48 protein-coding genes (2 of these 48 cut by a window edge) are annotated in these 57,452 nt (G+C 70.0%); 13 read left to right on the top strand and 35 right to left on the bottom strand.

Annotation, left to right across the window (positions count from 1 at the left end):
* The 3 genes from ACQP0P_RS14610 to ACQP0P_RS14600 form a co-directional block, all read right to left on the bottom strand.
* A protein-coding gene (locus ACQP0P_RS14610) for a Rieske 2Fe-2S domain-containing protein (protein ID WP_433376286.1) crosses the window boundary here: on the bottom strand, positions 1-1,069 show its 5' portion. 239 nt of this gene lie to the left of the window's left edge; 1,069 of the gene's 1,308 nt are visible here — the first part of the coding sequence; the start codon lies at positions 1,067-1,069; its stop codon lies off the left edge, out of view.
* 443 nt (positions 1,070-1,512) lie between these two features.
* A complete protein-coding gene (locus tag ACQP0P_RS14605; protein ID WP_433376283.1) occupies positions 1,513-2,730 on the bottom strand; it encodes an acyltransferase family protein in 1,218 nt (405 codons plus the stop codon).
* A gap of 1,114 nt (positions 2,731-3,844) precedes the next feature.
* On the bottom strand, positions 3,845-4,798 hold the full coding sequence (locus tag ACQP0P_RS14600; protein WP_433376280.1) for a nucleoside hydrolase: 954 nt from the start codon (positions 4,796-4,798) through the stop codon (positions 3,845-3,847).
* 104 nt (positions 4,799-4,902) lie between these two features.
* Here ACQP0P_RS14600 and ACQP0P_RS14595 point away from each other — a divergent pair, with 104 nt between their 5' ends.
* The 5 genes from ACQP0P_RS14595 to ACQP0P_RS14575 are packed head-to-tail and all read left to right on the top strand — an operon-like array spanning position 4,903 to position 8,693.
* On the top strand, positions 4,903-5,430 hold the full coding sequence (locus ACQP0P_RS14595; protein ID WP_433376277.1) for an RNA polymerase sigma factor: 528 nt from the start codon (positions 4,903-4,905) through the stop codon (positions 5,428-5,430).
* Positions 5,427-6,230 (top strand): zf-HC2 domain-containing protein, encoded by an 804-nt coding sequence (locus ACQP0P_RS14590; protein ID WP_433376274.1) that lies wholly within the window; start codon positions 5,427-5,429, stop codon positions 6,228-6,230. The genes ACQP0P_RS14595 and ACQP0P_RS14590 overlap by 4 nt, the downstream gene beginning before the upstream one ends.
* Positions 6,227-7,066, top strand: coding sequence for an ABC transporter ATP-binding protein (locus ACQP0P_RS14585; protein WP_433376271.1), 840 nt, complete (start codon positions 6,227-6,229; stop codon positions 7,064-7,066). Before ACQP0P_RS14590 ends, ACQP0P_RS14585 begins: the two co-directional genes overlap by 4 nt.
* Positions 7,063-7,971, top strand: a complete 909-nt coding sequence (locus ACQP0P_RS14580) for a hypothetical protein (RefSeq protein WP_433376268.1) — start codon at positions 7,063-7,065, stop codon at positions 7,969-7,971. The genes ACQP0P_RS14585 and ACQP0P_RS14580 overlap by 4 nt, the downstream gene beginning before the upstream one ends.
* Positions 7,968-8,693: a sensor histidine kinase gene (locus tag ACQP0P_RS14575; RefSeq protein WP_433376265.1), complete on the top strand. Its 726-nt coding sequence runs from the start codon at positions 7,968-7,970 to the stop codon at positions 8,691-8,693. The genes ACQP0P_RS14580 and ACQP0P_RS14575 overlap by 4 nt, the downstream gene beginning before the upstream one ends.
* Here ACQP0P_RS14575 and ACQP0P_RS14570 read toward each other — a convergent pair.
* The 21 genes from ACQP0P_RS14570 to fabG all read right to left on the bottom strand — a co-directional run bounded on the left by ACQP0P_RS14570 (position 8,641) and on the right by fabG (position 27,921).
* Positions 8,641-9,282 carry a protein-L-isoaspartate O-methyltransferase family protein gene (locus ACQP0P_RS14570; RefSeq protein WP_433376262.1) on the bottom strand — a complete coding sequence of 214 codons (642 nt, stop codon included), beginning with the start codon at positions 9,280-9,282 and terminating at the stop codon, positions 8,641-8,643. The genes ACQP0P_RS14575 and ACQP0P_RS14570 overlap by 53 nt on opposite strands.
* Positions 9,283-9,294: 12 nt before the next feature.
* Positions 9,295-10,407: a CapA family protein gene (locus ACQP0P_RS14565; RefSeq protein ID WP_433376259.1), complete on the bottom strand. Its 1,113-nt coding sequence runs from the start codon at positions 10,405-10,407 to the stop codon at positions 9,295-9,297.
* A 203-nt stretch (positions 10,408-10,610) separates the two neighbouring features.
* Entirely contained in the window at positions 10,611-11,486 is an 876-nt protein-coding gene (gene rfbA, locus ACQP0P_RS14560) for a glucose-1-phosphate thymidylyltransferase RfbA (RefSeq protein WP_433376256.1), read from the bottom strand.
* Complete coding sequence (locus tag ACQP0P_RS14555; RefSeq protein WP_433376253.1) at positions 11,483-11,650, bottom strand: hypothetical protein; 168 nt, start codon at positions 11,648-11,650, stop codon at positions 11,483-11,485. The genes rfbA and ACQP0P_RS14555 overlap by 4 nt, the downstream gene beginning before the upstream one ends.
* 32 nt (positions 11,651-11,682) lie before the next feature.
* Positions 11,683-12,834, bottom strand: a complete 1,152-nt coding sequence (locus ACQP0P_RS14550; protein WP_433376250.1) for an ABC transporter permease — start codon at positions 12,832-12,834, stop codon at positions 11,683-11,685.
* Positions 12,835-13,111: 277 nt separating this feature from the next.
* On the bottom strand, positions 13,112-14,290 hold the full coding sequence (locus ACQP0P_RS14545) for an ABC transporter permease (protein WP_433376247.1): 1,179 nt from the start codon (positions 14,288-14,290) through the stop codon (positions 13,112-13,114).
* Positions 14,291-14,292: 2 nt separating this feature from the next.
* Complete coding sequence (locus tag ACQP0P_RS14540) at positions 14,293-15,231, bottom strand: ABC transporter ATP-binding protein (RefSeq protein ID WP_433376244.1); 939 nt, start codon at positions 15,229-15,231, stop codon at positions 14,293-14,295.
* Positions 15,228-16,277 (bottom strand): right-handed parallel beta-helix repeat-containing protein, encoded by a 1,050-nt coding sequence (locus ACQP0P_RS14535; RefSeq protein ID WP_433376241.1) that lies wholly within the window; start codon positions 16,275-16,277, stop codon positions 15,228-15,230. Before ACQP0P_RS14535 ends, ACQP0P_RS14540 begins: the two co-directional genes overlap by 4 nt.
* Positions 16,277-16,759, bottom strand: coding sequence for a 4'-phosphopantetheinyl transferase superfamily protein (locus tag ACQP0P_RS14530; protein ID WP_433376238.1), 483 nt, complete (start codon positions 16,757-16,759; stop codon positions 16,277-16,279). The genes ACQP0P_RS14535 and ACQP0P_RS14530 overlap by 1 nt, the downstream gene beginning before the upstream one ends.
* Positions 16,756-17,574 carry an alpha/beta fold hydrolase gene (locus tag ACQP0P_RS14525; RefSeq protein ID WP_433376235.1) on the bottom strand — a complete coding sequence of 273 codons (819 nt, stop codon included), beginning with the start codon at positions 17,572-17,574 and terminating at the stop codon, positions 16,756-16,758. The genes ACQP0P_RS14530 and ACQP0P_RS14525 overlap by 4 nt, the downstream gene beginning before the upstream one ends.
* A 13-nt stretch (positions 17,575-17,587) precedes the next feature.
* Positions 17,588-18,436 (bottom strand): ester cyclase, encoded by an 849-nt coding sequence (locus tag ACQP0P_RS14520; RefSeq protein ID WP_433376232.1) that lies wholly within the window; start codon positions 18,434-18,436, stop codon positions 17,588-17,590.
* An 8-nt stretch (positions 18,437-18,444) separates the two neighbouring features.
* Positions 18,445-18,894 (bottom strand): phosphopantetheinyl transferase, encoded by a 450-nt coding sequence (locus tag ACQP0P_RS14515; RefSeq protein ID WP_433376229.1) that lies wholly within the window; start codon positions 18,892-18,894, stop codon positions 18,445-18,447.
* On the bottom strand, positions 18,891-19,796 hold the full coding sequence (locus ACQP0P_RS14510; protein WP_433376226.1) for an ACP S-malonyltransferase: 906 nt from the start codon (positions 19,794-19,796) through the stop codon (positions 18,891-18,893). The genes ACQP0P_RS14515 and ACQP0P_RS14510 overlap by 4 nt, the downstream gene beginning before the upstream one ends.
* 19 nt (positions 19,797-19,815) lie before the next feature.
* Positions 19,816-20,697, bottom strand: coding sequence for an alpha/beta fold hydrolase (locus tag ACQP0P_RS14505; RefSeq protein WP_433376223.1), 882 nt, complete (start codon positions 20,695-20,697; stop codon positions 19,816-19,818).
* Positions 20,694-21,935: an FAD-dependent oxidoreductase gene (locus ACQP0P_RS14500; protein WP_433376220.1), complete on the bottom strand. Its 1,242-nt coding sequence runs from the start codon at positions 21,933-21,935 to the stop codon at positions 20,694-20,696. Before ACQP0P_RS14500 ends, ACQP0P_RS14505 begins: the two co-directional genes overlap by 4 nt.
* A complete protein-coding gene (locus ACQP0P_RS14495; RefSeq protein ID WP_433376217.1) occupies positions 21,932-22,981 on the bottom strand; it encodes a nitroreductase family protein in 1,050 nt (349 codons plus the stop codon). The genes ACQP0P_RS14500 and ACQP0P_RS14495 overlap by 4 nt, the downstream gene beginning before the upstream one ends.
* On the bottom strand, positions 22,978-25,257 hold the full coding sequence (locus tag ACQP0P_RS14490) for a beta-ketoacyl synthase N-terminal-like domain-containing protein (RefSeq protein WP_433376214.1): 2,280 nt from the start codon (positions 25,255-25,257) through the stop codon (positions 22,978-22,980). The genes ACQP0P_RS14495 and ACQP0P_RS14490 overlap by 4 nt, the downstream gene beginning before the upstream one ends.
* 28 nt (positions 25,258-25,285) lie before the next feature.
* Positions 25,286-26,350, bottom strand: coding sequence for an aminomethyltransferase family protein (locus ACQP0P_RS14485; RefSeq protein ID WP_433376211.1), 1,065 nt, complete (start codon positions 26,348-26,350; stop codon positions 25,286-25,288).
* A 3-nt stretch (positions 26,351-26,353) separates the two neighbouring features.
* Complete coding sequence (gene fabZ, locus ACQP0P_RS14480) at positions 26,354-26,830, bottom strand: 3-hydroxyacyl-ACP dehydratase FabZ (protein ID WP_030916365.1); 477 nt, start codon at positions 26,828-26,830, stop codon at positions 26,354-26,356.
* On the bottom strand, positions 26,827-27,123 hold the full coding sequence (locus ACQP0P_RS14475; protein ID WP_343964540.1) for an acyl carrier protein: 297 nt from the start codon (positions 27,121-27,123) through the stop codon (positions 26,827-26,829). Before ACQP0P_RS14475 ends, fabZ begins: the two co-directional genes overlap by 4 nt.
* Before the next feature lie 48 nt (positions 27,124-27,171).
* Positions 27,172-27,921 carry a 3-oxoacyl-ACP reductase FabG gene (gene fabG, locus ACQP0P_RS14470; protein ID WP_433376206.1) on the bottom strand — a complete coding sequence of 250 codons (750 nt, stop codon included), beginning with the start codon at positions 27,919-27,921 and terminating at the stop codon, positions 27,172-27,174.
* 153 nt (positions 27,922-28,074) lie between these two features.
* On the opposite strand from fabG, the gene ACQP0P_RS14465 reads away from it, so the two are divergent.
* Positions 28,075-29,688 (top strand): FAD-dependent monooxygenase, encoded by a 1,614-nt coding sequence (locus ACQP0P_RS14465; RefSeq protein ID WP_433376203.1) that lies wholly within the window; start codon positions 28,075-28,077, stop codon positions 29,686-29,688.
* On the opposite strand, the gene ACQP0P_RS14460 is transcribed toward ACQP0P_RS14465, so the two are convergent.
* Together ACQP0P_RS14460 and ACQP0P_RS14455 are read right to left on the bottom strand one after the other, a co-directional pair.
* Complete coding sequence (locus ACQP0P_RS14460) at positions 29,604-31,172, bottom strand: BTAD domain-containing putative transcriptional regulator (RefSeq protein WP_433376200.1); 1,569 nt, start codon at positions 31,170-31,172, stop codon at positions 29,604-29,606. The genes ACQP0P_RS14465 and ACQP0P_RS14460 overlap by 85 nt on opposite strands.
* Positions 31,172-32,365, bottom strand: a complete 1,194-nt coding sequence (locus ACQP0P_RS14455) for a macrolide family glycosyltransferase (RefSeq protein ID WP_433376197.1) — start codon at positions 32,363-32,365, stop codon at positions 31,172-31,174. Before ACQP0P_RS14455 ends, ACQP0P_RS14460 begins: the two co-directional genes overlap by 1 nt.
* 394 nt (positions 32,366-32,759) lie before the next feature.
* Here ACQP0P_RS14455 and ACQP0P_RS14450 point away from each other — a divergent pair, with 394 nt between their 5' ends.
* A complete protein-coding gene (locus ACQP0P_RS14450; protein ID WP_433376194.1) occupies positions 32,760-33,869 on the top strand; it encodes a DegT/DnrJ/EryC1/StrS family aminotransferase in 1,110 nt (369 codons plus the stop codon).
* Here the strand turns inward: ACQP0P_RS14450 and ACQP0P_RS14445 are convergent.
* The 5 genes from ACQP0P_RS14445 to ACQP0P_RS14425 all read right to left on the bottom strand — a co-directional run bounded on the left by ACQP0P_RS14445 (position 33,835) and on the right by ACQP0P_RS14425 (position 41,178).
* On the bottom strand, positions 33,835-35,310 hold the full coding sequence (locus ACQP0P_RS14445) for an NDP-hexose 2,3-dehydratase family protein (RefSeq protein WP_433376191.1): 1,476 nt from the start codon (positions 35,308-35,310) through the stop codon (positions 33,835-33,837). The two genes, ACQP0P_RS14450 and ACQP0P_RS14445, sit on opposite strands and share 35 nt — an antisense overlap.
* Positions 35,311-35,396: 86 nt before the next feature.
* Positions 35,397-36,002: a dTDP-4-dehydrorhamnose 3,5-epimerase family protein gene (locus tag ACQP0P_RS14440; protein WP_433376188.1), complete on the bottom strand. Its 606-nt coding sequence runs from the start codon at positions 36,000-36,002 to the stop codon at positions 35,397-35,399.
* Positions 36,003-36,160: 158 nt separating this feature from the next.
* Positions 36,161-37,168, bottom strand: coding sequence for an NAD-dependent epimerase/dehydratase family protein (locus ACQP0P_RS14435; RefSeq protein ID WP_433376185.1), 1,008 nt, complete (start codon positions 37,166-37,168; stop codon positions 36,161-36,163).
* Positions 37,161-38,387, bottom strand: coding sequence for a methyltransferase domain-containing protein (locus ACQP0P_RS14430; RefSeq protein ID WP_433376182.1), 1,227 nt, complete (start codon positions 38,385-38,387; stop codon positions 37,161-37,163). Before ACQP0P_RS14430 ends, ACQP0P_RS14435 begins: the two co-directional genes overlap by 8 nt.
* 28 nt (positions 38,388-38,415) lie before the next feature.
* The gene (locus ACQP0P_RS14425) at positions 38,416-41,178 is read right to left on the bottom strand and encodes a LuxR C-terminal-related transcriptional regulator (RefSeq protein WP_433376179.1); all 2,763 of its coding nucleotides are present in this window, start codon (positions 41,176-41,178) and stop codon (positions 38,416-38,418) included.
* A gap of 740 nt (positions 41,179-41,918) precedes the next feature.
* Here ACQP0P_RS14425 and ACQP0P_RS14420 point away from each other — a divergent pair.
* From ACQP0P_RS14420 to ACQP0P_RS14400, 5 genes are all read left to right on the top strand, one after another.
* A complete protein-coding gene (locus ACQP0P_RS14420) occupies positions 41,919-42,821 on the top strand; it encodes a putative sugar O-methyltransferase (RefSeq protein ID WP_433376176.1) in 903 nt (300 codons plus the stop codon).
* A 160-nt stretch (positions 42,822-42,981) separates the two neighbouring features.
* Positions 42,982-44,403: a S28 family serine protease gene (locus tag ACQP0P_RS14415; protein WP_433376173.1), complete on the top strand. Its 1,422-nt coding sequence runs from the start codon at positions 42,982-42,984 to the stop codon at positions 44,401-44,403.
* 188 nt (positions 44,404-44,591) lie between these two features.
* A complete protein-coding gene (locus ACQP0P_RS14410; protein ID WP_433376170.1) occupies positions 44,592-46,904 on the top strand; it encodes a M64 family metallopeptidase in 2,313 nt (770 codons plus the stop codon).
* A 240-nt stretch (positions 46,905-47,144) separates the two neighbouring features.
* Entirely contained in the window at positions 47,145-49,184 is a 2,040-nt protein-coding gene (locus ACQP0P_RS14405) for a hypothetical protein (protein ID WP_433376167.1), read from the top strand.
* 133 nt (positions 49,185-49,317) lie between these two features.
* Positions 49,318-49,737, top strand: a complete 420-nt coding sequence (locus ACQP0P_RS14400) for an ester cyclase (protein WP_433376164.1) — start codon at positions 49,318-49,320, stop codon at positions 49,735-49,737.
* Positions 49,738-50,058: 321 nt separating this feature from the next.
* On the opposite strand, the gene ACQP0P_RS14395 is transcribed toward ACQP0P_RS14400, so the two are convergent.
* From ACQP0P_RS14395 to ACQP0P_RS14380, 4 genes are all read right to left on the bottom strand, one after another.
* Positions 50,059-51,102, bottom strand: a complete 1,044-nt coding sequence (locus tag ACQP0P_RS14395) for a PLP-dependent cysteine synthase family protein (protein ID WP_433376161.1) — start codon at positions 51,100-51,102, stop codon at positions 50,059-50,061.
* Positions 51,103-51,427: 325 nt separating this feature from the next.
* Entirely contained in the window at positions 51,428-53,653 is a 2,226-nt protein-coding gene (locus ACQP0P_RS14390; RefSeq protein WP_433376158.1) for a DEAD/DEAH box helicase, read from the bottom strand.
* Positions 53,622-54,932 (bottom strand): ATP-binding protein, encoded by a 1,311-nt coding sequence (locus ACQP0P_RS14385; RefSeq protein ID WP_433381868.1) that lies wholly within the window; start codon positions 54,930-54,932, stop codon positions 53,622-53,624. The genes ACQP0P_RS14390 and ACQP0P_RS14385 overlap by 32 nt, the downstream gene beginning before the upstream one ends.
* Positions 54,933-54,934: 2 nt before the next feature.
* On the bottom strand, positions 54,935-56,920 hold the full coding sequence (locus ACQP0P_RS14380; protein WP_433376155.1) for a TerB N-terminal domain-containing protein: 1,986 nt from the start codon (positions 56,918-56,920) through the stop codon (positions 54,935-54,937).
* Between the two features lie 383 nt (positions 56,921-57,303).
* Here ACQP0P_RS14380 and ACQP0P_RS14375 point away from each other — a divergent pair, with 383 nt between their 5' ends.
* Positions 57,304-57,452: the 5' portion of a hypothetical protein gene (locus tag ACQP0P_RS14375; protein ID WP_433376152.1), read on the top strand. Its footprint extends 28 nt past the window's final position; the window shows 149 of its 177 coding nt (coding positions 1-149); it begins with the start codon at positions 57,304-57,306; the stop codon falls past the right edge of the window.

The raw sequence follows: 57,452 nt of genomic DNA, 5'->3' as shown, positions 1-57,452 counted from the left end.
AGTCCTCGGGGATGAACCGCTGCATGCCCGTGAAGCTCCCGTTGCGCATCGCCTCCCGGTCCTGGCCCCAGTTGTTCTCCCTGGAGGGCCGGCCGGGCAGATCGTGGAACTCACGGCCGAGACCCCACTTGTCCATGCCGACATCGTCGATGCCGTAGTAGGCCCGCACCTCGTCGCGCGCCTCGCCGACGCCGATCTGCCGTACCGGGTCCCAGAAGATCATGAAGAAGTGCGACCGGTCGTTGTCGACCGGCAGCGTGATCTGCATGAGGTGGTCCGGCGGGACGAAGATGGTCGTCGGGAAGGCGTAGCTGGTGATCCGGGCCGCGCGCGTCTCGGTGCCGTCCTCGTTGTTGACGGTGCGGATCGCCGCGTACCGCAGGCCGAAGTCGGTCTCCTGCACCTCGATGTCCGGTGCGAGGTTCTTGGCGAGGACGGCGCCCGTCGACGCACGCGTCCGGCCGCCGAGCATCGGCGCCGGACCGTTGCCGGTGTCGAGCTTCTTCAGCGCGTCCTGGTGCAGCACGCCGGTGTGCGAGGAGTCGAGCAGGCCTTCGACCACGCGGGTGTAGTTCGCCGACGCGACGACGAGCTCGACGACGACGTTTTCCGCAGGGAGATCGAAGAACGGGTAGTGCGGCAGCGTGGGCTCGGCCTCCGGGGGACCGAAGTATCCCCAGACGATGCCGCCGGCCTCGCGCACGCCGTAGGCGGGCTGGCGGACGCGCTGCTTGAACCGCTCGTCCCGGACGTTGGGCGTGTCAAGAACGGTGCCGTCGACCGCGAACTTCCAGCCGTGATAGAGGCACCGCAGGCCGCCCTCCTCGTTGCGGCCAAGGCACAGCGAGGCGCTCCGGTGTGTGCACAGCTCGTCCAGGATGCCGAGGCGGCCCTCGGAGTCGCGGAAGACGACGTAGTCGTTTCCGAGCACCCGGATCCGCATGGGATCGCCGTCCGCGGCCACATCGCGCGTCAGGCACACAGGGAGCCAGAAGCGGCGCATCAGCTCGTGCATCGCCGATCCAGGCGACACGTCCATGAGCAACTTCTTCTGCTCGATCGGGTTCATACGACCCCTTTCGCGCATCGCATTATTCCGGTATTTCGTCAAAACCTACGGCATACCGCCCAGCAGGACAAGAGGATCATCTCGACCCCGCCCAAGCGGACGCCTCCATGGCCATTGACCACCAATTCCGACACTCCGCATAGTTATGCGAAATCTCGCAATGACGAGCCTATGAAACTTCTCCACGTTCGAGGGCACACCCGAGGAGATCCGGGCACCGGCCGAGGGCCGGGCCTGGTTCTCCTCGGAGAGCGACGGGCTGTTCCGCAACCTCGGACCCGCCCCGGAGGGCGCCCACCTGGCCGAGCCGACCGTGGAGGACGGTTACCTACTGCTCGGCGGGGGCACCGTCGTCAGGGCACCCGACCTCGACTCCGGCCTGCGCGACGGCGAGTGATCCGGAGCACGGGAGGGACATGACCGCGGTGGCCGTGGACGGTCCGCTATCCACGCATCCCGAACAGGAACCGGGTCACCCGCGTGCGGCGCACCAGCAGGTCGTAGGCGGCCACGGTCAGGGCGAGCGAGGTCGCGACGATCACAAGGTACTTGACCACGATCGGCGCGTCCCAGCCGACCACGCCGTACGCGACCGCGACGACGACCGGCTGGTGCAGGACGTACAGCGGCAACGCGGCGACGGCCAGATAGCCGTACAGCCGCCGTCCGGCACCGTCCGGGGTGCTCCGCGCCGCGGCCGGTGCCGGACGGCGGCGGTCGAGAAGTCCCAGGATCGCGACCAGCCAACACCACCCCGCCATGCCGTACAGCGTGCGGACGCCGATCGCGAGCACGGTCAGGTCCGTGAAGGGATCGGCGCCGGGGGTGTCGCCCGCGACCAGGAAACCCGGCATGCCGCTCAGGAACAGGACCAGGCCGAGCACGGCGGCCGGCACCGCGTCGCGGCGCATCGCCGCCCGGAACCGCTCGTCGGCGGCGAGCACGAACCCGTACAGGAAGAACAGCAGGTACGCCCAGCGGCTCCACGCGGCGAACCCCTCCTCCAGGCCGGCCAGCGCGCTGACCACCGCGACCGGGACACCCGGCAGCAGCACCGCTCCGCGCCGCCGCACCGACGTGGCCAGCCGGTCACGGATCCGCCGGCCGAGGTCGCGGGGAAACCAGCGGACCAGCGGCGCCAGCAGCAGCGAGAACGCGAGCAGCATCAGCACGAACCACAGGTGCCCCACCTCGAAGTGCTCGCCCTGGATGACGAAGGGGAACTCCGCCAGGTCCAGGCGCACGTCGAAGAAGCGCGGCAGGAACCGCAGGTACGACTCGTGGTACGCAGGGTCGGCCCGCAGCCGCAGCCACTGCGGCACCGGGATGATGGTGAGCGTCGCGAACACCAGCGGCACGCCGAGCCGCAGCAGCCGCTCCGCGGCGAATCCGGCGGGATCGCGCCGGCGCAGTGAGTGCCACGAGCCGAGACCGGCGATGAGGAAGAGCATCGGCATCGCCCACACCACGCCGAGACCGGCGGCGATCGTGGTCACGCCGGTGGTCTCGGCGTTCTTCACGTAGTAGTCGTCGCGGGTGTCGAACACCAGCGCCGAGTGGAAGAACACCAGCCCGACCACCACCAGGGTGCGGATCGCGTCCAACTCCGGCCGCCGCCCCGGTCGCGCCCCCTCGGAGCCTTCGATACGTGCCGTCGTCATCCCGCCTCCGCCGCTGTGCGCGCCAGAACCAGTCTCGTTCCTGCCCGCCGACCGCGCCACCCCGTTCAGGCCCGGGAGAACGGCGACCGGTGGTCGGGAGTAACCTCGTGAAACCTCCGCGCCGACCCGTCTCCTTGATCTTGGCCAGCACGCGGGGCCGCATCCTGCGCCGATAGGTCGCCACGTAGCGCAGCACCCCCCAGTGGATGCGGTTGTAGATCCCGCTGTCCCGGTCCTGGCCGTGGCCGTGCCTGAGCTGACGGGAGAAGACTCCCCACAGCGCCACGACGGTGGGCACGTCCATCAGGATCACGGTGTCGCAGGCCTCCAGCCGCACCTGGAGCGTGGAGTTGTAGTTGCCGTCGATCACCCAGCGCTCGCCGCGGACCAGGTCGCGCTGGAGCGCCTCGAACTTCTCGGGTGGCAGCGGATTCCACGCGTCGTCGTAGTAGACGACGTCTAGATGAGTCACCGGCGCGTTCACGACCTTGCCCAGCTCGCGGGCGAGGTGGGACTTGCCGCTGCCTCCGCAACCCACGATGGCGACCCTCTGCATCTGCATGATGCTCCACGATAGTCAGGGCGGTGACCTGCGACCGGACATCGGCGCGGGCTCGTTCGGGTACGGCGGACCCACTGCCCGAGGCAAGCGAAGGGATCATCTGACTTCCCTTCCTGAACTGACCGCCTCGATACGGGCCCGCGGTCCGGCGAGGTCGGCCAGCACCGCTTCGAGGGCCCGGATCTGGGTGCTCAGCCGGAACAGTTCCAGGTGGTGCAGGGTCGGCCCCGCGCCTGCGGGGATGGTCCCCGCTACGACACACGCGAAGAACGCGACGCCGAGTCGGCCCCGCGCCTGCGGGGATGGTCCTGGGGACGCGCAGACGGCGGGAGATGACGAGGCGTCGGCCCCGCGCCTGTGGGGATGGTCCGGTGTGGGTACTCACCACGTACGGCTGGCTCATCGGCGAGCGGCTCGGCGTCCGGCACACGCAGATCGCCCAGGGCGGCGCCTGCCTGGTGGCGACCTCCGACGGATGCGTGGGCCGTGGAGCGAGGGCCCGGCGACCGTGTGCGCCCTGCGGACCGCGGGCAGCGCCGCCGGCGACATCGACTACCCGGCACTCGGCGGCCCGGTCGAGCCGATCCGCGTGACGTAGAGGTCCCAGAACCGGTCCGGGTCCACCTCCAGCACGGTGCGGCCGTCGGAGTCCGAGACGATCTCGGGGCGGAGGAAGGCCGCCGCGGCCACGGCGTCCCAGACGAACGCCCGATGTCCGGGATCTCCGGCGAAGAGCGGCCCCTGGAGTTCCTTGAAGAGCTTCCTGACCGGGGTCTCCGGGCCCGCGACCACCCGCTCGTAGGTCGGCCTGTCCAGGGTGAGCCGCTGCGCCGCCTCCAGCGTGACGACCAGCTCGCGCCTGAACGGAGCGGCGAAGGCGACCCGGGACGCCTCGGGGTCGAACCAGCGGTTGAACTCCTCGCCCTCCGTGTCGGCTCCCAGATAGACGACCTCCTTGACCAGGGGGACCATCTCGGGATGCTCCCGTACGGCGCGTGCCAGATTGGTGGCCGGGCCGAGCGCGAAGACGGTCACCTCGCCGGGGTGGCGTCTCACCTGGTCGGCGATGAAGTCCGAGGCGCTGCCCGCCGTGGGCCGGGTCGTCGCGTAGCCGCCGTGCGGCTCGGTGGCCAGCGCGCGGTGGGATGCCGGTCGCGGCCGGTCCAGGGCCCCGTCGTAGTCGTCCCTCGGCGCAGGCACGTTGGTCTCGCCGGTCACCACCGGGACGTCGGTCCTGCCGATGAGCTCCAGCTGGCGCAGCGCGTACGCGGTGCCCTCCTCCGGCCAGGTGTTGCCGCCCACGGTCGTCACCCCGAGCACCTCCACCCCTTCGGCGGCGGCCAGCAGGAACATGGCCTGCGCGTCGTCGTTCAGCTCGCCCATGTCCGCGTCGATGATGATCTTCCCGGTGCCCGGGGGGCCGTCCAGCGGCACTCCCCGCGAGCACGACGCCACGGCGCACGCCGTTGACAGGGCCACCAGCGAGGCCAGTATTTTCCTTCTCATACCTCAGTTGTCGGGCGAAACATCGCATTCGGTTCTTCTCATACCGTGAACCGCTGGAGCCCTCCGGTGCGACAGAGGGGCATGACAGCATTGGACGGGCTCCCTTGAACGAGCACGAGACATGGACGGACGCCCGGCTTCTCGACGCCGTCGCAGGCGAGGACCGCCGGGCCCTTGAGGTCCTCTACGCCCGGCACGCGCCCTGGCTCGTCATCCGGCTCACCCGCCGGTGCGCCGACCCGGCGCTGGTGGACGAGGCGGTCCAGGACACCTTCGTGGCCGTCTGGCGTACGGCGCGCACCTGGAAGGGCAAGGGAGAGGTCGCGGCCTGGATCTGGGGCATCGGCATCCGCCGCCTGCTGGACCAGCTCCGCCGCCGTCCGGCGGTGCCACTGCCCGCCTACGAGCAGGTCATGGTCTCGGCCGAGGAGCAGGTGCTGCTCGGCATCGAGTACGGCGAGCTCGGCCAGGCGATGGGCCGGCTCTCCCCGGAACTGCGCGCGGTGGTCCAGGCGACGGTGCTGGACGGGCTGACTACCCGGGAGGCCGGGCGGCTGCTCGGCATCCCGACGGGGACGGTCAAGACCCGGATGATGCGCGCGAAGGCGCTGTTGAGGGAGGAGCTGGTATGAGCGCCTGGCACATGGACGACGGCCTGGCCGTCAGGTATGCCGACGGAGAACTGAACCCGACGCTGGCCGCTTCGGTCGAGGCCCACCTGCTGGCCTGCGGCCGGTGCCGGAGCCTGCTCGCGCCCCGGGTACCGCGCTCCCGGCTGGACCGGGTCTGGGCGGAGGTGGCCGACGCGGTGGACACGCCCGTGCCGGGACCGTTCGAACGGCTGCTGCGGGCGATCGGCGTCCGCGACCACACGGCCCGGCTGCTGGGCGCCACCCACTCGCTGCGCCTGCCGTGGATCGCGGCCGGCACCGTGGCGCTCCTGTTCGCCGCGCTGGCCTCGGGAGAGACGACCCGGTGGGGACTGCTCGTCTATCTCACGCTGGCCCCGATCCTGCCGGTCGCCGGAGTCGCCGTGGCCTTCGGCCGGGACGGCGATCCGGCCCACGAGATCGGCCTGGCCGCGCCGTACTCGATGTTCCGGCTGATGCTGATGCGCGCCGCCGCGGTGCTGACGTCCTCGGCCGCGCTGGCGCTGGTGATGGGCCTCGCCCTGCTGGGCAACGACTGGACCGTGGCCGCGTGGCTGCTGCCCTCGCTCGCGCTGACCTCGCTGACCCTCGTCCTTTCCAGCCGGTTCGACCCGCGCCACTGCGGGGCCGCCGTGGCGGCGGCCTGGCTGGTCGTGGTCGTCGCCACGAACCTCCGCGAGCCGAGCCTGGCGATGTTCGGCGGCGCCGGGCAGGTGGGTTACCTGGCCATCACCTTCGTATCCGTCGTCCTTCTCATCGCGCGCCGCAGGGAGTTCTCATGATCGAGGCAGCGGGTCTGGTGAAGGCCTACGGCCGCAGCCGGGCCCTGGACGGGCTCACCTTCACCGCGGGGAAGGGGGTGACCGGTCTGCTGGGGCCGAACGGCGCGGGTAAGACCACGCTGATCAGGATGCTGGCGACCGTACTCGCCCCGGACGAGGGCGAGCTGAGACTGCTCGGCCGGGACCCGGCCGGGGACCGGCTGGAGATCCGGCGGCGGCTGGGATACCTGCCGCAGGAACCGGGCTACCAGCGGGGGTTCACGGTCTTCGAGTTCATCGACTACGTGGCGATCCTGAAGGAGATGGTGGAGCGGCGGGCCCGGCACGACGAGGTGCGCCGGGTGATCGAGGAGGTCGGGCTGACCTCCGTGAGCGGGAAGCGGATCCGGACGCTGTCCGGCGGCATGCGGCGGCGGCTGGGCATCGCGCAGACGCTGCTCGGCGACCCCGAGCTGATCCTGCTGGACGAGCCGACCGTCGGTCTGGACCCCGAGCAGCGGCTCCGGTTCCGCGAGCTGATCTCGCACATCGGGCAGGACCGGGCCGTCGTGCTCTCCACCCACCAGACCGAGGACGTCGCCGCCCTCTGCAACCGGGTGGTCGTGCTCAAGGCGGGACGGTGCGAGTTCGAGGGCACGCCCGAGGAGATCCGGGCGCTGGCCGAGGGCCGGGTCTGGTTCTCCTCGGAGAAGTCGGGAGTGCTCTCCTGGCGCACCGGCGACGGACTGTTCCGCAACATCGGGCCCGCTCCGGAGGGCGCCCACCTGGCCGAGCCGACCGTGGAGGACGGCTACCTGCTGCTGCTCGGCGGCACGGCCGCGGAGGCGGCGGCATGACGTACGACCACGGCGCCCCGTCCCGGGCGGCGGAGACCGGGCCGGGCACGGGGATCGGCACGAACATCGCCACGGACACGCCGACCGACGACCACGCGCCCCTGACCGGGTCGTCACGGGTGGCGGAGCGGTTGCCCGTGACGACGCTGCACGCGGTACCCGCGCTGGCCCGTGCCGAAGCCCGGCTGCTGCTCCGCCACCCGCTCAACCTGCTCGGGCTCGCGCTGCTGACGCTGGTGCTCCTCACCCAACCCTGGCAGTGGCCGCAGGACTCCTTCAGAGTGATCACCGCTCAGATGGTCATGGAGTGGGGCGTGCTCATCTTCTTCGCCGCGAACCTCATCGGCACCGCCGCGCGCCGGGCCGGTACCCGGGAGCTGCTGTCCACCGCACCGCTCGACCGTACGCACCGTACGGCCGCCGCCTGCCTGGCCGCCCTCGTGCCGTTCGTCCTGGCGTGCCTGTTCCAGGCGGTGCTGCTGGGCCTCTGCCTGGCCTTCCGCGTGGACCTTGGGCATACCCCCACAGTGTGGGAAATGGCCGCCGGGCCGCTGTGCGTGCTCGGGGCCGCCCTGCTGGGAACGGCGACCGCCCGCTGGGCGCCCTGGCCGGGCGTGCCGTTCGCGGTGATGGTGGTACTGGTCGCCTTCAACTACGTCGTCTACTCGACCTCCGAGCGGTTCCTCGGTTTCTTCGTGGAGTTCGTCCTGTGGACCTCGCCGATGTCGACGTTCGAGAAGGCCCCGGGGTCGGCGTTCTGGCACGTGCTCTACCTGCTGGCGCTGAGCCTGGGAGCGGGAGCGCTGGCGATGCTGCGCGACTCGACCCGGCGCGGGCCCTGGCTGGGGGTCTGCGCGGCGCTGGTCCTGGCCGCGGTGTTCTCGGGCGTCTGGCAACTGCCGTGACCGCCGTCATCGAGCCGGGCGACGCGCTGGCGGCCGTGGTGGCCGGCGTCCGCGAGGAGGAGCGCCGTCGCCTGTGCCGGGATCTGCACGACGGGCTCGGCCACGCGCTGACCGACATGGCGATGGCCATCAACATGGCCAGGATCAGCCTGCGCACCGCCCCCGACTCCGCCGACCGGCACCTGACGGAGTTGCGCCGCGGCATGGACGCGGTCAGCGAGGAGGTCAGGGAGCTGCTGTACGGCCTGTGCCCGCCCACCCTGGACACGCTCGGCCTGGCCGGAGCCGTACGGGCGCTGGCGACCGGCGGCCCCACGGTGACCGTCGAGATCGAGGGCGATCTGTCCGGCCTGCCCACGGCCGTCGAGACGGCCGCCTACCGCATCGTGCAGGAGGGGCTCACCAACGTCCGCAGGCACGCCGGAGCCCGGTCGGTGACGATCTCGCTCCGGCGCGGGGACTCCTTCCTCACCGTCCGCGTCCAGGACGACGGCGACGGCCTGCCCGCCGCTCCTCGCCCCGGGATCGGCCTCGCCTCGATGCGCGAGCGCGCCGCCGAGCTCGGCGGGACGTGCTCGATCGGCCCGGCCTCGGGCGGCGGCACGGTCGTGGAGGCCGTCCTCCCGGTCACCGTCCGCGGGGAGACGTGGCCGGCTCGGGGTAACACGTTCAGGATGGAAAACCGTATCTTCCATGAAGGCGGACGAAGCTGGCCAGCGTGAGGACCTGCCGGCGCTCAAGTCCGGTCACGGTGCGCTGGAACAGGACGACCTCCTCCCGCCCGCCCGGCCCGATGGGCTGCACCAGGCGACCGCCGAGCCGGAGCTGTTCGACCAGCGGCGGGGGCACCTCGGGGAACGCGGCCGACACCACGATGCCGTCGTACGGGGCGCGGTCCGGCACGCCGCCGCCGCCGTCTCCGACGAGCAGCTCGACATTGCCGATCCCCTGCCGGGCGAGGTTCCGGCGCGCCTGCCGGACCAGGTCCGCCCACAGGTCGACGGTCACCACGTCGGCGGCCAGGCGAGCGAGCAGCGCGGTCTGGAAACCGAGGCCGGTGCCGATCTCAAGCACGTGTTCCGTCCCGCCGAGACCGAGACCTTCGATCATCCTTGCCGACAGCGAGGGCTGCGTGGTCACCAGCCCGTGCCCGATCGGGATGGGCTCGTCGTGGTAGGCGATGGCGATACGGTCCGCGGGGACGAATCCCGCTCGCGGCGTCGCGCGTACGGCCTCCAGCAGACGCTCGTCGCGGACGCCCATCGCCCGGACGGCCCGGATGAGATCTTCTGGAGAGGCGCCTGCGGTCATGTCCGGCCCCGCCTACGTCCGCCGGAGCGCGAGGGCGCCGTCCGGCTCGGTGTCGACTCGTGACCCGAGGTCACGGCCGACCCGGTCGAGAACCGCCCGCAGCCATTCGGAGTCCTCGCCCGAGGCGTGCTGGAGGCGCATCCGACGGGCCCGCATGGGCACCATCCGCAGACCGGCCGTCCTGCCCGACTCCGGTTCCACCGACACGAAGTACAGCAGCCGAAGATCGTCCCGGTACTCCTCATAGCCGGTGATGCCCTCGTAGTCGTCGACGAGGTCACCGCAGCCGTACAGGATGAGCTTGTCTCGGTAGACCTCGACGGGCCGGGGATGGTGCGAGGAGTGCCCGTGCACCACGTCGACACCGCCGTCGACCAGGCGGTGCGCGAAGCGCCGCTGCTCTCGGGAGACGTGGTAACCCCAGTTGGAGCCCCAATGGATGGAGACGACCGCGACGTCACCGGGGCGCTTCACCCGCCGCACCCGGCCGGCCACCTCGGCCGCGGCGGCCTCCGACAGCTCCGGGACGAAGTCGACACCCCCGCGATCCGGGGCCGCCGCCCATTCCGGCGGAATGCCGCTGGACTCCGTCCCGCAGGAGAGGATCAGGACCCGCCCGCCACCCTCGACGGTGACGATCACGGGTCGCCGCGCCTCGTCCGTCTCCCGGCCCGCCCCCACCGCTCGCAGTCCCGCGCCGGCCAGGGCGTCGAGCGTTTCCTCCAGACCTCGTCGGCCGAAGTCCATGACGTGGTTGTTCGCCAGCACGCAGGCGTCGGGCCGGGCGACCAGCAGACAGGGCAGGTTGGCTGGATTCATCCGGTAGTTCACGGCCTTCCCCACCGCGAAATCATCGCTCCGGGTGACGCTCGTCTCCAGGTTCACCACCCGGACATCGGGCGCGACCTCCGCCAGCACCCCCAGGGCATCCCCCCACGGCCAGGAGAAGCCGACCGGCCGGGGAATTCGGCCGTTCACCGCCTCCGCGAGATCGACATATGTCCGAGCGTCACGGACATGGCTCTCCTGCAGCGTCGGGTCACCGGGGTACGGAAGGATCTGATCGACGCCGCGGCCGAGCATGACGTCCCCGCAGAGGAACAACGTCACCGGATCGGTGCGCATACCTCCATGCTAGGCGTACCCCGGTCGCCTGACACGGGTACCCGAGCGGGCGCCGCCTCCAGATCGATCTTCCTTGCCCACTGACGAGACGCGGACGGCGACGCCGGTCAGATCTCGGGCCAGCGGCGGGTTGCACTCCAGAAGCTCAAGTGGCTCCATCGCTCCCCCTTTCAACATAGACAAATGCCTATGTCAATCTTGATCTATATAGAGGCCTCCAGCACCCGGACCAGGTAGCGCCCCTCCTCCGTCACGGATCCGGCGCGGCCGATCAGCTCGCGGAGCCCGTGGTCGTCGATGTAACCCATCCGGTAGGCCACCTCCTCCAGGCAGGCGATCTGCACGCCCTGCCGTTTCTCCAGCACCTGCACGAAGACCCCGGCCTCCAGCAGGCTGTCCGGCGTGCCGGTGTCCAGCCAGGCCGTACCCCGGCCCAGGTTGACCAGCCGGGCGCGGCCCTCGGCGAGGAAGCGCCGGTTGAGGTCGGTGATCTCCAACTCACCCCTCGCCGAAGGGGTCAGCTCGGCGGCATAGCGCAGCGCGACGTTGTCGTAGAGGTAGAGGCCGGTGACGGCGAGGTTGCTCCGGGGCCGGTCCGGTTTCTCCTCGATGTCGACCAGCCGGCCCTCCTCGCCGAGAACCGCCACCCCGTACCGTTCGGGGTCGGCGACCGGGTAGCCGAAGACCGTGCAGCCGTCGAGCTTGCCGACCTCGTCGCGGAGCACCGAGGGGAGTTCGTGGCCGTAGAAGATGTTGTCGCCGAGGATGAGGGCCAGCCGGTCGTCGCCCACGAACTCCCCGCCGACCACCAGGGCGTCGGCCAGCCCGCGGGGCGCGGTCTGGACGGCATAGCTCAGGCGCAGGCCCAGCCGGGAGCCGTCACCGAGCAGCGTCCGAAAGCCCGGCAGGTGCTCGGGGGTGCTGATCAGCAGGATCTCCCGGATTCCGGCCAGCATCAGCACCGAGAGCGGGTAGTAGACCATCGGCTTGTTGTAGACCGGCAGCAGGTGCTTGGAGGTGATCGTGGTCAGCGGCCGGAGCCGGGTGCCCGAGCCCCCGGCCAGCACGATGCCCTTCATGTGCGGGTCGCCGGGTCCGTGACGCGGGCCCGGCCGTCCCGGCGCCGGCGCGCGGTCATGGTCTCCGGCACGGCCGCCGACGCGGCCATCGAGGCACCGCGCGCGAGCGCGCACACCTGACGGGAGCCGGTGAGACCGGCCCCGCCGGTCACCAGGATGCGCATTCGCCGCCCCTTTTCCCCAGTGCCGCGTTCGGTCAGTTGGACGTGCGCATGCGCTTGCGGAACACCACGAGCGAGATGCCCAGCAGGAGCGCCGCCATCCCGAGCAGTACGGCCACCTCGACCAGGACCGAGCCCAGCCCCTTGCCCGGTTTGGTCAGCGTGATCAGCGCGTCCATCCCCCAGCCGTGCGGGACCAGGTAGCCGATCATGTTCAGGGTCTCGCCCGCGACCTCTCGCGGCCACAGGCAGCCGCCCAGCATGCCGAGCACGATGCCCAGCGGAGGCCCGATCGCGGGGGCCTGGGAGGGCGACCGCACCAGGCTGCCGACCAGCACCGCGGCGCCGGTGGACACCAGGCAGAACGAGCCGACGACCGCGGCGACGCCCAGCGGGTCTCCCCATGACACGTCGAACATCAGCGTGCTCACCACCATGATCAGGCAGGCCTGCACGACGGCGATGATGAGCCTGCTCAGCACCTCTCCGAGCAGCACCGCGCGCTCCCGCACCGGCCCGGCGAGGGAACGGCGGATCATGCCCAGCCTGCGGCTCTCGGCCAGGGCCGCGGCGACCGCCATGGAGTTGACGAAGGTGAACAGCAGCACGTTGGCGGGTGCGGTGTAGGCGAATCCGCGGGGCGTGGAGCTCTCCGCGGCGCCGCTGGTGCTCACCGCCACCTGGGCCGACTCGGTCTGGGCCTTGCGCACCAGGGCCTCGGCCTCGGCCGGGGACGCACCCGCCGACTGGGCCGCCCGCACGGCCTCCAGCACCGCGGCCACCTTGCCTACCGCGACGTCGATGATGCTCCGTGCCGCCAGGCCGCTGCCGTTGGTCTGGGTCATGACCAGCTCCAGCTCGGTGGACCCCGGCGGGATCAGCAGACCGGCCGCGAGGGCGCCGGTCCGCACCCCGGAGCGCACCCGCTCCTCGGTCTCCATCCGCTCGATCGCGAGGTCGGGGCTGGTCTCCAGCTGGCGCAGCACGGCCGTCGCGACCGGGTCGGAGTCCTGCGCGACCACCCCGACCGGTATCCGGTCCTGTCCGGACGCGCTTCCGCCCAGGGCCATCCCGACGAAGAGGATGGTCACGAACGGCATGACCACCATGAAGAACAGGCCCACCTTGTCGCGGGAGTGACGGCGCAGGTTGGCCGCCACCAGGGCTCTGACCGGGCTCGGGCTCATCTGGCTCTTTTCAGCGTGGAGACCCCGGGCTTCAGCTCTGTGGAGGAAACACAGCACGGAGCCGCGCGGGTGAGTAACGTGTGCGCATCGGCGGCGATAACCAAGCCGCCGCCCGCACGACTGGCAACACCCTCGCCGCCGGGCTGGCGGAGAGGTGAAACGCCTGTGGAGGCGACGTAGGACCCAAGCGGAACAAGCCGGGCGGGCGGTTGCCGGTGAAGCAGGAAACCCAACCCGTGAGGGCTGGAATCTCCCGGCTTCAGCCGTGGGGAGGAAGTCAACCGAGTAGTCCTCTCCGGAAGCCGAAGGCGGCGATGCCGCCGGCCACGAGTGCCATCCCGCAGAGTGCGGCGATCGGGCCGGCGACCGTCGCCAGGCCCCCGCCGCCACCGGCGAGCTCGGTCAGTCCCGTCGACGTCCAGCCGTTCGGGGTGAACAGCGCCACCTTCTGCAGGAAGTCCGGCAGGTTGTACATCGGCACCAGGCTGCCGCCCAGGAACGCGAAGACGAAGGAGACGCCCATGATCAGCCCGTCGGCCTGGGAGTCGGTCCTCGCCCTGCTGGCCACCAGCATGGTGATCGCGGCGGCGGCCAGCACGTGCGCGGTCCAGAGCGCGAACACCGCGAGCGGATCACCCCAGGTGGACCCGAACAGCAGCACCGAGGAGGCCCAGACGGCGCAGACGCTGACCAGTGCCAGCAGGAAGCCGACCACCCCCTTGCCCACGATCGGGATCCACGGCCGGATGGGCGCGGCACGCATCCGGTTGAGCGTGCCGAGGTTGCGCTCGGTGAGCAGGCTTCTGACCGAGGTGCCCACCACGAAGAAGGCGAAGAGCGCGGCCATGCCGGAGCCGTAGTAGACCGACAGGTCGACCTTTCCGCCCGCCATGGGGTCGCTCTCCAGGGTCAGCGCCGGGCCGCTCGCGCCGTTGCGCTCGACGAACTCCTTGACCTTGTCCGCGGAGACGCCGGCGTCCAGGGACGCCTTGACCGCGAGGGTGCGGGCGTCCACCAGGGCGGAGATCCGGTCGACGATGCTGCTCGCGACCACTCCGGCCAGCGGCGTCTCCGGGGAGGTGAGCACGGTGACCTTCCCCCCTCGTCCGGCGCCGACGTGTCGGCTGAACCCCGGGGGGAACACGATCGCCGCGCCGATGTCCCCGTCGTCGAGGGTCTGTTGCGCGTCCTTCTCCGTCGTGAAGTCGCGCAGGGTCAGCATGCCGTCGAGTTCCTTGGCCGACAGCACCTCCCGGCGCACGCTGGAGGGGAACTCCCCGCCGTCGAGATCGACGAAGCCCACCGTGGCGCGCAAGGGCGGATCGTCTCCGCCGAGGGCGAACCCGAACAGCGAGGCCAGCACGATGGGGGCGAGCAGGGCGGTCAGCACCGCCGTACCGTCCATGAACCTGGCGCGCAGTTCGAGACGGCTCACCACGAAAAGAGCTCTCAGCATCGTCAGTCCCGCAGCTTGTTGCCGGTGAGGTGCAGGAACGCGGCCTCAAGGTCGGGTTCGATGACCTCGACGGCCGTCACGACGGCGATGCCCCGCACCGCGGCGATGAGGGTGGGCAGCAGGTGACTTCCCTCGTTGACGATCAGCCGGATGGACGAGGTACCCGTCCGCACCGCCTCGGTGACCCCCTCCACCGCGCGCAGCTTGTCGGTCGCGATATCCAGGTCGCCGTCGAGGACGAGCTCGACCCGGTCCGCGCTGCCGAGGGTGGAGACGAGTTCCTTGCGGGTGCCCTCGGCGATGACCTTGCCGTGGTCGATGATCCCGATGCGCTTGCAGACCCGCTCGACCTCCTCCATGTAGTGCGAGGTGTACAGCAGGCTCATGCCGTCGGCCACCAGTTGCTCGACCCCGTCCAGGATGGCCTTGCGGCTCTGCGGGTCCACCCCGACCGTCGGCTCGTCCAGGATGAGCACCTCCGGCCGGTGCAGCAGGGCCGCGCCGATGTTGATCCGGCGCTTCATCCCGCCCGAGTAGGTGTCGATCTTTCCGTCCGCCCGGTCCGACAGGCCGACGAAGTCGAGCACCTCGTCGATCCGCTTCGCCAGCTCCCGCCGGGGCAGCCCGTAGAGCCTGCCGAAGAAGCGCAGGTTCTCCCGGCCGGTCAGGTCGGGGTAGAGCGCGATCTCCTGCGGGACGTAACCGATCTTCGCCTTCGCCGCGAGCGGATCGGTCGCGAGATCGTGGCCACAGATCTGTACGCTTCCCGCGTCCGGCTGCAGCAGGCCCATCAGCATGGAGATCGCGGTGGTCTTGCCCGCCCCGTTGGGACCGAGCAGGCCGTAGGCCTCCCCCTTCTCGATGAAGAAGCCGACGTCCTGTACGGCGAGGATGTCGCCGTACCTCTTGCTCAGCCCCGTACAGCTCAGGGTGACCGTCATCGGCTTTCCTCGGCGGCGCAGCCCTCGATCGTGTCGGGCGCGGTGGCGTTCGCCACGTTGTTGGCGAAACCCTGCCGGGTGAAGTCGGCGTCGACCTGGACGTCGAGCGGGGTGTTGCCGGTGATCCGGTTCCAGGAGATGTGGTTGTCCAGGGACTCGTCGCCTCCCCAGTCCTTGGACGATCCCAGCACGAACGCCCCGCCCATGACCGAGGGGCCGCTCGGGTGGTTGTCGTGGATCCGGTTTCCCACCACGGTGACGCGGTGGGCACCGATCAGCGCGAGACCCACCCCGGAGATCGGCGGGCCCGCCTCACCCAGGCCGTTCGGGTTGCCCTCCCCGCTGAGCAGCCCGTTGCCCCGGAGCTCGTTCTCCGCCACCAGGCAGTCGTTCACCCCGCCCGGCAACTCGCCCTCGTAGGTCTGGTTGAGCAGCAGCAGCCCGGCGGAGTTGCCGTGGCAGGTGTTGCGCACCATCCGCGCCTTCGAGGAGTTGTCGACGAAGATCCCGAAGGCGTTGGCGGAGGTCTCGTTCTCCGCGACCAGCGCGTTCGCCTCGGGGCAGAAGCTCAGCGCGATGCCCGCGTACTGGCTTCCCGAGGCCCGGCAGCGCAGCACCTCGACGCCGCTGGACTCGCGGAGGTAGATGCCCCAGAAGTCGTTGTCCCGCGCCTCGACGTCCTCGACGACGAGTCCCTGGACCGTGTGCGCGTAGACGCCTGAGCCGGAGAAGCCGCTCACCGCCAGCCCGCGCACGGTGACGTCGCGGATGCCGTCACCGTGCACGCTGATGCCGCTGACCACGTCCTCCGACGCGTCGTGCAGCTGCGGGATGCCCACCTCCTCCGCCGCCGCACCGGGAACCAGCCTGGTCAGCTCCGGTCCCGCACCGACCAGGGTGACCCCGCTGTGCCTGATCCACAGGCTCTCGGCGTAGGTCCCCTCGGTCAGCTGGATGGTCGCTCCCGGCCCCGCCTCGTCGAGCGCTCGCTGGATCGACTCTCCGGGTTTGACGAAGGTCTCCCCCTCCGCCTGGACAAGCGACATCACAGTGCTCCCTTGGAATCGACGGTCACTATCGCCAGCGCGACGAGCAGTCCCGCGCGAAGGCCCCACCGGGCCGCGCCGGCCACCGGGGCGTCATTCTCCTGTGGCGCCAGCCGGGCCAGGGCGGCGCGGCGGCTGGCGCCCCTGACGGTGTACGACGCGCCCGTGGTCAGTGTCAGCCCGGTGGACGCGCCCAGCGCCGACGCCGCCTCGGCCAGCAGCGGGGTGGCCCACCGCTGCTCCTCACCCCGCTCCTCGAAGTCGTGCCAGTCGAACCCGGCCGGCCGGCCGCCCACCGCCTTGATGAAGCTCTCCTTGACCGCGAACGAGGCGGCGTCCGCGAGAGGCGAGCCGGCGTGCAGTTCCCGCTCGGCGGGCGTGGTGACCCGCCTGCCGTAGGCGGCGCCGCCGTCGGAGACGGTCCTGGCGATCCGGTCCGTCTCCACGATGTCCACGCCCACCAGGACCGCCGAGCGGGTCACGCGGACACCCCGGCCGTCCCGGCCGCCTCGGCGAAGGGGGCCAGGAACCGGTCGAGGCAGGCCGCGTACTCGTCGGCGCGCTCGACCATGGGGATGTGCCCGCACCCCCCGATCAGCACCATCTCGTGCTGCGGGTAGTCGGCGAGGGCCTTCACCCAGGCGGCGGCCGGGGTCATCCGGTCGTACTCCCCCCACACGTACATCGACGGGCAGGTCACCTTGTCCACGGCCGACAGCACCTTGTAGACGCGGGTGGCCTTGAGGCTGCGCGCCATGCTCACCATCGCGGGCGGGTGCCGCAGCAGGGTGGCGGTCTCCTCCAGCCGCTCCTCGCTGAAGAGCGGCTCGCCGTGGAACAGGGCGCCCAGCATGCGGTCGCGGAACTCCTCGCCCGCGGGCTGCACGCTGGCCCTGCGGTCGAAGCTCAGGCCGACGTCGGGGTCGGGGGTCAGCCCCGGGGCTCCGCTCACCACGATGCCGCGGACCCGCTCGGGAAAGCGGCCCGCCAGGTCGATCGCGACCAGGCCGCCGAGGGAGTTGGCGCAGATGATGATGTCCTTGACACCCGCGGCGTCACAGACCTCAAGCAGCACGTCGCCGAGCCGCTCGATCGAACCGACGATCTTGCTGTCCAGCGCGCAGATGGGCTCGTTGGTGCGGAGCACCGGCCAGCCGGCGCTCTCCAGCCGCCGGTAGGGGTGATCCCAGATCCAGCCGCCGGCGAACAGGGCGGACATGAACACCACGGTTGGCCGGTCACCGTCGTCAAGCCGGTGCTCGGCGGTGAAGGGGAACCAGGGGGAGGGGGTGGGCAAGATCGCACTCCAGTCACAATAGGGATTCACGCTCGGGAATCCAGCCACAACCGCAGGCCGCGCCCTCGTCCGTGGAGAAGACGGTCTCGCAGTCGGGACAGCGAGCGTATTCGCGGACCGTGGCCGGCAGCCAGATGCTGGTGAGTGCCCGGGTGCACAGTCCGCCCTTGAAGAAGCGCCGCATCGCCCGCTGGTGGGGCCGGCCGTGTACGGCGCGTACGGACTCGGGGCGGTCGAAGGCGCTCAGGGTGAACTTGCGCGTGCCGATGTCGAAGGTCGAGGCGCCGAGGAATCCCTTCGAGGCGCGCAGCGCCTTGACGACCTCCACGCTGAGCAGGTCGACCTCGGCCGCCTGCGCGCCGTCGCCGACCTCCAGCCAGGTCAGCGCCAGGGCGCCGGGACGCGCGGTACGCCCCAGGGTGGTCCGCGTGCTCACCCCGAACTCCCGCTCCTCGTCGGCCTCGGGCACGAACCTCGCCTCGAATCCCAGCGCGGCGGCGACGGCCAGCCGGTCGAAGCACCGCTGGACGCGCACCGTCTCACCATCCCTGACCAGCAGGTCGGTCCCGGTGACGCGGACGGACCCGCCGACGGCGGGCATGGCCAGGTAGGGGGCGCGGTGGTCGGCCTCCAGCGTCCAGGAGAGCACGGCGAGCTCCCCGGTGACGGCCAGGTGCTCGACGTGGAACCGCAGGTTGCCGAAGCGGGCGAACACCTCGCCCGCGTGGACGGCCAGCGCGTCCCCGCTCAGCGGGCCCGCCGTGTCCGGATCGTCGAAGGCGTCCACCGCCGCGGCCACGGCCTCGGCGTCCCCGCTCTGCCAGGCCTTCAGGTGGCTTTCCGCGATCTGTCGCATGTCCATGTCAGGCCTCACCGTCGAGCCTCATCGTCAAACCCATCGAGGTGGTCGTCTTCGGGGAGCCGCGCCGAGACCAGTGCGACCGCCAGCGCACAGGCGGCGGTGTGACTGATGGATATCCGGATCCGCTCCTTCTCCCCCGCCGCGTCGGCGAGGGCGCCGCTCAGCCGTACGTCGGGCGGGTGCCCGTGCAGGCAGACGGCGCTCCGGGAGCACATCGGGGTGGGCCGGGGCAGCACCTCCGCCTGGCCGAGATGCTCGGCGGTCTCCGCGACGTCCAGCAGGCGCAGCACCGCCCGCTTGGCCGCGAGGCGGCCCGCCCAGTGCTGGAGGGTGCGGCCCGCCCCCGACCGCAGACGCTCCGGGCGGGTGTAGACCTGCTCCAGCCGCATCCCGCCGAGGAGCTCCCCCGGCTGGGAGAGCCCGGCGAAGGAGACCATGGCGCAGCCCCACCGGCTCACGCGCCCCGCTCCTGGGCCAGCCGGCGCGGCGTGCCGGGGTCGGTCATGCTCAGGCAACGGGCACCGACGCCGCGCGACAGCCCGGTCAGCACCTTGCTGTCGCCCACCTCGACGCAGAGGGTGGTCTCGGTGGTCCGCGCCGCGGTCTCGGTCCACCGCACCCGCTCGGTGAGCTGGGTGATCAGCGCCTCCCTGATCACGTCCAGATCCATGGTGGGTTCGGCGGTGACGTTGGGCACGACCGGGACGCGGGGCGGCGCCATCGGCGCGGCGCGCACCGCCTCCCGCCAGCCGGGTACCGCGGGGGCCATCAGCGGGGAGTGGAAGGCGTTGCTGACCTGGAGCGGCACGATCTTGCGGGCGCCGGTCGCCAGCTTGCCCAGCCGCTCGATCGCGGGCAGCGCGCCGGAGACCACCGTGTGGCCCGGCGCGTTCTCCAGGCCCACGACGAGCGGCTCGTCCGCGGTGGCGGCCTCGGCGGCCAGCGCCTCGACCTCCTCGACCGCCGGCCCCATGACCGCGCTCATCCCGCCCGTCACCCCGACCTCGGCCATCAGCCGGGAACGGATCTCCACCAGCCGGAGCGTGCCCGCCAGGTCGAGCACGCCCGCCGCGTACAGCGCGCTGAGCTCGCCGACGCTGTGCCCCGCGACCAGGCCGGGTTCGTGCCCGTCGGCGCGCAGCACGGCCAGCGCCGCCAGGTTGCACACGGTCACCGCCGGCTGGGCGTGCTCGGTGGCGACCAGGCGGTCCAGCGGCCCCTTGGCGCAGAGCGGCGAGATCGGCTGCCCGAGCGACTCGTCCGCCTGGGCGAACACCTCCGCGGCCACCGGCTTGCGGCGCAGCCAGGCGCCCATGCCGACACGGACCGTGCCCTGTCCGGGAAACAGGAACCCGAGCATGAGACCCCCCATCCCTCGGCTAGAGCCGCCGCCTGCGGCGGTTGGCCGCCTCGGCCGGCTTCTCGGTGCCCAGGAAGCCGATCAGCAGCTTGTTGACCTGCTCGGGGGCGTCGAGGGGAATCCAGTGGCTGGCGTCCTCGATCCGCTCGTAGCGCCAGGGGCCCTTGACGTACTTGGCGGAGCCGGTCATACCCTCCTCCATCATGGCCTTGTCACCGGCCGACCAGATGCCCAGCGTGGGAGCGAGCACCGGCGGGAAGGGCCGCTCGGGACGGAGTTCGGACTCCGGCGAGCGGTTGGCCCGGTACCAGTTCAGACCGGCGGTCAGCGCGCCCGGGCGGGCCAGGTCGCGCAGGTAGCGGGTGTGGTCGCCCTCGCGGCCCATGATCTGCTTGAACAGCCGCCACCCGTTGCGGCGCAGCAGCGCCTCGCTCACCCCGGGGAACTGGTAGAAGAGCATGTACCAGGAGGCGGCCCGCTGCTCCAGCGTCGGGGTGGAGAACACCCCCGGGTGGCCGACCGACAGCACGGCCAGGTGGTCGACCCTGCGGGGCATCAGGAACGAGTACATCCACGCGATGGCGGCGCCCCAGTCGTGGCCGACCAGGTGCGTCTTGCGGATGCCCAGTGCCAGGGTCAGCTCGACGACGTCGTTGACGATCGTCTGCATGTCGTAGGCTTCGATCTCCTGCGGCTTGCCGGACTCGCCGAACCCTCTCAGGTCCGGGGCGATGACCCGGTAGCCCGCCTCGACCAGCGCCGGGATCTGGTGGCGCCACAGGTAGGAGGAGTCCGGGAATCCGTGCAGCAGGACCACCGGGTCGCCCTCGCCCTGGTCGACGAACGCGATGTCGACGCCGTTGACGTGCAGCGTCCTGTTGACCAACGATTCCATGCTCATACGGTCTCCCTAAACAAACGCTCGGCGAAGAACTCGCTGAAGCCGAACTCCGGCACATCCTCCGGGGGCACCATGTTCAGCAGCCCCGTCACCTGCAGTGCGACGTTCTGCGACATCAACCGGCGGGCGCGCCTGCGCCGCTCGGTGGCCTCGGGCCCGAACTCCGCGTACAGCTTGCTGATGATGGCCGCGCCGAAGTTCAGGCGGTCCATCCGTGCCTTGCGCTCCTTCAGGTAGGGGTCGAAGGCCCCCACCGACCAGTCGTCGCTCTCCAGCAGGATGTCGGCGACGGTCCTGGCGTCGCGCATGCTGCACGAGAGGCCGGTGCCCAGTACGGTGTCGCCGTTTCCCGCCTCGTCGCCGATCAGCACGACCCCATCGGTCAGCGGCGGCCCGTCGGGGATGAGCGTCATCGACGGCCAGACCGCCAGCGGCCCGGCGGGGATCGCCTGGGTCACCGCCTTACCCCGGTCGGGCAGGCAGTTGAGCTCGAAGGCGTTCAGGAAGTTCCGCACCGCGTCGGGTCCGCGGTAGCGGTGCTGGGTGCCGGTCGCGAGGTTGAGGTAGAGCCGCGCCCGGCCGAAGCCCTGCGGGAACACCATGAACATGACGTCGCCCTCGGTGCCCATCGCCTGCACGTCGGAGGGCCAGTCGTCCAGCCCCTCGACCATCATGCCGCCGCCCCAGTGGTGCACGGAGCCGCTCATCGAGACACCGATCTGCCGGCCGACGTTGCCGACCCGGCCGGTGGCGCCGAGCACCATCCTGGTCCTGATCTCGTGCTCGGTGTCGTTGTCGAGGTAGCTGACCCTCGGCTCCGCGCCGGGGGTGACCTTGATCTTGGCCGCGTCCATCACCAGCCTGGCGCCGTACTCCGCCGCCTGCGCCGCCATCAGCTCGCACACCGCGTGGTGCGGGAACGACTGCGGGCCGCCGACCTCGGGCATCGACCGGGTCATGTCGATGGCCTCGACCTCGTCCGCGGGAATGGCCTCGTCCCAGGTCATCCACTCGCGGATCTCCCAGGCGCCGCCCGCCGCGAAGCAGTCGGCGACACCGAGCAGCTGTGCCTCCCGAACGCCCCAGGGCGCCAGCCACTCGCCGCGCACCAGATCCTGGTAGACCTTCTGCTTCTCCAGCAAGACGACCGACAGACCACCCGCGGCCAGCTTGCTGGCCGCGGACGCGCCCGCGATTCCGCCACCGACGACGACGACATCGGCGTACTCAACGGTCATGCCTGCCACCCTTCCCAATACGTGCGTTCTCTGGCTCGGTACCGCTTCGCCGGTCGGAAGTCGGTACCGATCGTGTAGGCGACCGGCACCATGCACACCTGGGTGACCCCGGACGGGATGTTGAGCAGTTCGCCCACCTGCCGCTCGAAGGGCACGTGCATGCAGGTGATCGTGCTGCCGAGACCCCGGCTGCGTAGTGCCAGCTGGAAGGACCAGATCGCCGGGAAGATCGAGCCGTAGAAGGTGCTCGCCCGCATGGCGCCGAGCCGCACCTCGTGTCCGGTGTCCTCCGCGGGCTTGGCCGCCATCTGCCGCTCCCAGGCGGCGTCGATGGCCGCGATGTCCGGCGGCCGGCCGAGCACACAGGGGATGACCAGGACGGGCACCCTCGCGATCCCCTCGGCCAGCGCGACCACCGAGGCGTTGTTCCGCCGTGCCGCCTCGCTGTTCCTTCTGCGACCGGCGCTGGTCCATACGTCGTTGCGATGGAAGTTCCAGGAGACCCGCATCAGCTCGGCGAGCTTCTCCTTGATGGCGGGCTCGGTGACCACCAGCCAGCGCCAGTGCTGCTGGTTGTTGGCGGTCGGGGCCTGGACGGCGACCTCCAGGGCCTCCTCCACGACCTCGCGCGGCACCGGCCGGTCAAGGTCGAGCCGCCGCCGGACGGACCGGGTGGTGGTCAGCAGCCGATCGGTCTCCGGGACGTCGAACGGCGGGCCCGCCTCATCGCGTGGCACAGACCGGTCAAGGTCGAGCCGCCGCCGGACGGACCGGGTGGTGGTCAGCAGCCGATCGGTCTCCGGGACGTCGAACGGCGGGCCCGCCTCATCGCGTGGCACAGACCGGTCAAGGTCGAGCCGCCGCCGGACGGACCGGGTGGTGGTCAGCAGCCGATCGGTCTCCGGGACGTCGAACGGCGGGCCCGCCTCATCGCGTGGCACAGACCGGTCAAGGTCGAGCCGCCGCCGGACGGACCGGGTGGTGGTCAGCAGCCGATCGGTCTCCGGGACGTCGAACGGCGGGCCCGCCTCCGGGGCCGGTTTCATGGCATCGCCCCCAGCAGGACGGCGCCGCGCACCGAGTCGGCCGCCGCGGTCAGCACCAGTGCCTGCTCCACCGCCTCCGACAGGTGCGGCTTCCTGACATAGGACTCCAGCTCACCGGCGTACGGGTGTTCCAGGCCGTGCAGCGCGGGGGCGATCCCATCGCGGATCGCCAGGGCGGCCACGGCGAGGTTCATCGCGCCCGAGGCCGCCTGGCAGTCGCCGGTCTGCCCGACCGAGGTGGTGAGCAGGCCGTCCGGCACCAGTTCGAGCAGGACCGCCGCCTCGTCGGCGTCGTACCGGCCGCCGGTACCCGCGCCGACGACCAGACCGGCCTTCCCCGCGGAGAGGCCTGCCAGGCTGCGCCTGATCGACTCCCGCTCGCCCTGCTCCCCGGTGCCGGCGTGGCCGCTGCCCAGGATCCGCGCGTACGCGCGTCCCCCGCGTGCGGCGCAGTGCTCGGCCGACTCCACCAGGATGGCCACCGCCGCGGATCCGGGAACGGACCCCGTGCGCTCCCGGTCGTAGGGAGTGACCACAGTGTCTCCGGCGGCCCCGGCGGCCCCGGCAGCCGTCGTCTCGTCCGCCGCCACCACCAGCACCACGTCCGCCTTGCCCGCCTTGATCATCTCAATGGCGCAGTCCAGCGCGATCGAGGCCGAGGCCTCGCCGTTGCAGATCGTGGTGGTCGGGCCGCGCAGGCCCAGGGTCTGGCAGACCGCGCCGCCGGTGGCGTTCAGCACGACGTTGGAGAAGCTCAGCACGGCCGGCTTGTTCGGGTCGACCGCGACGCTCTCGTCGAATCCGCCGGTGCTCTCCACCGAGCCCGCCGCGGTCGCGAAGATCAGTCCGACGTTGTCCAGCGCCGCCCTGGGCAGCTTGATCCCGGCGTCCTCCCAGGCCAGCCGGGAGGCCGCGATCGCCATCCTGGACAGGTGGTTCATGTGCCGCCAGAGCGAGCGGGGCGCGAACGTCCGTCCCTCCAGCGAGGGCGCCCGGCCGACGGCCTGGCGGCCCTCCGCGAGTGCCTCGGCCAGCTCGGCGATCCCGGTGCCCAGCCCGCTGACCGGGCCCAGCCCGGTGATCACGACCGGCCGGTCGGGCAACTCCTCGTACTCTCGCTCGCCACCCGGGGTGGTCAGCGCGAGCGCGACGTTGTTGCCGCCGAAGGCGTAGTTGTTGGAGACCACGGTCTCGATCGGCATCCGCCTGGCCACGTTGGGTACGAAGTCCAGGTCCGTCGTGGTGTCGGCGTCGAAGCCGATGGTCGGCGGCGCCATGCCGTGCCGGAGCGCCAGCACGCTGGCGACCGCCTCGACCGCGCCGGCCGCGCCCAGGGTGTGACCGACGAAGGACTTGATGCTGCTGGTGGGCACCCGCGGCGCGCGGTCACCGAAGACCGCCCGCATCACCTTGGCCTCCATCGCGTCGTTGGCCGGCGTGCCGGTGCCGTGACCGCTGACGTAGCTCACGTCGTCGGTGCTCATGCCCGCGTCGGCCAGCGCCCGGCGTACCGCGCTCGCGCCGCCCCGGCCGGTGGGGTCGGGGGCGGTCGCGTGGTAGGCGTCCGCGGACAGCCCGTACCCGGCGACCTCGGCCAGCGGGGTCGCCCCCCTGGCCAGCGCCCGGTCCAGCGGTTCGAGCAGCAGGAACGCCGCGCCCTCGCCGAGGTTGAGACCGTCTGAGCGGCTGTAGGGCGCGCAGGGTCCGGTGCTGAGCGCCTGCAGCCCGGCGAATCCGGCGTAGGTCCCGAACAGCAGCGGGTCGACGCCACCAGCCAGCACCACGTCCGCCTCGCCGGTGAGGATCTTGTCCTTGGCCAGGCCGACGGCGTTGCCGCCGGCCGCGCACGCGGTCGACACCAGGATGCGCGGCCCGCGCATGCCCAGCCGCCCGGCCACCACGTCGCCGGTGCGATGCATGGGCTGGTAGCGGCCCGCCGCGTCGGGGGTCGCCTGGCACTTGCCGAGTACCAGCCCGAACCGGTCGGCCTCGACGCCGTCGGCCGACAGCCCCGCCTGGCCGACGGCCTGACGTGCCGCGATGAGGGCCAGCTGGGCGGTGCGGTCCAGGGCGGCGTCGGAGTCCGGCAGCTGCCCGGTGATCCACTCGGTGGGGACCTGACCCGCGTACCGGGCGGTGAACACGGCGAACGCCTCGTCGTCGACCGGGGTGACACCACCCTGGCCGGCCATGAGCCGTAGCCAGAACTCTTCCGGGTCACGGCCGATGGCGCAGATGACACCCAGACCTGTGATGACGACGGGGCGCGACGCCATGCTCACTCCTTCTCCGACGATCAACCGATCAGATGATCGGGATGCTCCAGCTCTTGGGCGTGATGTAGGGGCTGGTCAGCGTGGTGACCTCGGCGTCGCCGACGGTGAACCGCAGCCCCGCCGCGGCGAACTCCGCATCCACCCGCGCCAGGCCGAGCGTGGCGCCCAGCCCGAGGCTGTGCACCGCGTACACCACCTCGCCGATGTCCTGACCGGCGGCCAGCACCCGGGTCCCGGGCTCGGGGACCGACCCGCCGCCGCTGAAGCCGAGGGTCCGGCGGCCGACGGAGCCGTTGAACGCCTCCAGCACCGCCTCCCTGCCGATGAACGACTCCTTGGTGATGTCGACGAGCCAGTTGGCGCCGCCCTCGATGATGTTGACCCCGCCGGTCGCCTCGTGCCGGATCACCGGCTGCCGGACCTCCAGCATGGCGATCTCCAGTGCCTCGTTGCCGGCGGGCACCGCCTGCTCCAGCGACTGCCGCCACAGCTCGGCGGCCGACTCGGTGGGCACGATCATCTGGTAGCCGTACTCGCTGGTGAACCCGGTCCGCCCGAACACGATGTCCACGCCGTTCCAGGTCGTGTCCACCACGGCCTCGAACGGCAGCGAGGCCAGCTCGCCGTCGATCAGCCGGCCCACCACGCCCCAGGCGTAGGGGCCCTCCAGTCCCAGGACGGTCAGTTCGCCGGAGCGGTCGACGATGTCGACACCCTCGTCGTTGTGCTTCTGCAGGTGTTCGAGCAGGCGCGGCCCGGCGCCGCAGGAGCTCTCCAGGAACATCCCGTTCTCCCGGCCCCACACGACCACCTGGTCGACGATCTGCCCCGACTCGTCCAGGACGAGGCTCATCATGCAGCGCTCGGAGGTCAGGTACTCGACGTCGCGGGCGAGGACCCGCTGGGCGAAGTCGACGGCGCCGTCACCGCTGATCTCGATCAGGCCGAGCCCGCTCAGGTCGAGCAGCGCGGCCCGCTCCCTGATGGCCTTGTACTCCTCGGCCGGCGTCGAAAAGCGCAGTGGGACGGTCGCGTCCAGCACCTCGCCGAAGACGGTCTCCTCCGGGTGCGCGTTCGCGAGCACGGAATCCATTTCTCACACCTCTCCATGAGTGCTGCCGGCCGCCGGGTCGGCGATCGTGATGATTCCTTCGGCGGCGATGTTCCCGTCCACCCGCGCCGAGACCCGGTACTCCCCGAAGCCTCTGCCGCCCGCGCTCCGCTCCGCGGTCAGGACCAGCTGGTCACCGGGGACGATCCGGCGGCGGAAGCGCATCGACCTGACCCCCGCCAAGTAACTGATCTTGCTTGTCCCGGTGAGCGAGAAGACCACTCCGGCGAGCTGGGCCATCGCCTCGATGACCACGACGCCCGGCAGGATCGCCTCGTCGGGGAAATGCCCCTGGAACCAGATCTCGGTCCCGGTGACGTTCTTGATCGCGGTGCCTTTGACGCCCGGCTCGACCTTGTCGACGCGGTCGAGCAGCAGCATCGGCCAGCGATGCGGGATCAGCTCCCTGATCTGGTCGTTGTTCAGGCTGAGCGATTCCCTGGACGACTGGGCAACGGTCATACTGCGGCTGCCGCTCGCAGTTCGGGCTTGATCGTCTCCGCGAGCCGGGACACCGAGCCGAAGACCGCCATCTCGCTGTCGTAGAGGGCCACCCCGAACTCCGCCTCGATCGCGACGTAGAGCTCAAGGATGTCCAGGCTGTCCAGCTCAAGGCCGCGGCCGAACAGGGGCTGGTCGTCGGTGATCCAGTTCGGCTCGATCTCCAGATCCAGCCGGTTCACGATCATCTTCTTGATCTGGTCACACGCCTGCTGACGCTGGGCAGCCCTGGCGCGCAGCTCGTCGATGGTCATCTTTCCTCCGTGCTCGTGCTGTCGAAGCTCGTGCTTTTGATGACAGACTCAGCCCAGGCCGCCGCCGTGGGCGACCATCACCTCTCCGGTGACGTACGAGGCCTTGTCCGAGGCGAGGAAGCTCACGATCGACGCGATCTCCTCGGGCCTGCCCATCCGGCCCAGCCGGATGCGGGACTCGTACTGCTTCCTGATCTGGGCGGGAACGCTGCGGGTCATGTCGGTGGCGACGAAGCCAGGGGCCACCACGTTGACCCGGACGCCGTGCGGCGCCGCCTCGTAGGACAGCGCCTTGCTGAAGGCGATGATCGCCCCCTTGGACGCCACATAGTTCGTCTGGCCGGGGAAGCCACCGTCGAGCCCGCTGACCGACGACAGCGTCACGATCGAGCCGCGCCGCTGGTGCTGCATGATCCGGAGAGCCTCCCGGCAGCTCAGGAAGGTGCCGGTGACGTTGACGTCCATCGGCTCGCGGAACTGCTCAAGGCTCATGGCGACGAGGTGCCGGTCGCGGGTGATGCCCGCGCTGGTCACCAGCACGTCCAGCCGGCCGAAGTCGGAGCGCAGACCGCGGAAGAGCTGCTGGACCTCCTCCTCCTTGGTGACGTCGGCCTGTACGGCCGTCGCGCCGCCCCCCTCCTGCTCGATCTGGGCGACGAGGTCCTTGGCGTCCTGCTCGGCGCGCAGGTAGTTGACCACGACGTGAGCGCCCTCCCTGGCCAGATCGAGCGCCACCGCCCGCCCGATTCCGCGCGACCCGCCTGTTACCAGGGCCACCGAGCCTTCGGTAAAGAGCATCCTCGTCTCCAGGGTGTCAGTGGTGAGGTGAAAGGGAGCCGACCTGATCGTCCGCCTACAAGGGGAGAGGCTACTGAAGCCGGTTTTCAGCCCGATATCATCCGGATATCCGGCTATTGACGCTGATGACAGCGGTACGAAACGCTGACGCCCATGGACGAGCTCGATGTCGAGGTGTTGATTGTCGGAGGCGGCCCGGTCGGCCTGTCCGCCTCGATCGAGCTTTCGAGGTACGGAATATCCTCGTTGCTCGTCGAAAGGCACCAGAAAACCTCTCTCTTTCCCAAGGCCCGGCTCATCTCGACCAGGACCATGGAACTGGTCAGGGCGTGGGGAATCCAGGACGAGGTCGAGCGCGCCGGACTGCCCCGCGAGGAGACCCTGGCGGTGGGCGTCGGAACGTCGCTGACCGATGACGACTTCCTGCGGGCGGTCGCGCCGCTGCACGAGGACGCCCCGCAGAGCCCGACCTACACCTACATCTGCGCCCAGGACCGTTTCGAGGTGATCCTGCGCGCGCTCGCCGAGGCGCAGCCGGGCGCCGACGTCCGTTTCGACACGACCATGACGGAGATGCGGAAGACACCGGACGGCGTCGAGGCGGTGATCGAGTCAGCGGGGGTCCGCCGCGGGGTTCGCGCCCGCTACCTGGTGGCCGCCGACGGCGGCCGGAGCACCACGAGGGACGCGCTCGGCATCGCCATGACCGGCCCTCCCCCGCTGGGCAACATGATCAGCGTCATGTTCGACGCCGACCTGGGACCGCTGCTCCGTGATCGCCAGGCCGCGCTGTACTTCCTGCTCAGCAACCCGCCGTGCGCGGTGGAGGCGGTGGACAACCAGCGCCGGTGGATGATCCAGACCGGGTACGACCCGGCGCACGGCGGCAGCCCCGACGACTTCACCGAGGAGGTCTGCGTCGCGGCGGCGCGGTCCGCGGCGGGCATCCCCGACCTGGCGGTGAACATCGTGGGCATCATGCCCTGGCTCCAGCAGGCCGTGGTCGCCGACGAGTTCCGCAGCGGCCCGGTCTTCCTCGCGGGGGACGCGGCGCACGTGGCCACCCCGCAGGGCGGGTTCGGCATGAACTGCGGCATCCAGGACGCGCACAACCTCGGCTGGAAGCTCGCCGCCGTGCTCCGGGGCACCGCGGGGGAGGGACTGCTCGACACCTACACGCCCGAGCGGCGCCCGATCTCCGACCGTACGGTCACCGAGAGCCTGAACAACGCGCTCATCACCTTCCAGATGATGGAGGGCCGCCTGACCATGCAGGAGTCGATCGACCAGCAGGCGGGCCGGCGCAGCTCGGAGGGCCTGGTGCTCGGCTTCCACTACGACTCCGCCGCCGTCGTCGCGGACGGGACGCCCGCCCCCGAACCCGCCGACCCCTACCGGACCTACCTGCCGACCGCACGCCCCGGCCACCGCATGCCGCACGTCTGGCTGTCGCGGCGGGGCGGTCAGGTCTCCACTCTGGACCTGCTGGGCGGCTCGTTCACCCTGATGACGCCGGCGGGCACCGGCTGGGCGCAGGCCGCCAAGCAGGCGGCCCAGGACACCGGGGTCGCCGTCACCCCCCTGGAGATCTCCGCCGACGGCTCGACGGAGCTCACCTCACCGACGTGGGCGGAGGAGTTCGGCGTGGGAACCGCCGGAGCCGTACTCATCCGCCCCGACGGTCACGTCGGCTGGCGCTCCCCCGGCGCGGAGGCGTCGGCGAACGCGCTGACCGACGCCCTGGGCACCATCCTGGCGAGGTCGTAGCCGTCGTAGCCGGCGAGCTCGCCGACCGATCCCCGGTAGGACCCCGAGCAGAGCCGCGCCGCCGCCATCCGCAGGGTCAGCGGGCATCCCGAGGAACTTGCCGCGAGCCTGGCCATCGCCTGCGGCTCGGCCTCCATCCTGGCGGCGCCGACCAGCATGACCGCCAGAGCCCTGGACTCCTCGAACCCCAGCGGCCGGACGAACTCCCGGTGCGCGCCCTGGCGGGCCACGAACTCGTCGAGCGGATCCCGGCTCGTGACGATCACCCGGCAGTGCGCGCCGCCCGGCAGCAGGGGGATGACCTGGGCGCTGTCGCGGGCGTTGTCCAGCACGACGAGCAGCCGCCGGCGCGCCGTCCTGCTGCGGTACAGGGCCAGCTTCTCGCTGAGATCCTCGGGGATGAGGTGACCTGCCACGCCGAGCGCGCGCAGGAAACGGTCGGCGACGACGCCGGGGGCCAGGGCCGTCGCGCCCTCGTCCCCCTGCAGGTCGGCGAAGAGCTGCCCGTCGGGGAACTGGGCGATCCCGCGGTGCGCCCACCGCAGGGCCAGCGCGGTCTTTCCGAAACCCCCCAGACCCGTCACGACCACCGTTCCCGGCCCGGTCGCCTCCGGGGAGAAGCGGAGCGCGTCGTCCAGGACGGCGAGCTCCGCGGCGCGCCCGGTGAACGGCAGGGCCTGCGGGGGGAGCTGGGAGGGGATGACGAACTCCTCGGCCCGCCGCACCCCCGACACCTCCATCAGCGCGGACTCGTCCCGCAGGATCTGGTCGTGCAGCCGCCTCAGTTCCGGGCCGGGTTCGAGCCCGACCTGTTCCACCAGGTGCCGCCGGCCCTCCTGGTAGGTCCGCAGTGACTCGGCGCGGCGCCCCGAGCGGTACTGGGCCACCATCAGCTGCGCCCGGGCGCGCTCCCTGAGCGGGTGCTCCTCCACCACGGGAACCAGTTCCGCGATCACCTTGAGGTGGTTGCCGAGCTCCAGCTCCAGCTCCAGGCAGGCCTCGATCGCCTCCAGCCGCGACTCCCGCAGCCGGGCCGCGTCGTAGCGCATGCTGTGGATGTCCTCGAACGGGGTTCCCCGCCACAGGGAGAGCGCGTCCCTCAGCATGGCGATCGCACCCTCCCGATCGCCCCCGGCGGCCTGCCGGCGCGCCCGCGCCACGAGGTCGTCGAAGCGGAGCCTGTCGATCTGCTCGGGGGCCGCCCTGAGCAGGTAGCCGGGGCTCGACGTCATGATGTCGTCCGCCCGGTCCCCCAGCGCCCTGCGCAGCCGCGACACGCAGATGGCGATCTGCCCGCGGGCGCTCTGCGGGGCGTGCCCGCCCCACACCGCCTCGATCAGCCGGTCCACCCCGACGACGCGGCCCGCGTTCAGTACCAGGCTGGCCAGGATCGCGCGCTCCCGGGGGCCGCCGATCCGAAGCTCCTCGCCCTTCCTGAACACCCCGAGCGGCCCCATGATCCGAAACTCGAGTGGTTCGTCCATCACTGGATCCGCATCAGGTACTTCTCAAGCTCGTCGGCGGCCCGAAGAGTGCCGCCCGAGGCATGCAGATCCTTCTGCATCTCCCCCGTGCACCGCTGGATGACCTCGCTGCCCGCCACCTCCAGCACCGCCTGGAGCAGCAGTTCCCCGGTGACCTCCTCCGGCGGGATGGACCGGCCGAGGTTCAGCTCCTCGATCCGCCGGGCGGCCACCGCGTCGATGGACGACGTCGGGACGACCACCATCGGGCAGCCGGAGTGCAGCGCCTCCATCACGGTGCCCATGCCCCCGTGGGTGACGGCCACCGAGGCGTGCTGGAGCACCTTGTAGTGCGGCATCCACCGATGCGCCTCGATGTTGGGGGGCAGCGGGCCCAGGTCCGCGGGGTCCATTCCGTCCGCGACCGTGATCACCACGTGCCACGGAACACCGGTGAAGGTCCGTACGCACATCTGGAAGAAGTCCGGATACTCGTTGAAGACCGCGCCGAACGAGACGAGCGCGACCGGAAGCCCGCTGGCCGGCGGCTGCCACTCGCCCAGGAAGTTCCGCTCGCCCAGGCACGGCCCCACGAACGCGAACCGCTCGTCGAAGCTGTCACCGACGTACTGGAAGGACCGCGGCATGTTGATGATGCTGAAGTCCTGGATCTCCCACCACAGCTCCGCGGGCGGGACGTCGACCCCGTGCGCACTGGACAGGGCGCTGATCCGGGCGAACATGTCGTCCACCCAGTTCGGCATGGACTGCTCGGCCCCATCGGAGTTGTAGATCGCGTTCAGGTACGAGAAGTTCGCGTTCGACGCGAACATCGGGATGAGCTGGGTCGCGGGCCGGTTCCACTTCCTGGCCAGGATGCGCCCCGCGTAGAGGATGGAGGTGTCGTAGACGATCATGTCGGGGAGGTCGTCGACCGGGTAGGACTCCAGGGCCGCCAGCATGTCCGCGCTCTCGTCGAGCAGGACCGAGAGCAGGTAGAGCGGGTCGCGCGCCAGGTTCAGGAAGTCCGAGTCCCGGTACTTCGAGTCGTAGCGCAGCGCGGTGGCGCCGGCCTCCTCCACGATGCCCACCATCATGTCTCCGGTCAGATAGGAGACGCGGTTTCCTCTGCGGACCAGCTCCGTCACCACGGCCAGGTTGGGGATCACGTGGCCATGGTCGGGATGAACCAGGAAGAGGAAATGTTTCGCCATCTGGGAGAATCCTGTCTCTCTGGGATTTCTGACCTGATAAGCACTGATTTCGCGACAAAAAAACTAGCCCATCGGCGACAAATCAGTCACTGCGATCTGTCGGCAATGCTAGTTAGGGCCCATTTGAGGCAACACCCCTAACCGTCTTCCACAGGCACGTGCGCCCGGGATCGAGTTCACAACGCGACAACGGAAAAAGAGCGCCACCCTAACCGGGCCGCCATTCGCCCGCAACGAACGGCGACGGAGACTGGGGTGCCGGGCGGGGTGTTAGGGGTTACCCCTAACACCCCGCCCGGCACCCCCCAGAGTGGCTGTTTCCGCCTGGATACAGGGGATCCCCCGATTCCCGCCGGTCATTATGCTGGGCCGAGCTTTCGAGAAAGGGACTGCCATGACCACGCGTGTCTGGGACTATCTGCGGGAATACGACAGCGAGCAGAAGGACATCATGGACGCCGTCGAGACGGTGTTCCGGTCAGGGCAACTGGTCCTCGGCGAGAGCGTCCGCTCCTTCGAGGCGGAGTTCGCCGGCTACCACGGGGTGGGGCACTGCGTCGGCGTCGACAACGGCACCAACGCGATCAAGCTGGGATTGCAGGCCCTGGGGGTCGGCCCCGGCGACGAGGTGATCACGGTCTCCAACACCGCGGCGCCGACGGTGGTCGCGATCGACGCGATCGGCGCGACCCCGGTCTTCGTGGACGTGCGCCGGGATGACTACCTGATGGACACCGCCCAGGTGGAGGCCGCCGTCACCGAGCGGACCCGGTGCCTGCTGCCGGTCCACCTGTACGGCCAGTGCGTCGAGATGGAGCCGCTGGAGCGGCTCGCGGCCAGGCACGACCTGACGATCTTCGAGGACTGCGCGCAGGCGCACGGTGCCCGCCACCACGGGCGCGTCGCGGGATCGATGGGCAAGGCGGCCGGGTTCTCCTTCTACCCGACCAAGGTGCTCGGCGCCTACGGGGACGGCGGCGCGACGCTCACCTCCGACGACGAGGTCGAGCGGAACCTGCGCAGGCTGCGCTACTACGGCATGGAGAAGACCTACTACGTCGTCGAGACCCCCGGCCACAACAGCAGGCTGGACGAGGTGCAGGCCGAGATCCTCCGGCGCAAGCTGCGCCGGCTCGATCGGTACATCGCCGACCGGCGAGCCGTGGCGGCCCGTTACGCCGACGGCCTCGGCGACACCGAACTCGTCCTTCCCGCGCTCGCCGAGGGCAACGACCACGTCTACTACGTCTACGTGGTGCGCCACCCCCGCCGCGACGACATCATCGAGGCGCTGAAGGCGTACGACATCCAGCTGAACATCAGCTACCCGTGGCCGGTCCACACCATGACCGGATTCGCCCACCTCGGCTACGACAGGGGCAGCCTGCCCGTCACCGAGGAGCTGGCCGGTGAGATCTTCTCGCTGCCGATGTACCCGTCGCTGCCCGGCGACGTCCAGGACCGGGTGATCAGCGCGCTGCGAGAGGTGCTGGCGGCGTTGTAGTCAGGGTGGTCAGGCAGAACAGCAGGCTGCGCGCCTGGATGTTGAGATAGAAGCTGTGCCGCAGCAGCTCTCCGAGCTGGGACACGCTCAGCCAGCGGTACTCGGGGTGGTCGATCCCGGCGGCCTCGTCGGTGTGCACGATGAGATAGCGGTTGCGGGCGCGGTGGAAGCGCCCGCCCTCCTCCGACAGGATCGTCTCGAACCGGACGCGCTCGGGGCCGGCCCCCAGCACCTCGTCCAGGAAGGGCGGGCGTGCCCCGGCGGGCAGATGGTCGTAGCTCTCCGGGGTGCACTGCACGGTCGGCCCCAGCTCCACCACATCGGCGTAGCCCGGCTCGACCCGCGCGTGCACCAGGGCGTGCAGCACCCCGCCGATCTCTCCGACCAGGAACGCGATGACCCCGGTCCCGGAAGGTTCGATCATGGGCTGGTCCCAGCGGCCGACCTCCCGCCCGCCCGCCTCCACGCTCACCCCGACGACGTCGAAGTAGCGGCCGGTCTCGTGGGAGATCAGCTCGTCCGTACGCCGCCATCCCCGCACCTCGTCGAGGGGGATCAGCCTGACCTGCGGGTCGGTCCTGGTGCGCATGTCGGTGATCCAGCTCAGCACCTCCCCCATGGTGTGCGGGCCGGCCTCGCCCGGATCGCAGGAGCGGACGAGCGCGGCGCGGAACCCGTCGCCCGGCTCCGCCGAAAGCGCCGCGGTCAGGGCCGACGTCAGCCCGGCTCCGGAGAACGGCATGCAGGCCAGCACGGTCCGCGCGTCCATGTTCACCAGATCCGGCACCGACATCAGGGTGTGCAACTGACCGAGGGTCAGCCAGCAGAAGCCGTCGGCGACCTCGATCTCCCCGGTGATCTCAACGATCATGTTCCGGTTGCGCTTCCGGTAGAACCAGGCGCCCTGCTCGGACTGGCGGATGTCCGCGATTACCTCGTGGCCCGAGGTGTCGAGGAAGTAGTCGAGATAGGGGACCGGCCTGCCCTGGTGCACCCGGGTGTAGTTGCTCCGGGTGGCCTGCACGGTGGGGGAGAGCTGCAGGCCGTTGTGGTTGCCCGGTTCGTGCTTGGCCTGCATCAGGCAGTGCGGGATCCCGTCGATCTCCTTGACCAGGATGCCCAGGATGCCGATCTCCGGCTGGTTGATGATCGGCTGGGACCAGTGGGAGACCATCCGGCCGGGAACGTGGACGTCCAGACCCTCGACGCTGAAGAACTTTCCGGTCCGATGCCGGATGTTCCCGGTGTGCCGCTCCACCTCCCAGCCGGACAGCCCGTTCAACGGCACCCTCCGCACGTTCATGTACGTACGGCTCGCCGTCTCGGACAGCCATCGGTGGAACTCGTCGAGTGTCGCGAACCAGCCTCCCGGGGAGAGCACGGATTCCGCGAGCCGCACCTGCAACGGTGAACGAGTCTGCCGCCGGGAGGATGCGGCCATGTTGGCTCCTTTGATACGAAATTTCATCTTCTGATGGCCGCCGCTCGGGACTCCCCCGAGCGGCGACCGGCTCCCGCACGCCGCCGTCACGCCTGCCGGAAGGTCTCCTCGATCCGCAGGCACTCCTGGTAGTCGGGCAGCATGTCCAGTGCCCGCGCCTTCGCCAGGGTGGGCGCCTCCCGGTCCCGCTCCGACCGGACCAGCGCCAGGTCCTCGGGCAGCCGCAGCCCGATCTCCGGGTCCAGGGCCGAGAGCGCGAGCTCGTTCTCCTTCCGGTACCGCTGCGAGAGCAGGTAGGACATCACGGTGTCGTCCTGGAGCGCGACGAAGGCGTGGCCGAGCCCCGGCGGGAAGTACACCGAGCGGAAGCTCTCACCGGTCAGCACCACCTGGTCCCACTCCCCGAACGTCGGGGAGCCGACCCGGAGGTCGACGACGATGTCCAGCGCGCTTCCCCGCGCGCAGTGCACGTACTTGGCGGTCCCCGGCGGGGCGAGGGTGAAGTGGATCCCGCGGAGCACGCCGCGCGCCGAGGCGCTCTGGCTGGTCTGCGCGACCGGGAAGAGCGGGTGCCCGACCGCCTCGACGAACGCCGCCTCCTGGAACGGGGAGACGAAGAGGCCCCGCTCGTCGGGAAACACCTCGGGGGTGAATTCGAAAGCGCCGGTGACGGCGAGCGCGCGGGATTTCATTACGGCTGCGCCGCCGGGAGGTGTTCGGTCACAACAGTCGCCAATCGGTCGAGGATGACGGACGGTCACGGAACGCGGTCCAGCATGCTCGGACCGCCGGTGCGGGGTCAACAAGGTAGGGGTCGCCCGCGAGCAAGATAGGGGTCGCCCAAAACCCGTCAGAGCGGCACCTCGTCACCGCGGGTCAACGAGGAGACGGTGCGCTCCAGCGCCTCGCGGAACGGCACCCGGGCCTGCCACCCGGTGACCGTGCGGAAGGCGACCGGGTCGGCGACGACGCTGTGGAAGTCCATCCCGGTGGCGTCCGGCGGCGCCGGCACCGAGACGACCGGGACCGCGGGCGCCCCCGTCCTGGCGGCCACGGTCTCCGCGACGTCCGTGAAGATGTCGCGCACGCTCCGGCCGCCGCCGGTACCGATGAGCCAGTGCCGGCCCGCGAGGGAGTCGGCGTGGTCGAGCGCGGCCAGGAAGGCGCCGGCCACGTCCTCGACGTAGAGCAGGTCGCGCTCGGCCGTCCCGTCGCCCCACACGGTCAGCGGCTCGCCCGCCAGCGCGCGGCGCACCATGGTGGTCACCACCCCCCGGTCGGTGGCGGTCGGGGAGACCCGGCCGCCGAACACCGTGCCGAGCCTGAGCGTGACCCCGCGCAGCAGGCCCTCCGCCGTGGCGGCCTTCAGCTCCCGCTCGGCGGCCAGCTTCTGCCGGTCGTAGGCGGTCACCGGGGCGTCCGGCTCGGTGCCGTCGATCCTGGCCTCCGCCCTCGGGCCGACCTGGGAGGTCGAGCCGGGAAAGAGGACCACGGGGGGTGGGCCGTCCCGGCGTTCCGCCCGGACGGCCGCGACGATGTCGCGTACCACGCCGACGTTCACCCGCTCGCCCGGCGCCTCGTCCTCCGCCGCCCGCCAGGTCCCGCCGCCGGTGTAGAGCAGCAGGTTGACCACCACGTCGGCGCCGGCGATCGCCTCGGCGACCTGGCCCGCGCCGGTGAGGTCCGCGGTACGAACCTCAATCTCGGCCTCGGCCTCGGCCGTGTGGCCCGGGGGGACCACGGCGGGCCTCCGTGCCACCAGCCTCAGCCGGACATCCCGCCCGGCCAGCTCCGCCACGAGGGCGGAGCCCACGAAACCGGAGGCGCCCAGGACCACGACCAGCGGCTGGTCAGACAACGCGCACCTCGGGAACGTAGAGGATCCACTTGCCGCCCGCCTCGCGGAACTCCTTCTCCTTCTCCATGATCTCCTGCGCGTGGTTCCAGGCGAAGAGCAGCGCGTACTCCGGGTAGGGGTCGGAGAACGCCTCGGGGCTCCGTACCGGGATGTGCGCCCCCGGCGTGAGCCTGCCCTGCTTGCCCGCGGTCGTGTCGCAGACGAAGGGGACCAGCTCGGGGCCGATGCCGCAGTAGTTCGTCACCGTCGCGCTCTTGGCGGTGGCGCCGTATCCGACGACCCGCTCCCCCCGCTCCCGCAGCTCGCCCAGCAGCGCCGGCAGCTGCTCGCGGATGAGCCCGACCCGGGAGGCGAAGCCTTCGAGCGTGGCCGGCTCGGTGACCCCGGCCGCGCTCTCCTCGGCCAGCAGGTCGGTCACGGCCTGACTCACCGGTCTCGCCCCCGGGCGCGCCAGGGTGTAGCGGACCTCGCCGCCGTGCACGGAGAGCCGCTCCGCGTCGACGAGTTCGAATCCGAATCTCCGCGCCATCTCACCGACCGAACGGACCGTGAAGAAGAAGAAGTGCTCGTCGTAGATCTGGTCGAACGAGGTGCGCTCCAGGATGTCGGCGAAGTACGGGTCCTCGAACACGAAGATCCCGCTGTGCGACAGCAGCCTGTCGACACCGCGCATGATCGACTCCATGTACGGGATGTGGCACAGCGTGTTGGCGGCGTAGATGACGTCGGCCGGTCCCTCGTCGGCGAGGATGTCGGCGGCGGTCGCCTCCTCGAAGAAATCCTTGCGCACCTGGATGCCCTTGGCCTCGGCCAGGTCCGCCACCCCGCCGGACGGCTCCACCCCCAGGTGACGGACGCCCGACTCGGCGATCACCTGGAGCATGGTGCCGTCGTTCGAGCCGAGCTCGACGATGAACGGGTCGGGGCCGGTGAACTCGGTGTCCAGAAAATGCTTGGCGATCGCCTGGAAGTGCTCGCGCATGACGGCCGACCCCGAGGAGAGGTACGGATAGCTCTCGTGGAACATGTGGTCACGCGGCACCTCCTCCATGAGCTGCACCATCGTGCACGATTCACAGATCCCGACGGCGAGGGTGAAGAAGAACTCCCCATCGAGGTCCTCCGGCCTCAGGAACGCGTCGGAGAGGGGCTGCCTGCCGAAATCGAGGAACTCGCGAACCGTGCCCGAACAGATCCGGCACGGCGAGGTGACTGACATATGTGGCTCCTGAGATTGGGCGAACTGTTCACTGTGCGATTCCCCGCATGCCCGACTTGGCTCCCGCTCCCGTCTCGGGCGGCCTGGCGGACCCCCGCCGGTCGGGGAGCGCGAGCTCCGGGGGCAGATCGGCCCGGCTCTTCACGCCCAGTTTCCGGTAGACGCGGGTCAGATGTTGCTCGACGGTGCTCACCGTGATGTGCAGCGTCCGGCTTATCTCCCGGTTGGTGTGCCCGAGCGCGGCCAGTTCCGCCACCCTGCACTCCGAGTCGCTGAGCGCCAGCGGGTTCGTCTCCTCGGCGGCCTCCCCCGGGTCCTGCAGGACGGGGCCGGTGCTCCAGCTCCGGCTGAGCCGCAGGGGCAGCACGCCGGAGTAGCAGATCGCGGCCTCCCGCATCGCCTGGCAGGTCAGCGGCTGGGCCTCGTCGCTCTCACCGAGTTGCTGCAGAGCGGCGCCCAGATCGGTCAGCGCCCGGGACAGCAGCAGCCGGTCGCCCACCGTCCGCAGGCACTCCACCGCCTCGCGCAGCAGCGCGGGACGCCGCGCGGGTGTGCTGGCGGCGGCCAGGATCAGCAGGGAGATGCCCCGGGTCCGCAGGTCGATGGGCTTGAGCCGCGCCATCTGCTCCGTCACCAGGTCGCGGGCCACCCCCCAGCGGCTGAGCCGGAGGTTCGCCTCGGCCAGGTTGCTGCGCCAGGGAACCAGCATCGGCCGGTCGAGTTCCCAGTCCTGCATGAGCCTGCCGCAGGTCTGGAAGTCGCTGATCGCGGCGAGCACCCGGTCGGTGGCCAGGTAGTAGTGACCGCGCGCGTGCAGGTACCGCAGGCCGATCAGGGTCGCGAACATCTCGTCGGGCACCCGCTGCTGCAGCAGCTCGGCCCCCTCCTCGTACTGCCCCATCGCCGTGTGGGCCAGCAGCAGCGTCGACCTCGGGTAGCCGATCAGGATGCCCCAGCTCTGCGCCTGCATCAGCTCCAGGGCGGCCTGCGCCCTGGCCGCGGCGACCACCACCTCCCCCTGCCGGAACGCGATCTCGGCCCGGACCGCACCGAGCACGGCCTGCCAGGTGAGCGCGCCGCTGCGGACCGCCTCGTCGATCAGCTCGTCACACCAGTGCGTGGCCCGCTCCGTCCTGCCCCCGTACATCAGGGTCAGTACCGCGATGGCCACCACCTCCAGGGTGGTCTCGCCGAGCCGGCAGCTCTGCAGGATGTTCTCGGCGCTCACCAGCGCCACCTCGCCGTCGCCGTGCGTCCAGATCGAGGTCATCCTGCGGGCCTCGTCGCCCCAGGCGGAGGCGGTGTCGAACCTCCCGTGCGGACCCCGCGACGTCCCGTAGAACCACTGGTAGGTGAGGTGCAGCTCGGCGGCGGTCTGCACGTTCAGCAGATCGGGGGTCGCGGTCAGCGCCTCCATCGCCCTCGACGCCGTCTGCACGTCGCCGTTCCACAGCGAGTGCCGCACCACGGCCGCCGCGTCCTGGCCGAACAGGCATCCCTTCTCCAGCGCCTCCCGCAGCAGCGGCAGGTGCAGCGCGGCCGCCGAGGGGTTGACCCGCCACAGCGCCCGGACCAGCACCTTCGTTATCGCCAGACGCTCACTCTCGTCGCGGACGGACCGCAGGGCCAGCTCCAGGCACTGCACGGCCACGGCCACCTCATTGCCGGCCAGCGCCTGCTCGGCCGCGTCCCGCAGCACCCCGGTGGCCCAGTCCTCCGGCGCCCGGTCCGCGGCGACGAAATGCCCCGCGATCTTCGTGGTGGACATGCCGCGCTGGTACAGCAGCCCGGCCGCGCGGACGTGCAGGCACGAACGCTCCTCGGCACCAATGCCGTCCAGCACCGCCGCGGCGGCCACCGGGTGCCGGAACCAGCCGTCGGCCAGCAGGCCCGCCTCGGTCAGGGACTCCACCACCCGCTCGGCGGCCTTCGGACTGATCTCCGCCAGACCGGCGGTCACCCCGGCCGAGCCCGGCTCCCCCAGGACCGCCAGGGCCCGGGCCACCCCGAGCAGCTCTGGTTCCCACCGGTGCAGGCACGCCATCACCGCCTGGGCGTACGCCGCCCCTGCGGCGATCGGGTCGCCGGGGCCGGCACGATGATCCTCGATCAGGGCGTTGACCAGCATCGGGTTCCCACCGCTCAGCCGCTGGAGCGCGACGGCGGCGGCCGGATCCAGCGTCGGGGGCAGCACCTCGGCGATGTCACCGATCGACAGCGGGGTCAGCCAGATCCTGTGGTGGAACCCTCGGGTGACCTCGGCGGAGAAGGACGGGATCGTGGACTGCGGCAGATCCCACTCGTTCATGATCAGCAGAATGCGGGCGGAGCTTATCCTGCGGCACAGATAGAGCAGCAGCCGGAGTGAGAGGCCGTCCACCAGATGGACGGCGTCGACGCCGACGACCACCGGGTGCTCCCTGGACAGCTCCAGCAGGACATCGCCGATCTCGCGGACGACCTCGGCCTCGGCGTGCCGGGTGGCGCCGGTCGTCACGGTGTGCCGCCGGATCAGCCGTGACACCTGGTCCGAGACCTCCGGCGGCAGCCCCGCGCCGTGGAACAACTGGTCGATCATGCCCGCCTGCAGGGTGTTCTCCCCCAGGGAGCCGGTGGCGCTGAGCAGCAACGCGCCGGAGGTGGCCGCGACCCGTGAGAACTCGTGCAGCAACTCGGTCTTCCCGCTTGCCAGTCCCCCGCTGACCAGCACCAAACGGCCGTTTCCCGCGCCGCTCTCGGCGAGCAGCCCCTTCAGGACATCAAGTACGCTGCGATGCTGCGATGCCAGCATTTACTACATCCTCGTTTAGTCTGGCGACCCGGGTCCTGCGCAGCGGCAGAGTGAACCACTCCCCACTTCGTGGAATTCTCAGACAGGGGTCGTTCTCGACGGGGCTGTGATGAGGGGGCGGAGCGGGCGGCCTGCTATTCGTGGAAAACTGGCGGTTTCATCGGGTCCGGCGCCACGGTGAATCCGTTTACCCAACGGCAAAAGCATCGACAATCCCGAATTCCTTCACGTTCCGAACCGGTCAGCGAGCGTCTCGTTCAGTGACATCATTCCTAGCTCACCGAGACCCACCGTGTCAGCGGGCAACCGCGGGTAACCTCCCGTCCGGCGCCGCGACGCCCGGAGCCCCACGCCACGGCCAAGCCGACGGTCCGTCCGGTACGGGGAGATTCGTGATCATGAAACGTGATCTTATAGTTGATATGTCACAATTGGATAAATTTTTTGACAACAACCTGTGGAACTGTGAGTACATCTTGCCGTCGCATGGGTAGCGCCCCCGTGCTGACCTGGACATTCGGCCGCGCCGCGATTAACCCTCTGTCACGATCATGCCCGCGATCAACGCCGGGACCGGGCGCCGCCCGCCCCGGAGGGCCTCCGCGTGCCGGGGTTCCGGGCCCCGGGAGAGCCGGAGAAGTGATCTAGGCGCGAGCCGGTTCGGTGCGCGATACTCGTGCGGACGTGGGTGCGGCGCCCTGCGGACCCTGAATCGCCGAGCTCCAGGAAAGAGCAGACAGATGACTCATAAATATGGCCAGAGTCCTCAGTGGGCGCACATTAACGAGAACAATCTCGCCCTGGGCGAGGCCCCCGATCTGAGCCGTTTCAAATCCAGCCGGGTGAACTACAAGCTCGCCCTCTGGAACCCCGAGGTCAACGGCCGGAGATATCTGAAGACGCTCATTCACAACCTTGGCCTCCAGTTGTCACCGGAGAACTGGGAGCGCATGCTCCGGATCAGGAACCGCCAGCTGGGAGAGCCCATCGCGGTCACCCTGGAGGGTGAGTCGATCTGCCTGGACTATCTGCAGGCGGTTCTTGAGCTCGATTTCATGGCACGGTCCGTGAAAATGGACGGCGCGCGGATCCTGGAGATCGGCGCCGGGTACGGCCGGTCCTGCCACGCCATCCTGTCGAACCACGATGTCGCGGAATACCACATCATCGACCTGGAGAACTGCCTGAGGCTCTCCCGCGAGTATCTGCGCGCCGTCCTGACCGGCGAGCAGTTCGAGAAGATCAGGTTCCTGGGGATCGACGAGGTGGAGGACCTCTCCGGCGGCGAGCCCTTCGACCTGTGCGTCAACATCGACTCGTTCGCCGAGATGCCCGCGGACACGGTCAGGAACTACCTCTCCCTCATCGACGGCATCGCCACGCACTTCTACACGAAGAACCCGGTCGGCAAGTACCTGGACCCGGACCTGGACGGACACTACGAGGGGCAGGCCGTGGTCCAGCAGGCCCTCCAATCCGGCCTGCTCCGCGAGATCATCGACGTGCACGACAGCGCGGTGGTCCAGGCGCAGTCCGAGCGTTTCGTCGAGGTGTACCAGCCCGGCGACGACTGGCGACTCATCGCGGACGGCTGGGGAACCCCGTGGAGCTACTACTGGCAGGCCCTGTACGCGAAGTCGTGACCGGCCTTCCCGGCGCCCTGGGCCGGCGGAGCGTCGGCATTCCAGACCAACTACTACAGACACTCCCATAACACTGGAATTATGGAAATCAGGACTACCACCGACAAAACATGATCGATAGCCTCCTTCGACACTTCATGTGTCAGAAGGAGACATATCAGTGCGCGCACTCCCCGCTCTCATGCTGGCGGTCCTCACCGCCGGCTCGATCGGCGTGGCCGGGGTCACCCCCGCCGCGGCGGCGGAACCCGGCCTCGCGTCCCTCGCCGCACCGGTCGAGGACGAACTCCTCGGCAAGCTCACCGCCATCCCCGGACTGACCGTGGTCTCGGAGACCCGGCCGACCGGCTACCGGTTCTTCGTCCTGCGGCTCACCCAGCCCATCGACCACCGCCATCCGGACAAGGGCACGTACGAGCAGCGATTCACCCTGCTGCACCGGTCCGCCGACGCGCCGGTCGTGCTCTTCACCGGCGGGTACGGCCTGCCGGTCAACCCCGGCGCCTCCCAGACCGAGCCGACCCGGCTGCTCGGCGCCAATCAGGTCTCGGTGGAGCACCGGTTCTTCCGGAACTCCCGCCCGGACCCGGCGGACTGGAGAAAACTCGACATCTGGCAGGAGGCCAGTGACGAGCACCGGATCGTCGAGGCGCTCAAGACGGTCTACTCGGGGAAGTGGATCCAGACCGGCGCGAGCAAGGGCGGCATGACCTCGGTCTACCACCGGCGGTTCTACCCCGGTGACGTGGACGGCGTGGTGGCCTACGTCGCGCCGAACGACCGGGCCAACCCGTCCGACCACGCCTACGACGACTTCTTCGCGAACGTGGCCGACCAGGCCTGCCGTACCGCGCTGGACAACGTGCAGATCGAGGCGCTCAAGCGGCGCGAGCGGCTGGTTCCGAAGCTGGTGGAGGCCGCCGCGCGCGACGGGGCCACCTTCGAGAAGACCCTGGGCACCGCCGACCGGTCGTTCGAGATGACGATCATCGACACGGTCTGGGCGTTCTGGCAGTACGCCAGGGTGTCCGACTGCGCGAAGGTGCCGGCCGCCACCGCCTCCGACGACGAGATCTACGCGTGGATCGACGACATCGCGGGCTTCTCCTTCTACACCGACCAGGGCATCAACTACTACGCCCCGTACTACTACCAGGCGGCGAGCCAGCTCGGCTGGCCCGACCTGAAGTTCGCGCACCTGCGCGGCCTGACCAGATACCCCAAGCTGTACCAGCCCAACTCGGTGCTCCCCGCCGAACTGCGCACCGGGCACGACCCGAAGCCGATGCTCGACGTGGACCACTGGGTGCGTACGGACGCGAGCCAGATGATGTTCATCTACGGCGAGAACGACCCGTGGAGCGCGGAGCGGTTCACGCCCAGCCGGAACGACTCCCATCTGTACGTCGCCCCCGGCGCCAACCACAACGCGAACATCGCCCAGCTGAGCCCCGCCGAGCGTGACGCGGCGACGGCGACGCTCAGGCGCTGGGCCGGGGTGTCCGACAACGTCACCGTCAACACCCGCGCCGTGCCGTCCCTCCCCGACGACGACATGCTCCCCTCGCGCGGGGAGCGCTGATCTCCCCTCCCGGTACGGCCCGCGGGCCGTACCGGGACCGAGGTCCGCGCCGGTCCCCGGGCGCCTTGGGTGAGCGCCCGCTGCTCCACCAAATGAGCCCATAAACCCTCGTTTGAGATGAATACCCGGGGCGCCGACGCACAGCCGTGCGGGGCCGCCCCGGCTGTCCCCTGGAGGTTCCCCCCACCATGCGTATCACCAGGCCGCTCACCGCCTTGGCGGCCGTCTCGATGACCGCCGCCCTGCTCACACCGGTAGCCCCCGCCAACGCCGCCGGCGCCGCCGTCGGCAGCGCCACCGTGGTGCCGCTCCAGGTCACCGGAGCCCCGGCCAAGCGGTTCAATCTGATCATCATGGGCGACGGCTACACCGAGAACGAGCAGTCCACGTTCGCCGCCGACACCGATCAGCAGCTCAACGTGATGTGGTCCATCGAGCCGTACAAGTCCTACCGCAACTACTTCAACGTCTACCGGGTGGACATCGTCTCCGGCGAGTCCGGCATCGGCTGTGACCCCGACCTGGCCTCCGGCAAGAAGAACACCCCGCTGAGCATGGCCTTCTGGGGCGGCTGCAACCCCGCCAGCGTCCAGCGGCTGATCACCATGAGCAACTCGGCGGCCAACACGTACGCCAACCTGGTGGCCGGGACCAGCAGCGCCAACCGGCAGATCCTGGCCCTGGGCAACAGCGGAACCTACGGCGGAGCGGGCGGCGCCTACGCCACCTCCTCCGGCCACAACTCGATGTCGGCCCTCATCGCGCCGCACGAGATCGGCCACTCGCTGGGCGGCCTGCAGGACGAGTACACCTACTACACGCGCGGCGTGGAGGGCGGCACCTACGCCGGGGCCGAGCCGAGCTCCGTACACCACACCCTGCTGACCGAGCAGCAGATCGCCGACCAGCGGAAGAAGTGGTGGCGCTGGCTGGGCGAGCCGAGCGAGGCGGGCGGCACCATCGGCCGCCACGAGGGCGGCCTGTACTTCGGCAAAGGCGTCTGGCGGCCCAGCGAGCACTCCATCATGAGGACACTCGGCTACTACTACGACCAGGTAAGCCGCGAGATCATGACCCAGAAGATCTCCGCCAAGACCGGCCTCATCCAGGACGGCACGCCCACCACGTCGCCGGTCGGCGCCGACCGGGTGCTCTGGGTGGAGCCGCTGCACCCCAACAGCCACTCGCTGACCACCACCTGGAGCGTCGACGGCACCGAACTGCCGGGCGGCCGGACCGCGCTCGACCTCCGCACGCTGAACCTGCCGGCCGGCACGCACACCGTCAAGGCGACCGTCACCGACCCGACCGGCTTCGTGCGGGACCCGGCCATCCGCTCCGGCGCCCTCACCGCGACCCGCACCTGGACCGTGGACACGACCGTGACCACCGTCCCCGCCGCGGTCGGCGCCGGTCTGCTCTCCTCCACACCCACCAACCAGGCCGTCGGCCACGACGAGGTGGTCTACGTCGAGACCACCCACCCCGACGACAGCGTCCCCGCCGTCACCTGGACGCTGGACGGCAAGCGACTCGACGACAGCGACGGGGACCTGGACCTGGGAGAGCTCACCCTCACCCCCGGCAACCACACCCTCACCGCCACCTCCGGCGGCGACACCCGGTCCTGGACCGTCGACAACACGCCGCCCACCACCGGCTACCGGCTCTCCGAGCCGCTGGTCGCCTCCGGCGACACCCACGTCTACAACGGCCCCTTCACCATGAGGCTCACCGGCGGCGACGACCAGGACGGGTACGTGGTGAGCGAGTCCCGGGTGGACGGCGACGGCTGGTTCAACTACTTCGGCTGGCCGACCTCCGCCGACCTGCCGTGGACCTTCAGCGAGAGCGGCACCGTCATCGACAGCCTCACCTTCGGCAAGCTGCCGCGCGGCAGGCACACCGTCGAGTACCGCTCGATCGACCCCAGCGGCAACCACGGCACGGCCAGGAGCTTCACGGTCACCACCCTCGCGCCGCCGCCCGCCTGCACCACCACGGTCACCGGCACCAGGAACGGGACGCTCGTTGCCCGCTCCGGCGTCACCTGCCTGAACGACGCCCGGATCAACGGCGGGGTGACCGTCTCCGCCGGCGCGTCCCTGGTGGTGACCGGCGGCACGATCAACGGAGCGGTCACCTCGTCCGCCGCCGCCGAGGTGCACCTGCTCAAGGCCCAGGTCAACGGCGCTGTCTCGATCTCCGGCACCACCGGCCAGCTGATCATCGCCGGCTCCGACCTCAGGGGCGCTGCGGTGCTGAACGACAACACCACTGTCGACGCCCTCGTGATGGCGGGCACCGGCGTCCGCGGCGCGCTCGCCTGCGGCGGCAACACGCCCGCACTGTCCAACGCCGGGGTGTCCAACCAGATCACCGGCGGCGGCCAGTGCGCCGGCCTCGTCGACCCCCGACCCAACCCCCGCGGCAAGTCCTACGAGGCCGTGGTCTCCAGCACCATCCCGGAAAAGGGCATGTACGAGCACAACCACAACTGACCCGCGTGACCGGCGGGGCCGTCCCCACCGGGACGTCCCCGCCCTCCCACCCCGTACAGGCTCCGTTGGATCCCACGCTGTCGGCGATGACGGCACGTGCGTGCCGAGGGGAAACGTGTCCTCGACGACCTCCTGACCGGCCTGGCCGCCGACCCGCGCACACCGTCCCTGCGGAAAGGAATGGCCGGGACATGACACGAACAGCGGGAGCGAGCGACTCGACCTGGTAGTACTGGGTTCATGGTGCGGACGCATTTCGATCCGGAGGAGGCCGAGGAGTTCGAGTCGGCGAAGGACCTGCTGATCCGCCGCTGCCTCGCCTGGGCGGATGAGCACGGCCTGCGGGCCGAGGAGGCGATGCTGGCAGCGGCCCTGGACGCACGGCACCTCAGCCGCGACGGACGGCTGGCCTGCTGGGACGCGCGACAGGTGCGGCGTTTCCTGCTGGAATGGATCCCCCGGCACCTCGCGGCCGAGCGGGATGTCCTCGCCACCGCGCCGGAAAACCTGCTGACGCTCCTGCGCTACCTCGCCGCGTCCGGCCTGCGCGACCCTCGGGGCGCCTCCCTCGCTGAGCTGGAGGCGGCCGTGGCCGAGGCCACGGCGGAGTATCCGGCCGCGCTGGCCGACCCGGCCCGGCAGGGCATCGGCAAGTTCTGGGCGCAGACCGCCCTCGACAACGGCATCGTCCTCGACGACGAAAGGGCCGTGGCCGGATTCCAGCGCGAGGTCGACGCGGGCCGGATACGGTTCGACGCCGACGTGCTCGACAAGCTTCTCTGGGCCGAGTTCGCCGGTTCCGGCCCCGACGACGAGCGGGCCTTCCCCCAGGCTCCCGTCGCCCTCCCTCCCACCGCCGAACTCGCCGCCGAGGCCGCCCAAAGCGAGGTCGTACGGCAGCTGATCGCCCTGACCGGCTGGGTGGGGACGGGCGGGCGGCCCCTCACCAAGACCGGAAACCTGCGGCTGGCCGACGCCCGCGAGCTGGCGGCGCTGCTGGGCACCGGGGAGCAGGATCTGCGGGTGCGCAGCTCCGCCGAGCTGCCCCGGGTGAGCCTCCTGCTGGCGTGGGCGAAGAAGACCGGCCTGGTGCGAGTGCGCAAGGGCCACCTGGTCCCGGTGGCCAAGGCCGCCCCCCTCCTGCGTGACCCGGAGGCGCTGTGGCGGCGCGCGTTCGAGGCGGTCTTCGAGCTGGGCACCGAGATCTGCGCGCCCACCTTCAGGGGGCCCGGCTCCTCGATGCTCGCCACGGCGTTCGACCTGCTGCTGCCCGACGTGCTGAACGCGATGTACGGCATGCCGATCCCGATGCCCGTGGCCCGGCTGCAGGAGACCGTCTGGCTGGCCTGCCAGGAGTACTTTGTGCTCGACCCCGAGGAGGACGGCTTCCGTCAGGACATCTGGCGCCGCCGGGCCGAGGGGGACCTGCTCGCGGTGTTCGACGCCCTTGCCGGCCTCGGTGCCGTCGAGCCGAGCCACGGCATGCCCGACGAGCTGTACTCCAGCGACCTGCGTCCCGGCGAGTTCGGCGAGTTCGGCGAGGACGACCTGCCGTTGCCGCCCGAGGCACGCGCCCGGCTCCTGCCGCGCCTGGCGGAGCCGGGCCCGCTGGTACGGCTGACGCCGCTGGGCACCCGAGCCGTACGGGAGCGGCTGCTCGCCGACGGGCGGGACGCCCCGCTGCTCGGGGAGCTGGCGGACGCCACGGCGGCCGAACTGCTGGGGGTGCTCGCCCAGCACTACACCCAGGAGACGGCGGCGGCCGAGCTCGAAGGCTGGCTGGCGGCGCACGGAGACGACGTCGAGCCGCTCCTGGACGCCGTACGCGCCTGCCCCTTCCGTACCCGCGCCTCCGCCATGCTCACCACCCTGGCGGAGACGCTCCCCGGCGGCCGGTCGATGCGGGCGGGGCTCCGGCATGATCCGACGCTGGGGCCCGTCGTCCTGACCGCCCTCCTGGAGACCGGAGAGCTGCGCCCCGAGGATCTCAGCCCCGATGAGTACTCACTGCTACTCGCCGAGGGGTTGATCAACCTGCTGGAGCTGGGCGGCCCCGAGGCCGTCATGGAGCAGCTCCGCGAGTCGGCGGGCAGGGACGCGCCCGAGTTCATGGCGGAGGTGCTGGATTCGGGGCATCCCACCCGGGCGGCCCTGGAAGAGCTGCGCACCCTGGTGTACGAGCCGATGCTGGCCCGGAGCCACCGGCTCCACCTCGTACCAAGCCCCGCGCCCGGCTCCCGTGGCCGCCCCAGTGGCCGCGGCAGGAAGCGCAGGCACTGACCCAGCGGGTTCCGTGAGGTGTCCGCCCCAACCATCGCGGCAATCTACAGCACAGGCCTCCCTCGGGAGGCGGCCAGGCAGAGCAGAAAAAGCCGCGTCGTATGCAGCCACTCGCGGCGAGAAGGGCGACACCATGACCGATGCCCGGGAAGTGCGCGACAGGTACACCGCCGCGTTCAACACCCATGACATGGACGCGCTGCTGCGCACCGTCAGTCCGATCGGGGTGACCGTCAGCCCAGAAGGCCTGTCCCAAGGGCACGAAGAACTCGCCTCATACCTAAGACAGTTCTGGGAAGCCTTTCCGGACGTTCACGCGGTGGTCGTGGAGTCGTTTGACGTCGATGATGTGGCGATCGACGAGCTGTTGATGGTGGGCACCCATATGGGGCCGTACATGTTGCCCGATGGGCAAGTGATCACGGCGACAGGTCGCCGCGTGTCGATACGCTGCTGCTACGTCTGCACGATTGAGGACGGGCTCATCGTGAGCCTGCGCCTCTACTTCGATCAGTCAGAGTTGCGCGCCCAACTCGGTCTCCCAGGTGAGTGACCTTTCCGTAAAGGTTGGCCGGATTCATATCCAGTGGGCCGACGGCGAGTGAGTTCGGCGTACAGCCGGTCATGACACCTTGATCCGATAGCGCGCCCCCGGCCGTGGGATGTCTGGCTTGTCGAAATTGACTGGACCCGGCCAGGCTCTCCTAATTAGGTTAGGCTAACCTATCTATTTCGGGCGAGCTATCCGCCCCATCCGTCCAGAACGGTGTGACGCACTCCGCCCGGCGGGTTGAAAGAGATGCCCTCGTCCAGGATGGCCACCTGGTCGCCTTTCCGGCAACTGACTCCGATGGCGGCGGGACGCCCACGTGTTTCAAGGGATCGTCCAGGACTCCCCGTGGTCGAGCAGGCGTTCCAGCCGCGCCGCGTGCGGCCGCCAGTCCAACCCCTTGCCCTCCGCCCAGCCGTCGTCATGGCAGGTCCGCAGGTGACGCGCGCCCGCGTCGCCGATCACGGTCACCACATCACCGCGGATGCCCTGGGCACGCATCCGCGTGACGAGTTCCAGCGCACCCCATAGGTTCGCGCCCGTGGCACCACCGACCGTCAGCCCGGTGTCCCGGCGCACCCGGCGGGCGGCGGCCACGCTGGCGGCGTCCGGCACCGGGACGACCAGGTCGACGAGATCGGGGACGAACCCCGGCTCCATCCGCGGCCGGCCGATCCCCTCGATCCGAGACGGCATCCCGGTGCTGTAGTCGGCGGCGCCGCTCACCCAGCCCGGGAAGTAGGCGGAGTTCTCCGGATCGACCACGGCCAGTCGGCCCGGCAGCTCATGGGTGCGCAGGCGACGGCCGACGGCGGCGGAGGTGGCGCCGGTGCCCGCGCCGACGACCACCCAGTGCGGGCACTCCCCCACCTGCCCGAACAGCTCTTCGGCCAGACTCCCCCCGTGCCAGTCGACGGCCGCAGCCGAGACGTAGTGGTCCAGGTAGTGGCCGCCGATCCGATCGGCAAGCTCCCTGGCCTCGCCGTAGATGGCCAGGGGCGGATCGACGTACCGGCATGTCCCGCCCAGCCGTTCGACGCCCTCCCCCGAGGACCTCCTGGGCATCACCGCGATGTACGGCAGGCCGAGCAACCGGGCGAAGTAGGCCTGGGCGACCGCCATCGCACCCCCGGTGGCCTCCACCACCGTGCTGCCCTCCGCGATCCGGCCCGAGGCGATCGCCTGGCGGAACAGGGCACGCGCCAGCCGGTGTTTGAGACTCCCCGTCGGCTGCGCCGACTCGTCCTTCATCCACAGCCGCACCTCCCACCCGGCGGGCAACGGGAACCGGCGCAACGGCGTGACAGGCGTCCGCTCCATCTCCGCGTCCAGCAGGGCGACCGCCTCCACCGCCCACGCACTGATCATGTGGACAATCTATGCCGCCGTCGGCACGCGCCGTTGGCACTCGCCCGACGTTCCGACGAGCGTCCCGGCTGACTCCCCCGCCCACGCGCCGAGCACGTGGGCGATCCAGCAAGAAGGCGGGCATCGGCCCTGTCCTGCGGTCAAACTTCCACACGCAGAACGTCAACGCCGCCCGGCTCCTCACTCCCGGGAGGCGACGGGACGGCGGGTGCTGGATTCCGGGCATCCCACGCGAGCGGCCCTGGAGGAACTGCGCGCACTGGTGTACGAGCCGATGCCGACCCGAAGCGGCCGGCTCCGCCTCATGCCAAACCCCGCACCCGGCTCACACTGTCGCCGCAGCGGCGAGGGCACGCAGCGCCTGCCATGCCGCGGGTATGTCGAGACTCCGGGCGGCGTAGGCTCTGGCCAGTAATTGCTCGCCGAGCAGGCCGTCGTACTTCTCCACCCTCTTGTCCGGAACCAGGCGCGCCAACGTGTCGATCTCCGGAGGCGCGTCGGCGGCCAGTTTCTCCAGCAGATCCCCTGTCTCCCCCAGCGAAACGCCCGCCAGCAGGAGGCCGACTCCTTGCCGTTCAACGGCCACGCCCTCAGCGAGGAGTGACAGAGCGATGGTGGTCATGATGACATCGCCGCCGAACGGGAAGAGCACAGTGTCGTTGCCCCAACGGACCAACGGAGTCTCGCGGAGCCGAAACCTCCGATAGGCGTCACGCCCTTCGCCGAGCAACGTCTGAGCGGTCGTATCGAGATAGACGGGGACGGCCGAATCCTCATAGATGCGGCGCATCTCGACCCTGACCCGGTCGTGCACGTCGGGGCCCGCGCCGGTGAACCGCGGCGGACGCCCGCCGGATGATCGTGCGACCTCGATGACCTTGGCCTGCGTGTCAATACGGACAACCTGCCAACGGCGGCCGGCGAAGATGAGGAGGGCGCCCTCGGGCAGGGGTTGCTCCATGGGGAGCGTGCCCAGAGTTCGGCCTGCCGTGACGACTCGATACTCGATGGGTGAGGCGAAGGCGGCGTAGAAGGTGTAGTGGTTCACCAGTCGCTCGCCGACCTGTCCGTGGATGAGCAGGCCGTCGGACTCCTGCCGTACGAGATCGCGGGAGCCGAGATCGCGCAGCAGGGCCGCGAAGGTAGGCGCGTCAACGGCCCGGAAGGGGCCCTCCACGCAGAGCGTGCGGTGGGCGTCCTTTGGGGTGACTCCCCCGTGCTGGGCGATAAGCGACAGTACCTGCTGGATGAGGGTCGACAGGTGCGGTGCGGCCGGACGGGGCGGCTCGTACCAGCGGGCGAGCAGCAGCTCGATGCTCGCGACGGCCTGGACGAGCTGGGCGCGGAGCTCCTCGGCAGGCGGCGTGGCGACGGTGACCTCGGGCTCGCTGACGTACAGCCGCAGTACGGCGGGGCCACCGCGGCGCCCGGAACGGCCGAGCCGCTGCCGGAGAGCGGCGACCCCGGGTGGCGCGCCGACCTGGGCGACGGAGGCCACCGAACCGATGTCGATGCCCATCTCCAAGGTGGAGGTACAGATCGCGATGGCGGGCCGGGAGCGGTCCTTGAGCCTGCTCTCGGTGTCCTCCCGAATGTCCTTGGAGAGGTTGCCGTGGTGCGGTACGAACTCGTTGGGCACGCCGGACTCCTGACAGCGGCGGGCCAGCAGGTCGGTGTAGTGCTCCACCGCGTTGCGAGAGTTGGTGAAGATCAGATTGTGGGATCCACGCAGCGTGGCGAACAGGTCCTCGGCGATCGCGAGCCGACCGCTGTCACCTGTTTCCTCGTCCTCTGGATCGGGTGCGGTCTCCACGTAACCGTGCACCCGAAGCCGGAGTTCCTGCCCGTCGGCCTCTGACACCACCAGCCGCACCCGCCGGCCCCCGCCTGGGCGGAGAAACTCCGCTGCCGCGTCCATGTCGCCGAGCGTCGCCGACAGCCCGACACGGGGCAGGTGACGATGTGCTGCCAGGTCGAGCCTGTGCATGAGGGACTGGAGCTGGGCGCCGCGCTCGGTGCCGATGAAGGAGTGCAGCTCGTCGATCACGACGTAGCGCAGCGCCTTGGCGATGTGGGACATCTTCCACCCGCGCGTGACGAACAGCGCTTCAAGGGACTCCGGGGTGATGAGCAGGATTCCCTCTGGATGGTCCACCAGTTTGCGCTTGCGGTCCCCGCCGACGTCGCCGTGCCACCTCGCGACGGGAATCTCCAAGTGCTCGCACAGCTGGTCCAGCCTGCCGTATTGATCATTGATCAACGCCTTGAGCGGGCTGATGTAGACCACCGAGAAGCCCGGCCTCTCCGGCGGGTTCCCGACGAGCGTGGAGCAGATGGGCAGGAAGGCGGCCTCGGTCTTGCCCGACGCCGTGGCGGCGGCGATGAGCACATCGATGTCGCCGCCCAGCAGCGGAGCCGTGGCCGCCTCCTGGGCATCACGGAGCTCCAGCCATTCCTGCTGCCAGATCCATCTCTGGACCTTCGGGTGCAGCAGCTCAAACGCCGTCGAGGCGGCAGGTTCAGAGCCGGAAGGAGGAGAGGTCGTCATCATTGTGCTCGTCGTATCCGGCTAAGGGTGCCAGGTCAGGGTTGTCCTCCTTGGGCAGCTCGACCGACGGCAGGATCTGCCGCCAATCGATGCCGCGGTTCTGATCGAGTACGGCGAGCAGATCACAGAACGCCTTGATCGTCATGCGGGGCGTTCTGAAGTAGGCCTCACCGAGCCGTTTGGCACAGTGCTGCATGAAGGCCAGCAGCGCGTCGTCCGAGAGCAGGTGTCCGATCGGGTCACCGAAGGCGTGGACATGCCGAAGCTTGGTCAGCAGGACGTAGAGATCCTCCTGCGACAGCGGGACGAGCCGCAACACCGGGCCCGAGTGGTCGATCAGGTCACCCGCGGCGAAAGCGTTCTCAGCCAGCCGCGACTGCAGGGCCGGGTAGCTGTAGAGGCCACGCCGGGTGTCGGTGAGGAACTCGGGGGTACCGCCGAACACGAAGCCCAGGTGGGCGGCCGTGCCCTGCAGGGTGTCGTTCAGGATGCGCAGGACCTGCTCGTAGTTGGAATTGCGGGCCTGAGTCGACGCCAGCTTGTACAGGTTGACCATCTCGTCCAGGCAGACCAGCAGACCGTCGTACCCGGCCAGCCGGACGAACCGGCTCATCAGCTTCAGATGATCGTGGAAAGTCGAGTCGTCGATGATCGTCCGCACCCCGAGCGCGGCCCTGGCCTCGGTCTTCGTGGAGTACTCGGCGCGCAGCCAGCGCACCGCCGCGACCTTGAGCTGCTCGTTCCCCGTGTCGTGGCCGCGCCAGTAGGCGCCGACGACCTCGGCGAAGTCGTAACCTCCGGTCAGCTCGGAAAGGTCGGCGAGCCTAGTCCTGATGACGTGTCCGGGGTCGGCACCGTTCTGCTGCGCCTCGGCCAGTGCGGTGGAGACGAAGCGCTCGACGACTCCAGAAAGGGCTCCCCCGTCGGGCTTGGCACGGGTGGCCATGTTGCGCATCAGCTCGGCGTACAGGCTGCGCGCCTGTCCTCCCGTGGAGTGCAGGCGACGGTCAGGATTGAGATCGGCATGCGTTGTGACCAGCTTCTTCTCCAACGCGATGGATCGCACCAGATGGAGGAAGAACGTCTTACCCGCGCCGAACTCTCCGACGACGAAGCGTACGGCGGAGCCGCCGTCGGCCACCCGCTCGACGTCGGCGACCAACGCCTGTACCTCGGCGATACGCCCCACCTGAACGTGCCGCTGCCCGACACGAGGAACTACTCCCGCCCGCAGCGCCTGCAACAGCGCGTCACGTTCACGAGGGCGGATCGGAACGGTCATGGTCACGTCAGCATCTCTCCCAGCACATCCGGATTCACCATGATCAGGTCGTCTCCTTCCAGCAACGGTTCGCCCGCCAGCTCGTAGGCGGCCTCGTTGAGGCGGTCGAGCGCACCGTCGGGAAGCAGGTTCCAGGCGCCCGCGAGCTGCTGGAAACGGCTCCGGGACAGCTCCTCCACTTCGGCAAGCGCCCGTAGGAGCCCCACATGGGCCTCGTCCAACCCAGGCACGACCTGCGGAGCAGGCGGCTCGTCCTCATCCGTAAAGATCGTTTTCAGCAGATCATCAACCTGGACCGTCTCGTCGATCTTCCGCTTGACCGCCTTCGGGTCGAGCCGGACCACCGGCTCAGGCTGCGGAGTGGGCGTGTCCTCTGGTGGCCGGGGAATGACGTAGCCCTGTCCGGACCGCGCCGGGCGGACCGTCACGGGATCGATGGGAGTCGCCGCCTTGAGGTAGCGCAGCACATGGGCCGGTTTCAGACCGAGCAGCAGGTAAATCTCGGTGAGAGCGACCACCTCCTCGGGCGTGGCAGGACCGTCAACGACCGCCACCCTGGCCAGGAAGGCGGCCACCGAGGGTCGCTCCCTCTTCGGGATCTTCTCGACATCGCCGCACAGGTCCTTCAACGTGACCTTTGTCTCCGCGAGCCAGCAAAGATGTGCATGCAGGCGCCGCCGTTCGCCCTCGGGGAGACCAGGCATCGAGTCGATGTGATCGCTCAGGTGGCTCCGCTCCTGCCTGTTGATGCTTCCGTCCGCGGAACCGATGAGGACGGCCAGGAAGAGACGCAGCCTGGCCATGTCGGAGATATTTGATGCCTCGACGTTCGACCATTCGCTCGCGAACAGCACGATGGACCCCGTAAAGGGAAGCTGCCCTCCGAAACGGGGGTCGGGTTCGACCCCCACTCCCGCCCGGTCGAGCACCGTCACCAGGCCAACGGAATCGTTCTTGAGATCCCCGCCGAGTTCGCCAACCGCCTCGGCGAACTCGGCGACGAGAACGGACGTGTTCTCGTTGCCGCCCAGACGCTGACGCGCCCAATCAGCAAGGGTGGCCACAGACCCGGAGGAGACGTCCACCAGGTCGATCGGCAGCAGGGCCTGACCACGCAACGTCCCACCGCCGCCCTGTACTCGCTTGACGAACCGGTGATACGGATCGAGCTCCGCAGCGCACTCATCCCCCAGCGCTGCGAGCTTCTTGGTGATCGCTGCCTGGTCGAATATGTCGGGAAGTCCGGTCAGCGACAGGCCCATGGGGCGTGGGAAGGACATGCCAACCGGGTCGTAGATCATCCCGACTGCACGATCGCCAGACTGTGCAATCAGCCCCTGGCCATATCGTGCGGCGTACCGTACCCGGAACAGAGTGGCGAACTCCTGAGCGCATGAGGTCGCGGCAGGCCACGGTCCGTGATCCTTGCGCGAACGGACCCAACTCAACGCCCAATCAGCGGGAATCGGCTGCCTCTCGGCTGCGAATCTCGCCAGTCTCACCTTGAGTCTCATCACGGCGCGCTCGGTGCGGGCCGGCGGCGGGGCAAGGTTCTCGAGCAGCGCCGAGAGGATATGGAGAAGCTTGTCCAGCTTCTGCAACCGTCCTCGAAGGTTCGGATAGATGGAGAGAAGTCGCTGCACCTCCCCACGAATGATCGGGATCTCGGCCATGTTGGACCGGCCCCTGGCCAGGTCAGTCACCACTCGCCGTTCCAATCCAGAGAGGTAGACCAACACGAACATGTTCGATACCCCTTGACGCTCGCGCCCTTCTGCCAGCCAGAGCAGGTAGGCCGCGCGTGACTGCGGGGACATCCACGAGTACGAGGGCCATCCGGTCACTACTGTGGTCCAGTCAGGGTGCTGCAGATCGACCGGAAAGTGTGGATCGATCGCTGATGGCTCGACACCGACCTCGAACAGGGGTTTCACACCGGGACCGAGATACAGCATCCCTCCGGGAATATCGACATCGGCGATATTCACCCCACCCCCTGGAGGCACCCACCGGAGAGAGGACTCCACGTATCTCACACCCCAACGCGCACGAAAACATGGCCGATAGGCATATGTGAGCCCTGGCCATCTCCCACCGAACCGACCTTAGCTCGCAAAAAGTGCCTTTCGTTACGAAATATGGGCAAATCCTCCATAAATCCCCTATTGAGCTTCGTTCGACAGGCAGTCGGAACACCCCAGCCGAAGGCTAATTGTGCACTATTCATTTGTTGTCGGGATCATCTTCCCGTTGCCCGCCGCCTTCATCCCAAGCAAGGGCTTTGCCTGCCATTCTGCCTATTCAGCCCTGCACACCGAGGTGCACGCGCCGGCCGCCCGGCCAGGACCTCCCCCACCCGTGCGGTCGCGGCATGATCTGGGCCGTAGAGCCTGGTCAGGTCATCGAGTGCGGCCTGCCGATAGTCGCCTCCGTCGAACAGGAGGCCGACGAGTTGCCCGAGCAGGCCCAGCACCTCGCGGTCATCGGCCCCGAGGATCCGGCTCGCGGGCTCGGCGACCG

The organism is Streptosporangium sp. CA-115845, assembly GCF_050943795.1.
Lineage (GTDB): Bacteria > Actinomycetota > Actinomycetes > Streptosporangiales > Streptosporangiaceae > Streptosporangium.
Note: the sequence above shows the minus strand (reverse complement) of the source record. Positions and strands in the feature narration are given on the sequence as shown.

Coding starts and splice junctions, on each gene's coding strand:
- ACQP0P_RS14400 (WP_433376164.1), top strand. CDS start 49,318: ATGACCGATGCCCGGGAAGTGCGCGACAGGTACACCGCCGCGTTCAAC.
- ACQP0P_RS14490 (WP_433376214.1), bottom strand. CDS start 25,257: ATGGCGTCGCGCCCCGTCGTCATCACAGGTCTGGGTGTCATCTGCGCC.
- ACQP0P_RS14510 (WP_433376226.1), bottom strand. CDS start 19,796: ATGCTCGGGTTCCTGTTTCCCGGACAGGGCACGGTCCGTGTCGGCATG.
- ACQP0P_RS14505 (WP_433376223.1), bottom strand. CDS start 20,697: ATGAGCATGGAATCGTTGGTCAACAGGACGCTGCACGTCAACGGCGTC.
- ACQP0P_RS14565 (WP_433376259.1), bottom strand. CDS start 10,407: ATGCGCACCGATCCGGTGACGTTGTTCCTCTGCGGGGACGTCATGCTC.
- rfbA (WP_433376256.1), bottom strand. CDS start 11,486: ATGAAGGGCATCGTGCTGGCCGGGGGCTCGGGCACCCGGCTCCGGCCG.
- ACQP0P_RS14445 (WP_433376191.1), bottom strand. CDS start 35,310: ATGGCCGCATCCTCCCGGCGGCAGACTCGTTCACCGTTGCAGGTGCGG.
- ACQP0P_RS14425 (WP_433376179.1), bottom strand. CDS start 41,178: ATGCTGGCATCGCAGCATCGCAGCGTACTTGATGTCCTGAAGGGGCTG.
- ACQP0P_RS14580 (WP_433376268.1), top strand. CDS start 7,063: ATGACGTACGACCACGGCGCCCCGTCCCGGGCGGCGGAGACCGGGCCG.
- ACQP0P_RS14405 (WP_433376167.1), top strand. CDS start 47,145: ATGGTGCGGACGCATTTCGATCCGGAGGAGGCCGAGGAGTTCGAGTCG.
- ACQP0P_RS14495 (WP_433376217.1), bottom strand. CDS start 22,981: ATGAAACCGGCCCCGGAGGCGGGCCCGCCGTTCGACGTCCCGGAGACC.
- ACQP0P_RS14460 (WP_433376200.1), bottom strand. CDS start 31,172: ATGGACGAACCACTCGAGTTTCGGATCATGGGGCCGCTCGGGGTGTTC.
- ACQP0P_RS14440 (WP_433376188.1), bottom strand. CDS start 36,002: ATGAAATCCCGCGCGCTCGCCGTCACCGGCGCTTTCGAATTCACCCCC.
- ACQP0P_RS14605 (WP_433376283.1), bottom strand. CDS start 2,730: ATGACGACGGCACGTATCGAAGGCTCCGAGGGGGCGCGACCGGGGCGG.
- ACQP0P_RS14520 (WP_433376232.1), bottom strand. CDS start 18,436: ATGGACATGCGACAGATCGCGGAAAGCCACCTGAAGGCCTGGCAGAGC.
- fabG (WP_433376206.1), bottom strand. CDS start 27,921: ATGCTCTTTACCGAAGGCTCGGTGGCCCTGGTAACAGGCGGGTCGCGC.
- ACQP0P_RS14600 (WP_433376280.1), bottom strand. CDS start 4,798: ATGAGAAGGAAAATACTGGCCTCGCTGGTGGCCCTGTCAACGGCGTGC.
- ACQP0P_RS14570 (WP_433376262.1), bottom strand. CDS start 9,282: ATGACCGCAGGCGCCTCTCCAGAAGATCTCATCCGGGCCGTCCGGGCG.
- ACQP0P_RS14590 (WP_433376274.1), top strand. CDS start 5,427: ATGAGCGCCTGGCACATGGACGACGGCCTGGCCGTCAGGTATGCCGAC.
- ACQP0P_RS14430 (WP_433376182.1), bottom strand. CDS start 38,387: ATGTCAGTCACCTCGCCGTGCCGGATCTGTTCGGGCACGGTTCGCGAG.
- ACQP0P_RS14550 (WP_433376250.1), bottom strand. CDS start 12,834: ATGAGCCCGAGCCCGGTCAGAGCCCTGGTGGCGGCCAACCTGCGCCGT.
- ACQP0P_RS14450 (WP_433376194.1), top strand. CDS start 32,760: ATGACCACGCGTGTCTGGGACTATCTGCGGGAATACGACAGCGAGCAG.
- ACQP0P_RS14535 (WP_433376241.1), bottom strand. CDS start 16,277: ATGTCGCTTGTCCAGGCGGAGGGGGAGACCTTCGTCAAACCCGGAGAG.
- ACQP0P_RS14545 (WP_433376247.1), bottom strand. CDS start 14,290: ATGCTGAGAGCTCTTTTCGTGGTGAGCCGTCTCGAACTGCGCGCCAGG.
- ACQP0P_RS14555 (WP_433376253.1), bottom strand. CDS start 11,650: ATGCGCATCCTGGTGACCGGCGGGGCCGGTCTCACCGGCTCCCGTCAG.
- ACQP0P_RS14390 (WP_433376158.1), bottom strand. CDS start 53,653: ATGATGACGACCTCTCCTCCTTCCGGCTCTGAACCTGCCGCCTCGACG.
- ACQP0P_RS14410 (WP_433376170.1), top strand. CDS start 44,592: ATGCGTATCACCAGGCCGCTCACCGCCTTGGCGGCCGTCTCGATGACC.
- ACQP0P_RS14540 (WP_433376244.1), bottom strand. CDS start 15,231: ATGACGGTCACCCTGAGCTGTACGGGGCTGAGCAAGAGGTACGGCGAC.
- ACQP0P_RS14500 (WP_433376220.1), bottom strand. CDS start 21,935: ATGACCGTTGAGTACGCCGATGTCGTCGTCGTCGGTGGCGGAATCGCG.
- ACQP0P_RS14485 (WP_433376211.1), bottom strand. CDS start 26,350: ATGGATTCCGTGCTCGCGAACGCGCACCCGGAGGAGACCGTCTTCGGC.
- ACQP0P_RS14455 (WP_433376197.1), bottom strand. CDS start 32,365: ATGGCGAAACATTTCCTCTTCCTGGTTCATCCCGACCATGGCCACGTG.
- ACQP0P_RS14585 (WP_433376271.1), top strand. CDS start 6,227: ATGATCGAGGCAGCGGGTCTGGTGAAGGCCTACGGCCGCAGCCGGGCC.
- ACQP0P_RS14385 (WP_433381868.1), bottom strand. CDS start 54,932: ATGACCGTTCCGATCCGCCCTCGTGAACGTGACGCGCTGTTGCAGGCG.
- fabZ (WP_030916365.1), bottom strand. CDS start 26,830: ATGACCGTTGCCCAGTCGTCCAGGGAATCGCTCAGCCTGAACAACGAC.
- ACQP0P_RS14465 (WP_433376203.1), top strand. CDS start 28,075: ATGGACGAGCTCGATGTCGAGGTGTTGATTGTCGGAGGCGGCCCGGTC.
- ACQP0P_RS14395 (WP_433376161.1), bottom strand. CDS start 51,102: ATGATCAGTGCGTGGGCGGTGGAGGCGGTCGCCCTGCTGGACGCGGAG.
- ACQP0P_RS14475 (WP_343964540.1), bottom strand. CDS start 27,123: ATGACCATCGACGAGCTGCGCGCCAGGGCTGCCCAGCGTCAGCAGGCG.
- ACQP0P_RS14420 (WP_433376176.1), top strand. CDS start 41,919: ATGACTCATAAATATGGCCAGAGTCCTCAGTGGGCGCACATTAACGAG.